The sequence below is a fragment of the Streptomyces sp. NPDC058231 genome (assembly GCF_042882275.1).
In the GTDB taxonomy this organism is placed as follows: domain Bacteria; phylum Actinomycetota; class Actinomycetes; order Streptomycetales; family Streptomycetaceae; genus Streptomyces.
In genome coordinates, this window is record NZ_JBHVWN010000009.1 from 101,930 (window position 1) to 159,187 (window position 57,258).

Annotated in this window: 47 protein-coding genes and 5 pseudogenes (1 of these 52 running past the window's edge); 27 read left to right on the forward strand and 25 right to left on the reverse strand. The window is 70.4% G+C overall.

Translation table 11 applies throughout. From position 1 onward, the window contains the following. Positions 1-804: the 5' portion of an MFS transporter gene (locus ACFVXE_RS09400; RefSeq protein WP_389670426.1), read on the reverse strand. The gene continues 651 nt to the left of window position 1, outside the view; only the first 804 of its 1,455 coding nucleotides appear in the window; it begins with the start codon at positions 802-804; its stop codon lies beyond the left edge, outside the window. Positions 805-939: 135 nt separating this feature from the next. On the opposite strand from ACFVXE_RS09400, the gene ACFVXE_RS09405 reads away from it, so the two are divergent. The 3 genes from ACFVXE_RS09405 (at position 940) to ACFVXE_RS09415 (ending at position 3,995) form a co-directional block, all read left to right on the forward strand. Further along, on the forward strand, positions 940-1,476 hold the full coding sequence (locus ACFVXE_RS09405) for a MarR family winged helix-turn-helix transcriptional regulator (protein ID WP_389670427.1): 537 nt from the start codon (positions 940-942) through the stop codon (positions 1,474-1,476). Positions 1,477-1,604: 128 nt separating this feature from the next. After that, complete coding sequence (locus tag ACFVXE_RS09410) at positions 1,605-2,360, forward strand: response regulator transcription factor (RefSeq protein WP_389670428.1); 756 nt, start codon at positions 1,605-1,607, stop codon at positions 2,358-2,360. 198 nt (positions 2,361-2,558) lie between these two features. After that, entirely contained in the window at positions 2,559-3,995 is a 1,437-nt protein-coding gene (locus ACFVXE_RS09415) for an FAD-dependent oxidoreductase (protein WP_389670429.1), read from the forward strand. Positions 3,996-4,061: 66 nt separating this feature from the next. Here ACFVXE_RS09415 and ACFVXE_RS09420 read toward each other — a convergent pair whose 3' ends face one another. Then, positions 4,062-4,865: an SDR family NAD(P)-dependent oxidoreductase gene (locus tag ACFVXE_RS09420; protein ID WP_389670430.1), complete on the reverse strand. Its 804-nt coding sequence runs from the start codon at positions 4,863-4,865 to the stop codon at positions 4,062-4,064. A 76-nt stretch (positions 4,866-4,941) separates the two neighbouring features. Next, positions 4,942-6,036, reverse strand: coding sequence for an NAD(P)/FAD-dependent oxidoreductase (locus ACFVXE_RS09425; protein ID WP_389670431.1), 1,095 nt, complete (start codon positions 6,034-6,036; stop codon positions 4,942-4,944). Between the two features lie 149 nt (positions 6,037-6,185). Between ACFVXE_RS09425 and ACFVXE_RS09430 the strand changes: the two genes are divergently transcribed. The 5 genes and pseudogenes from ACFVXE_RS09430 to ACFVXE_RS09450 all read left to right on the forward strand — a co-directional run bounded on the left by ACFVXE_RS09430 (position 6,186) and on the right by ACFVXE_RS09450 (position 12,511). Further along, entirely contained in the window at positions 6,186-7,100 is a 915-nt protein-coding gene (locus ACFVXE_RS09430) for an NADP-dependent oxidoreductase (protein ID WP_389670432.1), read from the forward strand. A 116-nt stretch (positions 7,101-7,216) separates the two neighbouring features. Further along, entirely contained in the window at positions 7,217-7,945 is a 729-nt protein-coding gene (locus tag ACFVXE_RS09435) for a TetR/AcrR family transcriptional regulator (protein ID WP_389670433.1), read from the forward strand. 103 nt (positions 7,946-8,048) lie between these two features. Continuing rightward, a pseudogene (locus ACFVXE_RS09440) lies at positions 8,049-8,165 on the forward strand (flavin reductase); the annotation flags it as partial. A gap of 420 nt (positions 8,166-8,585) precedes the next feature. Next, positions 8,586-9,284: a hypothetical protein gene (locus tag ACFVXE_RS09445; RefSeq protein ID WP_389670492.1), complete on the forward strand. Its 699-nt coding sequence runs from the start codon at positions 8,586-8,588 to the stop codon at positions 9,282-9,284. A 248-nt stretch (positions 9,285-9,532) separates the two neighbouring features. Continuing rightward, positions 9,533-12,511 carry a GH59 galactosidase gene (locus ACFVXE_RS09450; protein WP_389670434.1) on the forward strand — a complete coding sequence of 993 codons (2,979 nt, stop codon included), beginning with the start codon at positions 9,533-9,535 and terminating at the stop codon, positions 12,509-12,511. Positions 12,512-12,562: 51 nt separating this feature from the next. Here ACFVXE_RS09450 and ACFVXE_RS09455 read toward each other — a convergent pair whose 3' ends face one another. Beyond that, complete coding sequence (locus ACFVXE_RS09455; RefSeq protein ID WP_389670435.1) at positions 12,563-13,750, reverse strand: substrate-binding domain-containing protein; 1,188 nt, start codon at positions 13,748-13,750, stop codon at positions 12,563-12,565. Positions 13,751-13,949: 199 nt separating this feature from the next. Between ACFVXE_RS09455 and ACFVXE_RS09460 the strand changes: the two genes are divergently transcribed. From ACFVXE_RS09460 to ACFVXE_RS09490, 7 genes are all read left to right on the forward strand, one after another. Further along, positions 13,950-14,969 carry a hydroxyacid dehydrogenase gene (locus tag ACFVXE_RS09460; protein WP_389670436.1) on the forward strand — a complete coding sequence of 340 codons (1,020 nt, stop codon included), beginning with the start codon at positions 13,950-13,952 and terminating at the stop codon, positions 14,967-14,969. A gap of 52 nt (positions 14,970-15,021) precedes the next feature. Next, a complete protein-coding gene (locus ACFVXE_RS09465) occupies positions 15,022-16,290 on the forward strand; it encodes an ABC transporter substrate-binding protein (protein ID WP_389670437.1) in 1,269 nt (422 codons plus the stop codon). Continuing rightward, positions 16,287-17,231, forward strand: a complete 945-nt coding sequence (locus tag ACFVXE_RS09470) for a carbohydrate ABC transporter permease (RefSeq protein ID WP_389670438.1) — start codon at positions 16,287-16,289, stop codon at positions 17,229-17,231. The genes ACFVXE_RS09465 and ACFVXE_RS09470 overlap by 4 nt, the downstream gene beginning before the upstream one ends. Beyond that, positions 17,228-18,139, forward strand: a complete 912-nt coding sequence (locus tag ACFVXE_RS09475) for a carbohydrate ABC transporter permease (RefSeq protein WP_389670439.1) — start codon at positions 17,228-17,230, stop codon at positions 18,137-18,139. The genes ACFVXE_RS09470 and ACFVXE_RS09475 overlap by 4 nt, the downstream gene beginning before the upstream one ends. A gap of 12 nt (positions 18,140-18,151) precedes the next feature. Further along, positions 18,152-18,919, forward strand: a complete 768-nt coding sequence (locus tag ACFVXE_RS09480; protein WP_389670493.1) for a hypothetical protein — start codon at positions 18,152-18,154, stop codon at positions 18,917-18,919. 61 nt (positions 18,920-18,980) lie between these two features. Continuing rightward, on the forward strand, positions 18,981-20,648 hold the full coding sequence (locus ACFVXE_RS09485; protein ID WP_389670440.1) for a heparinase II/III family protein: 1,668 nt from the start codon (positions 18,981-18,983) through the stop codon (positions 20,646-20,648). 96 nt (positions 20,649-20,744) lie between these two features. Next, complete coding sequence (locus ACFVXE_RS09490) at positions 20,745-20,894, forward strand: hypothetical protein (RefSeq protein ID WP_389670441.1); 150 nt, start codon at positions 20,745-20,747, stop codon at positions 20,892-20,894. Between the two features lie 222 nt (positions 20,895-21,116). Here the strand turns inward: ACFVXE_RS09490 and ACFVXE_RS09495 are convergent, their stop codons facing one another. Then, the gene (locus ACFVXE_RS09495; protein WP_389670442.1) at positions 21,117-21,590 is read right to left on the reverse strand and encodes a MerR family transcriptional regulator; all 474 of its coding nucleotides are present in this window, start codon (positions 21,588-21,590) and stop codon (positions 21,117-21,119) included. A gap of 285 nt (positions 21,591-21,875) precedes the next feature. On the opposite strand from ACFVXE_RS09495, the gene ACFVXE_RS09500 reads away from it, so the two are divergent. Next, positions 21,876-23,330 carry an MFS transporter gene (locus ACFVXE_RS09500; protein ID WP_389670443.1) on the forward strand — a complete coding sequence of 485 codons (1,455 nt, stop codon included), beginning with the start codon at positions 21,876-21,878 and terminating at the stop codon, positions 23,328-23,330. Between the two features lie 138 nt (positions 23,331-23,468). On the opposite strand, the pseudogene ACFVXE_RS09505 reads toward ACFVXE_RS09500, so the two are convergent. After that, positions 23,469-23,699: pseudogene (locus ACFVXE_RS09505) on the reverse strand (ISL3 family transposase); the annotation flags it as partial. Between the two features lie 159 nt (positions 23,700-23,858). Then, on the reverse strand, positions 23,859-24,710 hold the full coding sequence (locus tag ACFVXE_RS09510; protein ID WP_389670444.1) for a class I SAM-dependent methyltransferase: 852 nt from the start codon (positions 24,708-24,710) through the stop codon (positions 23,859-23,861). Between the two features lie 975 nt (positions 24,711-25,685). On the opposite strand from ACFVXE_RS09510, the gene ACFVXE_RS09515 reads away from it, so the two are divergent. Next, positions 25,686-26,261: a YdeI family protein gene (locus ACFVXE_RS09515; RefSeq protein ID WP_389670445.1), complete on the forward strand. Its 576-nt coding sequence runs from the start codon at positions 25,686-25,688 to the stop codon at positions 26,259-26,261. A gap of 399 nt (positions 26,262-26,660) precedes the next feature. Here the strand turns inward: ACFVXE_RS09515 and katG are convergent, their stop codons facing one another. Next, entirely contained in the window at positions 26,661-28,907 is a 2,247-nt protein-coding gene (gene katG, locus ACFVXE_RS09520) for a catalase/peroxidase HPI (RefSeq protein WP_389670446.1), read from the reverse strand. A gap of 386 nt (positions 28,908-29,293) precedes the next feature. Between katG and ACFVXE_RS09525 the strand changes: the two genes are divergently transcribed. Further along, entirely contained in the window at positions 29,294-29,704 is a 411-nt protein-coding gene (locus ACFVXE_RS09525) for a Fur family transcriptional regulator (protein ID WP_389670447.1), read from the forward strand. A gap of 51 nt (positions 29,705-29,755) precedes the next feature. Here ACFVXE_RS09525 and ACFVXE_RS09530 read toward each other — a convergent pair. Together ACFVXE_RS09530 and ACFVXE_RS09535 are read right to left on the reverse strand one after the other, a co-directional pair. Further along, positions 29,756-30,135: pseudogene (locus ACFVXE_RS09530) on the reverse strand (metallophosphoesterase); the annotation flags it as partial. 172 nt (positions 30,136-30,307) lie between these two features. Then, positions 30,308-30,784: a MarR family winged helix-turn-helix transcriptional regulator gene (locus ACFVXE_RS09535; RefSeq protein WP_389670448.1), complete on the reverse strand. Its 477-nt coding sequence runs from the start codon at positions 30,782-30,784 to the stop codon at positions 30,308-30,310. Between the two features lie 52 nt (positions 30,785-30,836). Here ACFVXE_RS09535 and ACFVXE_RS09540 point away from each other — a divergent pair, with 52 nt between their 5' ends. Beyond that, positions 30,837-31,781: an alpha/beta fold hydrolase gene (locus ACFVXE_RS09540; protein WP_389670449.1), complete on the forward strand. Its 945-nt coding sequence runs from the start codon at positions 30,837-30,839 to the stop codon at positions 31,779-31,781. Positions 31,782-31,919: 138 nt separating this feature from the next. Further along, positions 31,920-32,036 (forward strand): annotated as a pseudogene (locus ACFVXE_RS09545) (TetR family transcriptional regulator); the annotation flags it as partial. A gap of 9 nt (positions 32,037-32,045) precedes the next feature. On the opposite strand, the pseudogene ACFVXE_RS09550 reads toward ACFVXE_RS09545, so the two are convergent. Beyond that, positions 32,046-32,165, reverse strand: a pseudogene (locus tag ACFVXE_RS09550) (histidine phosphatase family protein); the annotation flags it as partial. 130 nt (positions 32,166-32,295) lie between these two features. Continuing rightward, positions 32,296-32,913, reverse strand: a complete 618-nt coding sequence (locus ACFVXE_RS09555; RefSeq protein ID WP_389670450.1) for a CGNR zinc finger domain-containing protein — start codon at positions 32,911-32,913, stop codon at positions 32,296-32,298. A 173-nt stretch (positions 32,914-33,086) separates the two neighbouring features. Between ACFVXE_RS09555 and ACFVXE_RS09560 the strand changes: the two genes are divergently transcribed. Next, on the forward strand, positions 33,087-33,827 hold the full coding sequence (locus ACFVXE_RS09560) for a metallophosphoesterase (protein WP_389670451.1): 741 nt from the start codon (positions 33,087-33,089) through the stop codon (positions 33,825-33,827). 425 nt (positions 33,828-34,252) lie between these two features. Here ACFVXE_RS09560 and ACFVXE_RS09565 read toward each other — a convergent pair whose 3' ends face one another. Beyond that, a complete protein-coding gene (locus tag ACFVXE_RS09565) occupies positions 34,253-35,293 on the reverse strand; it encodes a hypothetical protein (RefSeq protein WP_389670452.1) in 1,041 nt (346 codons plus the stop codon). Between the two features lie 223 nt (positions 35,294-35,516). Here ACFVXE_RS09565 and ACFVXE_RS09570 point away from each other — a divergent pair, with 223 nt between their 5' ends. Then, entirely contained in the window at positions 35,517-36,308 is a 792-nt protein-coding gene (locus tag ACFVXE_RS09570; protein ID WP_389670453.1) for an enoyl-CoA hydratase/isomerase family protein, read from the forward strand. Between the two features lie 28 nt (positions 36,309-36,336). On the opposite strand, the gene ACFVXE_RS09575 is transcribed toward ACFVXE_RS09570, so the two are convergent. Continuing rightward, a complete protein-coding gene (locus ACFVXE_RS09575; protein WP_389670454.1) occupies positions 36,337-37,353 on the reverse strand; it encodes a GNAT family N-acetyltransferase in 1,017 nt (338 codons plus the stop codon). Next, positions 37,350-38,141: a phytanoyl-CoA dioxygenase family protein gene (locus tag ACFVXE_RS09580; RefSeq protein ID WP_389670455.1), complete on the reverse strand. Its 792-nt coding sequence runs from the start codon at positions 38,139-38,141 to the stop codon at positions 37,350-37,352. Before ACFVXE_RS09580 ends, ACFVXE_RS09575 begins: the two co-directional genes overlap by 4 nt. A gap of 133 nt (positions 38,142-38,274) precedes the next feature. On the opposite strand from ACFVXE_RS09580, the gene ACFVXE_RS09585 reads away from it, so the two are divergent. Next, entirely contained in the window at positions 38,275-39,063 is a 789-nt protein-coding gene (locus ACFVXE_RS09585; protein WP_389670456.1) for an HAD family hydrolase, read from the forward strand. On the opposite strand, the gene ACFVXE_RS09590 is transcribed toward ACFVXE_RS09585, so the two are convergent. The 8 genes from ACFVXE_RS09590 to ACFVXE_RS09625 all read right to left on the reverse strand — a co-directional run bounded on the left by ACFVXE_RS09590 (position 39,038) and on the right by ACFVXE_RS09625 (position 50,937). Continuing rightward, a complete protein-coding gene (locus tag ACFVXE_RS09590) occupies positions 39,038-40,438 on the reverse strand; it encodes a LysR family transcriptional regulator (protein WP_389670457.1) in 1,401 nt (466 codons plus the stop codon). The genes ACFVXE_RS09585 and ACFVXE_RS09590 overlap by 26 nt on opposite strands. 134 nt (positions 40,439-40,572) lie before the next feature. Next, positions 40,573-42,036: an MFS transporter gene (locus tag ACFVXE_RS09595; protein WP_389670458.1), complete on the reverse strand. Its 1,464-nt coding sequence runs from the start codon at positions 42,034-42,036 to the stop codon at positions 40,573-40,575. Further along, positions 42,033-44,075: a B12-binding domain-containing radical SAM protein gene (locus ACFVXE_RS09600; protein ID WP_389670459.1), complete on the reverse strand. Its 2,043-nt coding sequence runs from the start codon at positions 44,073-44,075 to the stop codon at positions 42,033-42,035. The genes ACFVXE_RS09595 and ACFVXE_RS09600 overlap by 4 nt, the downstream gene beginning before the upstream one ends. 87 nt (positions 44,076-44,162) lie before the next feature. Next, a complete protein-coding gene (locus ACFVXE_RS09605) occupies positions 44,163-45,566 on the reverse strand; it encodes a B12-binding domain-containing radical SAM protein (protein ID WP_389670460.1) in 1,404 nt (467 codons plus the stop codon). Further along, positions 45,563-46,942: an asparagine synthase-related protein gene (locus tag ACFVXE_RS09610; protein ID WP_389670461.1), complete on the reverse strand. Its 1,380-nt coding sequence runs from the start codon at positions 46,940-46,942 to the stop codon at positions 45,563-45,565. Before ACFVXE_RS09610 ends, ACFVXE_RS09605 begins: the two co-directional genes overlap by 4 nt. A 1-nt stretch (position 46,943) precedes the next feature. Then, positions 46,944-48,053, reverse strand: a complete 1,110-nt coding sequence (locus tag ACFVXE_RS09615; protein ID WP_389670462.1) for an AMP-binding protein — start codon at positions 48,051-48,053, stop codon at positions 46,944-46,946. A gap of 35 nt (positions 48,054-48,088) precedes the next feature. After that, positions 48,089-49,492: an oxidoreductase gene (locus ACFVXE_RS09620; RefSeq protein ID WP_389670463.1), complete on the reverse strand. Its 1,404-nt coding sequence runs from the start codon at positions 49,490-49,492 to the stop codon at positions 48,089-48,091. Further along, the gene (locus ACFVXE_RS09625; RefSeq protein ID WP_389670464.1) at positions 49,489-50,937 is read right to left on the reverse strand and encodes a B12-binding domain-containing radical SAM protein; all 1,449 of its coding nucleotides are present in this window, start codon (positions 50,935-50,937) and stop codon (positions 49,489-49,491) included. Before ACFVXE_RS09625 ends, ACFVXE_RS09620 begins: the two co-directional genes overlap by 4 nt. Before the next feature lie 427 nt (positions 50,938-51,364). Here ACFVXE_RS09625 and ACFVXE_RS09630 point away from each other — a divergent pair, with 427 nt between their 5' ends. Then, the gene (locus tag ACFVXE_RS09630; RefSeq protein WP_389670465.1) at positions 51,365-52,144 is read left to right on the forward strand and encodes a phytanoyl-CoA dioxygenase family protein; all 780 of its coding nucleotides are present in this window, start codon (positions 51,365-51,367) and stop codon (positions 52,142-52,144) included. Positions 52,145-52,167: 23 nt separating this feature from the next. After that, positions 52,168-53,025 (forward strand): enoyl-CoA hydratase/isomerase family protein, encoded by an 858-nt coding sequence (locus tag ACFVXE_RS09635; RefSeq protein ID WP_389670466.1) that lies wholly within the window; start codon positions 52,168-52,170, stop codon positions 53,023-53,025. On the opposite strand, the gene ACFVXE_RS09640 is transcribed toward ACFVXE_RS09635, so the two are convergent. Then, positions 53,001-53,687, reverse strand: coding sequence for an NUDIX hydrolase (locus tag ACFVXE_RS09640; protein ID WP_389670467.1), 687 nt, complete (start codon positions 53,685-53,687; stop codon positions 53,001-53,003). The two genes, ACFVXE_RS09635 and ACFVXE_RS09640, sit on opposite strands and share 25 nt — an antisense overlap. A gap of 155 nt (positions 53,688-53,842) precedes the next feature. Here ACFVXE_RS09640 and ACFVXE_RS09645 point away from each other — a divergent pair, with 155 nt between their 5' ends. After that, the gene (locus ACFVXE_RS09645; RefSeq protein ID WP_389670468.1) at positions 53,843-55,021 is read left to right on the forward strand and encodes a P1 family peptidase; all 1,179 of its coding nucleotides are present in this window, start codon (positions 53,843-53,845) and stop codon (positions 55,019-55,021) included. On the opposite strand, the gene ACFVXE_RS09650 is transcribed toward ACFVXE_RS09645, so the two are convergent. Next, entirely contained in the window at positions 55,014-55,859 is an 846-nt protein-coding gene (locus ACFVXE_RS09650) for an MBL fold metallo-hydrolase (RefSeq protein WP_389670469.1), read from the reverse strand. The genes ACFVXE_RS09645 and ACFVXE_RS09650 overlap by 8 nt on opposite strands. Positions 55,860-56,324: 465 nt before the next feature. On the opposite strand from ACFVXE_RS09650, the gene ACFVXE_RS09655 reads away from it, so the two are divergent. Next, positions 56,325-57,221, forward strand: a complete 897-nt coding sequence (locus tag ACFVXE_RS09655; protein ID WP_389670470.1) for an arginase family protein — start codon at positions 56,325-56,327, stop codon at positions 57,219-57,221. Positions 57,222-57,258: the final 37 nt, after the last annotated feature.

The window sequence follows — 57,258 nt, forward strand, 5'->3', positions numbered from 1 at the left end:
CACGGCGGGTCGGCGCAGCAGTTCGAGGTCGATGAGGGGCTCGCGGACCTTGCTCTCGGCGTATACGAACACCGCGAGCAGCACGAGGGCGGCGAGGAACAGGCCGACGACCCCGCCGGACGTCCAGCCCCACGACTTGCCCTCGCTGATGGCGAGCAGTAGTGCCACGACACCCGCGCTCAGCAGCACCACACCGGCCCAGTCGATGCGCCCGGGGTTGGTGACCGAGGACTCCTGGACGAACGCGGTGACGGCGGCGATGCCGAGCAGGATGACGACCAGTCCGAGCCAGAAGATCCAGTGCCAGTCGAAGGCGTCGACGATCGGGCCGGGGAGGACGAGCCCGACGCCGAATCCGATGCCGAACGTGGACGAGATCAGGCCGATCGCCACCGGCACCCGCTCGCGCGGGAACTGGTCGCGCACGATCCCGAACGCCAGCGGGAAGGCGGCCGACCCGACACCCTGCACCGCGCGCGCCGTGATCAGCAGGGCGAGCGAGTCGGACAGGGCGGCGAGCAGGGTGCCCGCGGCGAAGACGGTGAGGCTGGCGATCAGCACCCGGCGCTTGCCGAACATGTCGCCGACCCGCCCCAGCAGGGCCGTCGCAACCGACGCGGTGAGCAGGAAGGAGCTGAGCACCCAGGAGACGGCCGTCGTCGAGGCGCCGAACTCACGCTGGAGGTCGGGCAGCGCGGGCACGACCATCGTCTGCATCAGGGAGAAGGACAGGACGGCCAGGAGCAGGGCGGCGAACGGGGCGGCGGTGCCGCGCTGTGCGCCGGGGGCTGGTGTGTCGGTCATGGAGCGGTCCTCCGGGGACGGGCGCCTCGGTCCGCGGTTTCGGAGCACGGAATGAGCGCCGAACTAGTATCACCCTGGAATGATTACATGATGTCATCATCACGTCCAGTCACTGTATTCCCGTATCGTGAACGCATGAGCGAAACCCCTGAATCTGCTTCGGGCGCCACAACTCAAGACGGCGCGCCCCGCCCGCCGAGCCTGCTGGCGCTGCCGTCGTACCTCGCCGGGCACGTGGCGCGAATCGGCCACGACGCGCTCGTCGAGGCGGTGGGCCGGCACGGGCTGAGGCTGCCGCACTTCGCGACCCTGACCGCGCTCTCGGACTTCGGTCCGCTGCCCCAGCACGTGCTGGCCGACCGGCTCGACTTCCAGCGCAGCCACCTGGGCGGCTACCTGGACGCGATCGAGGAGCGCGGGCTGGTGCGCCGCACCCGCGACCGGTCCGACCGGCGCCGGCAACTGGTCGAACTGACCGGCGAGGGGGCCCAGTTGCAGCGCCGGCTGTGGCAGGTGGCCCAGGAGTCCCAGGACTCCTTCCTCGGCTGCTTCACCCCCGAGGAGCGGGACACGCTGACGACGCTGCTGCGCAGACTGCTGGACGCCGACGACCGGGCGCGCCTGAGAAATGCGCAACCGAACTTTGTAAAGACGATTCCGGGCGCCAAGTGACCGAAAACCGTTTCATACTGCTGCAACAGAAAATTCACTGGGACGGGATGGAACGTGCGGCCCGGGTTTCATAGAATCGTGCGTGAGTTTTGCTTCGTGCGACGAACATGACTTACGGGGGAGAGAGTATGACGCAAACGTCAGAGTTCTTGCGAGGGCCTCTTATACCCAACCAGCGCACCGAACTCCTGCCGGGCCCGGCGCCCGTCGCGGTACCCGGCACCGCAGGCTGGCGCATCCTGCTCGTCGAGGGTGACGCCTCCGCGGCCTGCGCCCTGGCGGAGGGGCTGCGCCGGCACGGCCACGAGGTGGCCGCCGTGGACCGGGGCAGCGTCGCCCTGGCCGCCCACGAGTGCGTGGACCTCGTCCTGATGGAACTCGAACTGCCGGACCTGGACGGCCTGGAGGTGTGCAAGGCCATCCGCGCCGTCAGCTGTGTCCCGCTGATCGTCGTCACCGAGCGCGGCTCGGAGCTGGACAGAGTCCTCGGACTCCAGGCCGGCGCGGACGATTACCTGGTCAAGCCTTACGGCTTCCGTGAGTTGATGGCCCGCATCGACGCGGTCATGAGGCGTGTGCGCGTCCAGAGCGGGCAGGGCCGGGCGATCGACCACGGTCCGCTGCACATCGACGTGAACTCCCGCGAGGTCTGCGTGGATGGCCACGGCGTGGAGCTGACCCGCAAGGAGTTCGACCTCCTCTGCCTGCTCGCCTCCCACCCCGACACGGTCATCTCGCGCAAGCGCCTGCTCCAGCAAGTGTGGGGCGATTCCTGGTCCCGGCGGACCGTCGACACCCACGTCAGCAGCCTCCGCAGAAAGCTCGGCGGCAGCGACTGGGTCGTCACCGTACGCGGCGTCGGATTCCGGCTCGGGCACGCCTGAATTTCTTCACGGCAATACGAAGAGCTACCTGCGGTCTTCTTCTGCCGTAATTTTTGTCGCCGCAGCGAATAGATCGAGGCGACCACCCGAAAATCACTCGCGTGGTGCCGGACCGGAAAACGGATTCCGATACCACCGCGTTTTCCGACCCCCTCTCGGGGGCGGACTCCGATTCCCACCGATGGAAGCGAGTCGCGGATGTCTCACACGCATGAGCCCCCCGTCGTCGTCGCCGGCGCAGGCCCCACCGGGCTGCTGCTCGCCGGTGACCTCGCGGCGGCCGGCGTCGACGTCGTCGTACTGGAGAAGCGCCCGAAGGGCATCAGTAACCTGACCCGCGCCTTCGGTGTGCACGCCCGGACCCTCGAACTCCTCGACGCCCGGGGGCTCGCCGACGAACTCGTCCTCACCGGCCAGACCATCCGCGAGCTGCGGCTGTTCGGGGCGGTGCCGTTCGACATCGGCGCGCTGCCGTCCCGGTTCCCCTTCCTGCTGGTCACCCCGCAGTACGAGGTGGAGAAGCTGCTGCTGCGCCGGGCCCTGAAGAACGGCGCGGTCATCCGGTACGGCACAGAGGTCGCCGGTCTGGAGCAGGACGGCGACGGCGTCACTGTGTCGGTGCGGACGGAGGCGGGCGGCGCGACCGTACGGACCGGGTATCTCGTCGGCGCCGATGGGGCGCGCAGTGCGGTGCGGGAAGCGCTCGGGCTGCCCTTCCCCGGCAAGGTGGTGATCCGGTCGGTCGCGCTCGCCGACGTGAAGTTCACCGAGGAGCCGCCCCTCGTGGTGCGGGTGCATGGCACCGGTGGCGCGTTCGGTTTCATCGCTCCCTTCGGTGACGGCTACTGGCGGGTCGGTGGCTGGGACCGCGCGCACCGGGGCGAACCCGACGACTCCCCGGTCGAGTTCGAGGAGCTGCGCGAACTCATCGAGCGGGCCTTCGGCTCCGACTTCGGGATGCACGACCCGCGCTGGCTGTCCCGCTTCCACAGCGACGAACGCCAGGTCCCGGACTACCGCGTCGGCCGCGTCCTGGTGGCCGGCGACGCCGCCCACCAGCACTCCCCGGCCGGCGGCCAGGGTATGAACACCGGCCTCCAGGACGCCGCCAACCTCGGCTGGAAGCTGGCGGCGGTACAGAACGGCCGGTCCGCCGACGCCCTGCTGGACAGCTACCACGCCGAACGCCATCCCATCGGCAAGGCGGTCCTGCGCAGCAGCGGCCTCAACCTGCGCCTCGCCATGGCCCACAACCCGCTGGAGATCGCCCTGCGCACCGTACGCAAGCTGGTGGTCACCCATGTACGCCCGGTGACCCGGCAGGCCGTCGGCGAGATCACCGGCATCGGCTTCTCCTACCCCGCCCCGAGAGGCGCGCACCCCCTGACCGGCAAGCGCGCCCCCGACCTGGAGCTGGACCGAGGGCGCCTGTACGAGGTGCTGCGCGAGGGGCGTTTCGTGCTGGCCCTGCCGCCGGGTACGGAGGCCGGCGGGCTTGCCCGGGACGGGCTGGTCGTCGCCCACCGCACCGGCGGCGACGAGGCGCTCCTGGTCCGCCCCGACGGCTACTACGCCTGGGCGGGAGCGCCGCAGGTCCCCGTCATCGAGGCGGGCATCGCCCCCTGGACGGGCTGACCGGACCTGGCGGACCGCGTCAGAACGGTCCGCCGGGTCCGGCCGTACGCAGACCATCCCGGGCCCTCAGCGCGGCGGCAGCGGCGAGAGCGTCGGCAGGTGGGCGAGGAAGCCGCCGTCCACGGAGAGCACCTGCCCGGTGATGAACGAGGCGGCCGGGGAGGCGAGGAACGCCACCAACTGGCTCACGTCCTCCGGAGTGCCGAGGCGCGGGATCAGGTTCGCGCTCTGGAACATCTGCTGCACCGGCACCGGCATGTCCGCGTCCAGCGCCGGCGTGCGGACCAGCCCCGGCGCGACCGCGTTGCAGCGGATGCCGTCCGCGCCGTACGCGGCGGCCACGAACCGGGTCAGCGCGATCAGCCCGCCCTTGGAGCTGCCGTAGGCGACCATCACCCGGTCACCGGACAGGCCCTGGCCGCTGGTGATGTTGATGATCGATCCGCCGCCGCGCTCGATCATCACCGGAACCGTGTGCTTGCACAGCAGCATCGGCCCCCGCAGATTGACCGCGAGGACCTGGTCCCACAGCTCCACCGACATGGACACGACGTCCCGGTCATGCCGGATCGCGGCCGTCAGCGCCGCGTTGTTGTCCAGGACGTCGATGCCGCCGAAGGTGTCGACGGTGAAGTCCACCAGCCGCTCGACGCTCGCCTCGGAGGATATGTCGACGCCGTGCCCGACCACCGAGAGCCCCTGCGCGGCCAGCTTCTCGGCGGCCGCCTTCGCCGTGTCGTCCGCGACGTCCGCGAGGACGACATGCGCCCCCGCGACCGCCAGCGCCTCCACCGTCGCGACGCCGATCCCTCCCGCGCCGCCGGTGACCACGGCCACCTTGCCGACCAGGGACTGCGTTCCGTTCGTCATCGGTCAACGACCTCTCGTAGCCAGGCGGACGTGCGGGGAAGCGGCGCTGTACGGTCGTTTCGGGTGGCCGGAAAGGTCAGGCGGAGGCGCCGAACAGCTCGCCGAACCGCCCGAGCAGCAGGTCGGCACCCTTGTAGGCGGAGGTCTCCGCCGCGCCCAGCACGACCGGACCGTCGGGGCCCGGCACCTGCGAGGCGCCGCCGGTCGAACCCAGCGGCACGAGCACCGCGTCCGGCCCCGGCCGGTAGGTCTGCTCGACCGGGCGCCCGGCGGCCAGCGCCCTGATGTTGGCCGCGACCGTGACGGCGTGTTCGGTGGCCGCCTTGGACCGCTTCGGCTCGGGCACGGCCGTGACGTCACCGACGGCGAACACGTTCGGCGTGCCCGCCACCCGCAGGTGCTCGTCGACCTCGACATGCCCGTCCGGGCGCCGGGCGGCGGCGAGTTCACCGGCCAGCATGTCGCTGAGCGGCTTCATGCCGTAGCAGCGGAACCACAGGTCCGCGTCGATCCGTATGCCCGCCTCGGTGGTGACCGAGAACAGCTCGCGCACCCCCGCAGGCGCCGACGGCGGGGCGCTCAGCGCGCTGCCCAGCTCCAGCCGCACGCCCCGCTCGGCCAGTTGCTCGCGCAACGCGCCGCGCAGCTCGGGCAGATAACGCCCGCCCAGCACGTCCTCGGCGGGGTCGACCACGATCACCTGCGTCTGCGGCCACCGCTCAGTGATCTCCCCGGCCAGCTCAAGCCCGACGGGACCGGCCCCGAGCAGCAACACCCGTGAGGAGGCGGCGAGTTCGGCCCGCGTGTTCGCGTGCCGCAGCACGGAGTCGGCGCTGTCCTCGGTGTCCGGCTTTGCCGGGTAGGGGTACGACGAACCGGTGGCGAGGGCGACGTAGTCCGCGTCGATGCGCGTGCCGTCGGCCGTGGTGACACCTCCCGCGTCCACCGCCACGGCGCGGTCGCGCACATGCCGGCCCCGGGTGAACAGCCCGTCGTACCCGAAATAGATCCGCTGGGCCCACTCCTCGTCGACCAGCCCGCGCAGGGCCGCCACCGCGTGGACGAAGGCGTCCTTGGGGTCGATCAGAACGACATCGAAGTCCGGGTCCAGCTCACGGGCCAGCGCAGCCCCTCCGTATCCGCCGCCGACGATCGCGACCGTGCTGCCCATACGTTGCGCTCCTTCTGCTCGCCGCGTCGGTACCAGCGGCGGAAGACAGGGCTCCGCCGACGCCCGGGAAGCCTAACCGGCGGCTTAGGTAAAATGCAATGTGCATGGCATTTAATGCCTGAAGCCAGACAGAGACGTCGAGGTGTCGCATGCCCCTGGCCTATGTGTACGACCGTTTCGGTGGACCGGAGGTCGAGCACTTCGCCGACCTCCCGCGACCGGTTCCGGGCCCCGGTGACCTGCTGGTCGCCGTACGCGCGGCCGGCGTCAACCCCGTTGACTGGAAACGCCGTTCGGGCCGCCGCCCGGCCGGGGCGCCCGCCGTCGTGCTGCCTGCCGTGATGGGCGGCGAGGCGGCAGGCAAAGTCGTCGCGCTTGGCCCCGGCACCACCGGCTTCGCCGTGGGCGACGCGGTCCTCGGCGGCCCGACGACAGGCGGGTACGCGCGGTACACCCTGCTGCCCGCGCGAGCGGCGGTCCGCAAACCGCCGGAGGTCTCCTGGACCGACGCCGCCGCCCTGCCCATCGCCGCCGCCACCGGCTACGGCGCGGTACGCCAACTTGCCCTGCCGCCAGGCGCGACGCTGCTGGTCACCGGAGTCGGGGGAGGTGTCGGCGTGGCCGCCGCGCAGGTGGCGGCGGGCCTGGGGCTGACCGTGGTGGGCTCGGCGGCCGAGGACAAGCGGGCGTTCGTCGAGGAACTCGGTGTACGGTTCGTCGCCTCCGGGCCCGGCCTCGCCGCGCGGATACCGGGCCGCGTGGACGGAGTACTCGACCTGGTCGGCGGAGAGGTCCTGCGCGAGAGCGCCGCGCTCCTGGCGGACCGTACGAAACTGGTGAGCGGCGCCGACCGGGACGCCGTCGCCGCACTCGGCGGCGCACCGGTGGGGCCGGTGCGCGACCCAGCGATCCTGGGCGCGGTCGTGGAACTGGTCCGCACCGGCGCCCTGGACCCGAAGGTGACGCACGTGATCCCGTTCGAGCGGGCCGCGCAGGCGGTCCGGGCCGTGGAGGGCGGACACGGCCGGGGCAAGACCGTCCTGGAGATGCCACCCTTGGCTTGAGAGCCCGAGCGGCGGACCGCCCCAGGAGCGAACGGCGGACGGCTCTTGAACCGAGTGGCGGACCGTTCTTGAACCGAGTGGCGGACCGTTCGACCCCCGAGTAAGTAAAATGCAACGTGCATAGCAATTTGGCCGACGGGCCACCCGATACACCGGAGGCTCCCCTGAACACCACACCCGCGGCCCCCGCCGACCCGGACGCGCTGCCACGCCCCGGCCGACCCGGCGGCAGAGCCGCGAAACGCCGGGCCATCACCCAAGGCGCGCGTACCGTCTTCGGCCGCGAGGGATACAGCCGCACCAGCATCGAGGCCATCGCCGCCGAAGCCGGGGTGTCCACCCGCACGATCTACAACCACTTCCAGGGCAAGGATCACCTCTTCTCGGACGTCGTCCACGACAGCGCCAGCCAGGTGGCGGACGCCTTCATCGCGACGGTGGCCGAACAACTCGCCGGCACCGACGCCCGCGCCGACCTGATCGCCCTGGGCCGCGCCCTCGTCGGCCAGCGCACCCAGTTCCCCGACCACTTCGCGATGATCCGGCAGATCAAGGCCGAGGTGCAGCACTTCTCGCCCGCCCTGATCGACACCTGGCAGCAGGCAGGCCCCCTCCGTGTCCAGCACGAGGTTTCCCGGCGCCTGTCCCAGCTCACCGACGCCGGCCTCCTGCACATCTCCAGCCCCGCCCGCGCCACCCTCCACTTCGTCGCCCTGGTCAACTCCGAGATCACCATCAGCCCCTACGCCAGCCGCGCCCCGAGCCCGGCACAGGTCCGTGCTTGCGTCACACGCGCGGTCGACGCGTTCCTGCACGGCTACGGGGGCGCCGCCGGCACGGACTGAGCGCATCTCCACCACGTCTCCAACGGCGGGCACCAGCCTCCGGGGTGCGGCCGGGAACGGCCGGGCCGCACAACCAGTCGACGCGGAGGCGGGTACGGCACACATGGACCCCGAGGAGTTCCGCGGATTCTTCGGAGCGATCCCCGCAGCGGTCGCGGTGGTGACCACCGTCGAGGCCGGCGACACGCCCAGAGGGCTCACCTGTAGCGCCTCCTCCGCGGTCTCCGCCGAGCCGCCCCTGCTGCTGGTGTGCCTGGACCGGCACTGCCGCACCTGTCGGCCCTGCTGTCCCGACGGGCGTTCGTCCTGCACCTGCTCGCGGAGGACGGCGCTGACACCGCCCGCGTCTTCGCGGGCCGCTCCCCGGACAAGTTCGCGCAACTGCCGTACCCGCCCGGCCGGCCGCCGGGCTGCCCGTCCTGGAGCGCGGCATTTTCGCGCACACCGAGTGCATGCCGGCGCACAGCACGGAAGCGGGCGACCACCGCCTCCTCATCGGACGGATGGACGCGGTACGGGTGCGCCTCCCCGCTGGCCGGTGCTGCACCAGCGGGGGGTCTTCCATGCCTCGCGGAGGCGGTTCGGGCATGACAGGCGGGGAGCCTGCCTCGCCGCCCGGTTTCCAGGAAGCCGCCGCGAGGTGGCCCTCGCCTGGGGAGCCGCCTGCGACCAGGCCGAGAAGGGTCGCACGGCCGTGCGGCTGAGCCTCGCGGACGACCAGGTGCGACGTGACCGGGAAGCCGCCGAGGCCGAACGCGACCGACGGCTCAGGGAACTGGGACACGAGGCGGATCAACGCCGTACCGAGGTCGGAGCTCGGGCCGATGCAGCGTCCGAAACTCCACGCACGCCGGTGGTCCACTCCCACCAGGCGGCTTCCCTGGCCCGGGCCCGGGCCTCCGGGAACGGCCTCGGCATACGGGTCGTCATACCAGGGGAGTGGGATGGCGCCACCGCTCTCGGCGTAGGCGATCTTCTCGCGCGGGCGGATCGGGCGGTTGAGACGGACCTCCTGCCCGACCCGGGCTCCGTGCCGGCCGACCGGGACGAGGCCGCGAAAGAGGCGCTGCGTGCCCTTGACGCCCTGATGCCCCTGACCCCGTGGCGCACCGCCACCGTGCTCAGCCGTGTGTTCCCGGCGGTGACCGCCGGCATGCTGGAGCACGGCCTTCGCGCGGAACCCCGGATGGATCGGCGCACGTGGTGTGAACTATCGGACAGCGGCCGTAGCTACGTACGGCGACTCAGCCATGGCGACTACGGGATCCAGTTCGTCCGGGCCCTCGCCCGCGAGGCGTCCGGCGGTCGCGGCGGCCCGCCGTGGGGAACGCTCCGCTGAACCACCGAGGAGTCGTTCGTCCTTGCCGTCTCGGTCCGCCGGAGAGTTTCGCGCTGCCTTCAACCAGCAGGCGGTGAAGGTGAATCGGCCGCCCGGAGGCGAGTAGAGCGGGGCCCGACCCCGATGTTCGAGTGCGAATGAGTCTGGTCGTGTGCGGATGATCCGTAGAGGGCTTGAACGGCGTCGTTGTGTCATGTTCCCGCGCCCGAGTCAGGACGAGGCCGACGAGGCAAAGGAAGCGAAGCTGGATGCGTACACAGAAGACGCGCACGCAGATGAAGACGCGTGCGCAGAGAAGGTTGAGATGGGCCTCGCTCGCCGCTGCCGCTGCCGTGACGCTGGGGACGGGACTGGTCGCCGCGCCTCCCACGCACGCGGCGGGCGACCCGGTCGAGGTCGTGGTCGACGGTGACGACGTGCGTGCCGACAACGTGAACGGCCTGACGTACAAGGGCCTCGGCGTGCTCAGCTGCAACAGCACGAGCAATTTGCTGATGGACTACAAGGCCGAGCACCCCGAGCGGTACTGGCAGCTCATCCGCGTGCTGTTCGGCGGTGAGAATCCCCTCGTCAATCACGTCAAGGTCGAGATGGGGTCGGACACGAACACCTCGACCGGCGCCGACCCGGCGACCATGCGCACACGGGACGAGCTTGCCGACGCCTCCCGTTCCCCGGGCTTCCAGTTGGCCGCCGACGCCAAGACGGTCAACCCGAGGCTCAAGGTCTCGATTCTGCGCTGGGAAATGCCCCAATGGGTCCAGCTGGAATGGAACAAGGGCACCGGCACCGACGAGATGTACCGCTGGTACAAGGAGACCATCCTCGACGTCCACGAGAAGTACGGGTACATGATCGACTATGTCAACCCGGACAAGAACGAGACCAGCTCGCCGGACATCCCGTTCATCAAGTGGTACAAGAACGCAGTCGTGAATGACACGGACTTCGCAAACGAGCGCTACGGAATTCCGGCCGGTGAGCGGGAAGCGGTCGCCAAGGCCTACCACCGCATCAAAATCGTCGCCTCCGACGAGAACAACAGCCTCAACATGGGCCCGGCGATGCTCAGCGACGCCGATCTCTTCGGAATCGTCGACGCGACGGGCTACCACTACACCACGGAGGACCGGCGCGAGGGCGCCGCAGACAGCTCCACCTATCTGCCGTACACGAAGCTGGCGACCGGCGGCAACACGTACGGCCAGGACAAGGAGGTCTGGTACAGCGAGGGCACCGCCTCGTTCGGCTACACCGACTACCGTGTCAACAACAACGAAGGCCCGAACGGTGCCAGCACCGGGATCGGCGGCGTACAGAGTGCTCTCGACGTCGCCAACCGCCTCGTCAAGAGTTACGCGAATTCCAAGCGCACCCACTACATCTTCCAGCCGGCGATCGGTTCCTTCTACGAGGGCGCCCAGTACAGCCACAAGGAACTGGTCAGCGCACGCGACCCGTGGTCGGGATATCTCCATTACGACGCGGCGCTTTACGTGATGCAACAGTTCACCGAGTTTGCGAAGACGGGCTGGGAGAACGACACGAACACGGCGGGCATCTGGCGCACGGTTCCCGAAGCCAGTTACAGCGGAGTGATCGGCACCGAGAATCTCGACGGCTCCAACGGCGCCCCCAGCTACATGACGCTCGCCGATCCTGAGAAGAAGAACTTCTCGACCGTCGTCGTCAACGACAGTGACCAGCCGAAGACGTACCGGATCAAGGCTGAGAATCTGCGGCTCGGCAGCGACCCCACGATGGAGGTGTGGGAGACCCGAGCGGCCGACGCCGGGCAGCGCTACGACGCCAACTTCAAGCACCTGGTCGACGAGATCCGGCCGGATGCCGATGGCGCGTACACGTACACCGTGAAGCCGCGGTCCATCACCACCCTGACCACGCTCGACAAGAGCGCCGACGCGTCCACGAAGCAGCGCCTGCCCAAGTCCGGGGAGCGCGCCGTCCTCGACAGCGACGGGAGCGGCAAGCGCGGCGACACCCACGACACGTACCTGTACGCGGACGACTTCGCGTACGACGAAGAGGGAAAGGTCAAGGTCGGCACGACGTTCCAGCCGTACCTCGCCTCGCGCGGGAACCAGCCCCGCTACATGGTCGACCAGACCGGCGCATGGGAGGTGGGCGGCGACGGAGTGCTGTACCAGTACATGGACCAGTCCATGAAGGACACCGCCGCCTGGAACAAGAACACCCCCAACACCACGGTCGGCGACTTCCGTTGGGAGAACTACAAGGCGTCCGTCGACGTCTCCTTCCCCGACCCGGACGGCGGTCTCGCGGCCCTGGGCGTGCGCCAGCAGAAGGGCATGGCGATCAGCGACGCCGCCTACAACCTGCGCATCGGTCCCGACGGTGCCTGGACGTTCTACGAGTACGGCACGGCCCGCGCGCAGGGCAAGGTCGCGGCGGCCGACGGTTACCGCCTCGCTGTCGAGGCGAAGGGGGCGAAGGTCACCGCCTTCGTCGACGGTACGGCGGTCGCGACCTACGACGACCCGACCCCGCAGACCGAGGGCCGCGTCAAGCTCGGGAGCGGCTTCCAGAGGACGGGCTTCGACAACCTGAAGGTCGAGAGGGTCGACGGCTACACGCCGTACGCCAACGCACAGTTGGACAACATGGACAGTGCGGTCACGTACGAGGGCGTGTGGAGCCGGAAGGCCTCGCTCGGCGACGCGATGGACTGGTACCGCTCGACGTCGACGAGCACGACAGCCGGCGCGTCCTTCACCGTCCCGTTCCGCGGTACTGGGGTCGACGTCATCGGCGGCAACGACGGCAGCGCCGTCCTCGACGTCTATGTCGACGGCGTACTCGTCGCCAGGAACGCGAAGACCGCCGCCACCGACAAGCGCCTGGCGGCGTACGCGCTGCGCGGCCTGCCGGACGGCAAGCACCGGGTGAGGTTCGTCCTGAAGTCGGGGACGCTCGTCCTCGACGCCCTCAACACCTTCTCCGCCTCTCACGAGGAGGGCGGCGGGGTCGACACGGCGCCGATCCGCCGTGCCCTCGAGGAGGTCGCGGCGCTGGATCAGGGGGCGTACACGGCTGCTTCGTGGGACGTGTTCGCGCATGCCGTCGCCGCTGCGAAGTCCGCCGTGGCCGGGCAGGACGGCCTCGACACCGTCGGCGTCGAGCAGCTCGCGAGCAGGCTGCGAACGGCGTACGACCAGTTGGTGCGCGAGGAGGACGCCGCGCAGTAGACAGCTCCCGTACAGGGCGAGCGGTCCCGGCGGAGGACTCACCGGGGCCGCTCAGGCCGGTTCGCGACGCCGCGTCGTGGGCGCGGGCGTGGAGTGCGGTGCGGCCGGTAGCGACGAGGCGCGGATCATCAACTCCGGAAGAATGAGCGCCCGTTGGGCCGGGCGGCGACTGCCTTCGAGCAGGCGTGCCAGCATCATCTCGACGGCTGTGCGGCCCACGAGTGCCTTGGGCGGCCGTACTGCTGTGATGGCCGGGTCGGCGAGATGGGCGACCTCGTCGTCGTAGCTGACGATTGCCAGGTCGTCGGGGACGCGGATGCCCTGCTCGGTCAGGTACTGGACCACCGAGAGTGCGTCGGGGTCGCTGTGCACGATGAGCGCGGTGATGCGGGAGCGGCGGCAGCCTTCCAGGATCTCACCGATGATCCGGCGGTGTCCCGGGACATCGAGGGCAACGCTCTCGCGTATCAGGAAGTCAGCGCAGAGACCGAGTGCGGCGCAGGCGCGGTGCCATCCCACGGCGAGGTGCGCCGAGGTGGGGCTGCCCTTGGACAGCACGAGCCCGATATTGCGGTGGCCGAGCGTGTGCAGATGCCGGACCGCCATCTCCAGCCCGGTCGCGTGATCGCTGCGCACCCATTCGAGCTGGTGCGGCGTCGGGGTCCAGTCGGGCGTGTTGCGCTCCACAAAGACCACGGGGACCGGCAGCTTGCCGATCCAGTCGATCATCTCGTACATGCCGGGGCCCTCCAGGTTCGGCGCGAGGAGCAACCCCTGCACCTGTCCGGATTCGGTCAGCCGGACGATCTGTCGGCGGTCCTCCGCCTGGTCGTAACTGGAACCCCGCAGCTGGACATTGACGCCGTGCGCCGCCGCGGCGTTGCGGACGCCACTGACGATGTGCGGCCAGTAGAAGTCCAGCGAGGGGACCACCATCCCGATCGTGAACGCGGGCATCGCGAGCCGCCTCCGGCGCACCGGCTCCTGCTCCAGGGCAGAGGGCAGCGTGGCCCCGCCGTGCACCCGGGTCAGCAGGCCGCGCTCGGCCAGCGCCGCGATGTCGCGCCGGATCGTCAGCTCGCTGACCGAGAGGTCCTGCGCGAGATCGCGTACGCGAACAGCGCCGTGCAGCCGCAGCTGGTCCATCAGCCGTTCGCGGCGTTGCAGCGCGAACAACTGGTCGGCCCTCGCGGAAGATCCCGCGGGTCCCTCGGGCCTGGTGAGCCGTGTCGACGTCATGGCGCTTCCCCTCCTGTCCGGTGCTGAGCCCGGGCGATGTTCGAGTTTGTTCGGCTCGTTTCGTCTGTGGTCGAGCTCTGGTGGGTCTGTGTGGGTGACCACTATCTCTGACTCAGCGTCTTCTGGCTGGAACTCGCCGGAAACACGGATGGCACCTGCTGTTTGAGCGGGCGCCCAAAGGCAGAGGAGCCCGCACCGCATGCAGACCAAGGCCCGCGCTCTGGTCGTGATGAGCAGATCCAGCTTCGAGGCACACTTCGACCAGGACCGGCTGCGCCGCCTCGCCGACCTCGTGACCCTGGACGAGCCCTGCTGGACGGACGACCTCGACAGCGCACGGTCGCGCGAACGCCTGGCCCGCGCCGAAGTGCTGCTCACGTCGTGGGGAGCGCCCGCTCTCACACCGCAGCGGCTCGCCGCGGCACCCCGCCTGCGGGCCGTGCTGCACGGGGCGGGCAGCGTGCGCGACCTGGTCGGGCAGGAGGTGTGGCGGCGCGGGATCCGGGTGACCAGCGCCGCCGACGCCAACGCCGTACCGGTGGCGGAATACACCCTCGCCGCGATCATCTTCGCCGGGAAGAAGGTCCCGTTCCTCGCCGCCGACGAGCAGCGCGCGTACGAGGGGTGGGGCTCGGTCACCGGCTACGGCGACCTGTCCAACTTCCGGCGGACCGTCGGCATCGTCGGCTTCTCACGGATCGGCCGTCAGGTGGTCGAGCTGCTGCAGGTGCTGCGCGGCACCACCTGTTTGGTGGCCGACCCGTACGCCGACCCGGAGGAGGTGGCGCGGTCCGGTGCGAGGCTCGTACCGCTGGAGGAGATGCTGCCGCGGGTCCACGTGCTGTCCGTGCACGCCCCCGAGCTGCCCGAGACCCACCATCTCATCGGCGCCGAACAGCTGGGCATGCTCCCCGACTTCGCGACGGTCATCAACACCGCGCGCGGCTCGCTCGTCGACCCCGACGCGCTGGCCGCCGAGTGCGCTGCCCGCCGGCTCTTCGCGATCCTCGACGTCACCGATCCCGAACCGCTGCCCGCCGACTCGCCGTTGCGCCGCCTCGCCCGCGTGATGATCACGCCGCACATCGCCGGGTCCCTGGGCACCGAGATCGGTCGGCTGACCGACCACCTCCTCGACGAACTCGCCCGCTGGGTCGCCGGCAAGCCGCTGCGGGCCGAGATCACCGCGGAGAGCTGGGCCCTGGGCCTGAGCGCCTGACCCCGACCCGCTTGCTCCACCGTCCCCAACCGCTCAAAGGAGAGCCGCCGCAATGAAGTTGACGAAGAACCTCGCCCGTATCGCGCCGTTGGTCGTCGCCGTGACCCTCACTGCCACCGCCTGCGACGCCAGCGGCACGGACAGCACCTCGTCGTCCAAGGGCAAGACCGTCGTGAAGATCGCGTTGTGGAACTACAAGACCACGCCCGAGTTCAAGGCGCTGATCGACGGCTTCGAGGCCAAGAACCCCGACATCGACGTCCAGCCGGTCGACATCCTCGCCGACAACTACCCGGACAAGGTCACCACAATGCTTGCGGGCGGTGACACCACCGACGTCCTGACCATGAAGAACGTCACCGACTACGCCCGCTACGCCACCCGCAACCAGCTCCTGCCGCTGACCGACGAGGCGGCCAAGCTGGACAAGGCGTCGTACTCCGGTCTCGACGACTACAACCTCAAGGGCAAGTACTACGCGCTGCCCTACCGCTCGGACTTCTGGGTCCTCTTCTACAACAAGGACATGGCCGGCAAGGAAGACCTGTCAAAGCTGACCTGGGACGACTACGCGGAGCTGGCGAAGAAGTTCACCAAGGGCTCCGGCTCCGACAAGGTCTACGGCACCTACCTGCACACCTGGCGCTCCGTCGTCCAGGCGATCTCCTCCGCGCAGACCGGCGGCGACCAGCTCGGCGGCGACTACGCGTTCTTCAAGGACCAGTACGAGATGGCCCTCGGCCTGCAGAAGGCGAAGGCGACCCTGCCGTTCTCCACAGCCTCCAGCAACCAGATCACCTACGACTCGCAGCTGACCACCGGCAAGGCCGCCATGGTCCCGATGGGCTCGTGGTGGGCGGCCGCGCTGCTCGCCGAGAAGGCGCAGGGCAAGAACGACATCAACTGGGGCATGGCGCCGATGCCGCAGGCCAAGAACGACGGCAAGACCGTCACCTTCGGTTCGCCGACCGCGTTCGCCGTCAACAAGAGGGCCCGCAACGCGGACGCCGCCAAGAAGTTCGTCACCTGGGCCTCAGGTCCTGAGGGCGCCGCCGCCGTCGCGAAGATCGGCGTCACGCCCGCGTACACCAGCGACAAGATCCTCGACACCTTCTTCTCCGTCGACGGCATGCCGACCGACGCACTGTCCCGCAAGGCGATGCAGCCGACCACGGTGCAGCTGGAGATGCCGGTCAGCGACAAGACCTCAGACATCGACCAGATCCTCAAGGAGGAGCACGAGATGATCATGAGTGGCGAGAAGTCCGTCGACGAGGGCATCAAGGAGATGGACCAGCGTGTGAAGGACGAAGTCCAGTGAGTGTCGTCGCACCCACCGTCACCCAACACGCATCCGACGGCGCTTCCGCGGCCCACCGGGCCGCCGCGAAGCGCCGGCGGCGCCGCAACCTCCTGGTCGGCTGGTCGTTCATCCTGCCGAACTTCCTCGGGTTCGCCGCCCTCACCCTCGTCCCGGTGATCGGTGCGCTCGCGATCTCCTTCACCGACTGGGACTCCTACTCCACCCCGAAGTGGGCGGGCCTGGACAACTTCCAGCGGCTGTGGACCGACTCCAACTTCTGGGCCGCGCTGCAGAACACCCTGTACTACGCGGCAGGACACATCCCGCTCACCCTCGTGGTCTCGCTCGGCCTCGCCGTGCTGCTCAACCAGAAGCTGCGCGGCGTGCACGTCCTGCGGACCGCCTTCTTCTTCCCGTACATCACCTCGCTCGTCGCCGTCGCCGTGGTGTGGAACATGCTGCTGAGCCCCGAGTCGGGGCCGGTCAACCAGTTCCTGACGTTCCTCGGCATCGACCACCCGCCGGGCTGGACGAGCTCCCAGGACTGGGCGATGCCTGCGCTGATCATCACGAGCGTGTGGCGGGACATGGGCTACTACATGGTGCTGTTCCTGGCCGGACTGCAGACCGTCCCGGCCGAGCTGTACGAGGCGGCCCGCATGGACGGCGCGGGCCCCTGGCAGCGGTTCTGGCACGTCACCCTTCCGGGGCTTCGGCCCACGACCTTTTTCGTCACCGTCATGATCACGGTCTCCAGCTTCAAGGTCTTCGACCTGGTGCAGGTCATGACCGAGGGCGGGCCGGGCCGCTCCACCCTCGTCCTGTCCCAGCTGATCTTCCGTGAGGGCATCACGCAGGGTCGCTTCGGTTACGCCTCGGCGGTCTCCCTCGCGCTCTTCCTGATCTGCCTGGTGATCACGGTGATCCAGTTCCGGATGCAGCGAAGGAGCGAGCGATGAGCACCACCGTGCTGCGCAAGGACAGCAGTGCGCCCATGGACCCGGCTCCCGCAGGCTCTGCGGCGGCGCCCCGCGCCCGCAGCGGCGCGGTGGTGGTCACCGGGCAGATCGCCCTGTACGTGCTTCTCGCCGTGGTGGCCCTTGCGGTTCTCCTGCCGTTCATCTGGATGCTGATCTCGTCGGTCAAGGATGACCGCGATGTCTTCACGGTGCCGATCCAGTGGATCCCCGAAGAGTTCAAATGGGATAATTTCACCACCATCTGGACGCGGGTGCCGTTCGCCGCCTACCTCGGCAACTCGTTCTTCCTGAGTGTCGTGATCACGTTTCTGCAGGTGCTCACCGGCAGCTTCGCGGCGTACGGTTTCGCCAAGATGCGCTTCCCGGGCCGGGATTTGCTGTTCACCGGCTACATCGCGACGATCGCAGTGCCGTGGCAGGCATACATGGTGCCGCAGTACGTGATCATGCAGAAGCTCGGCCTGGTGAACTCGTACACGTCACTCATCCTGCTGCAGGCGTTCGGTGCGTTCGGAGTCTTCCTGATGCGGCAGTTCTATCTGACGATCCCGGACGAGATCAGCGAGGCGGCCCGCCTCGACGGCCTGACCGAGTACGGCATCTGGGCGCGGATCGTGCTTCCGCTGTCCAAGCCGGCCCTCGCGAGCCTCGCGCTGCTGACGTTCGTGAACACCTGGAACGACTACATGGGCCCGTTCATCTACCTCACCGACAACCGCCTGTGGACGGTGCAGTTGGGGCTGCGCGCCTTCATCGGACAGTACGACGCGGAGTCGGCGATGATCATGACGGGTTCGGTGCTCTCCGTGGTGCCGGTCCTGGCGGTGTTCCTGCTTGGCCAGCGCTACTTCGTGCGGGGCATCGCGACGACCGGTGTGAAGGGCTGAGGGGTGGAGAAGATGGAGGCGAGCCGGCGTCCGCGGCTCAATGTCGCTTACGGTTCATGGGAGTTGATCTGGGCGCACGTCCACCGTGTCCTGGTCGTCAACCTCGGGATCGCCGTGACGAATCTGCCCCTGCTGGCCGCGCTGCAAGTGACCCATCAGCCGTGGCGGCACCCGGTGTTCTTCGAGCTGTTGCTGCTGACGCTGCCGGGGCCGTCCCTCGCCGCCGCGTTCGCGTATCTCGGCGCGACAACCGGGGACGAGCAGGCGCCGGTACGGCTGTTCGCCCGGGCATACCGACAGCTGTTCCGGCGAGCGGCGCTGGTCTCGGCACCCTTCGTGCTGCTCGTGACCGCGGCCGCCGCGGATGTCGTGACACTGCGAAGATTCGTGCTGGGTACGGCAGTCGTGCCGATGGCGGTGGTGGTCGCGCTGGTGGCTGTCGCGGCGTGGCCGGTCGCGCTCGCGCATGTGGCCGGGGGCGGGGGCATCGGGCGGCGGCTCTTCCTGCTGGCGCCGTATGCAGTGGTCCGGCACGGACTGCTGGCGCTGATGAACCTCGTGCTGGGGATCGTGGTCCTGTTGCTCGTCAACCAGGCGCCGCTGTTGGGACTCGCGGTGTTGCCTGGGTGCGTGCTGTTCGTGTTGTGGCGCAACTGCCGGGTCATGGCGGTCTTCAGCGATCCGGGCGCGGCGAGCGATCCTGTCGTACGAGAGGGGAGGCGCGATGTCACCGACAGCTTCCGGTCGGGCGCAGGACCGGCAACATCCGCTGGACGCTGACGGGTTGGGTGGGCTGCATGACCGTATCCGGTTGGCGGCGGACTCCGCGCGGAGCACGCACATGCCGGACCTTCCGTTCTCCGTGTACCGCCGCTTCGACGACGACGGCGACCGTCTGGCGTACGAGGAGCTGTACTTCCGGCGCCGAGCGCTGGTGACGGCCCTCGCCGCCGAGGCCCTGATTGACCCGGCGGTCCAACTCGGCGCTCTGGCCGATGCGTTGTGGTCCGTCTGCGACGAGTACACCTGGGCGCTGCCCGCCCACGAGATGCATGCGACCCGTCTGGGCCGGGGCATGGACCAGTGCCTCGACCTGTTTGCCGCGCTCACCGCGCAGCTGCTCGCCGAGACGGTCCAGGTCTGCGGCGACCGGCTCGATCCCCGGGTCGCCGCCCGCGTGCGCGACCAGGTGGACCACCGGGTGCTGTCCCTCCTCGCCGACGACGAACGCCCGCTTCTGTGGGAGGGCTGGGCGCACAACTGGGCAGCAGTGTGTGGCGGTTGCGTGGGGCTCGCGGCACTGGCCCTGTGGGATCCAGGACCGCGCCTGAGCCGAGTCCTCGACCGGTGCCGACACGCTCAACTCACGTACCTCAGTGGCTTCGGAGACGACGGGGGCTGTGCCGAAGGGGTGGGCTACTGGGTGTTCGGGTTCGCGCACTTCGTCTACTTCGCCGAGGGGCTGCGGGAGTTCACCGGGGAGGATCTGCTCACACACCCCAAGGTGGCGGCCATCGCCCGCTTTCCGGGCGCGGTGCATCTGGGCGGCGGGCTGTTCCCCGCCTTCTCGGACGGGGAGGAACGGCCTCGCGTGCCCGCCGGTCTCGCCCGAGAGCTCGCGCGGAGGCTCGGGGTCCGGGTCCCCGCCGAGGCCGTGGAGGCCACGGACAGCGGGGCGGACCTCTCACGGGACTGGGCCGACCTCTCCCGAACTTTGCGCTGGGCTGCCCCGGGCCCCGCCCCCGCGCCGGAACCCGAGCCGCCCACGGCGTACCTCCCCGACCTCGCCTGGCTGGTCGACCGGGGACAGGGCGTGGCCTTCGCGGCCAAGGGCGGCCACAACGCCGAGCCGCACAACCACAACGACCTCGGCCAGTTCGTACTGGCGGCCCGGGGTGAGGTGCTGCTCGCCGACCTGGGCGCCGGCGAGTACCGCAAGGGGTACTTCGACGAGGCCACCCGCTACGCATTCCTGCACGCCTCCTCGCGCGCACACTCCGTTCCCCGCGTCGACACGCGCGAGCAGTCCGCGGGCGGCGCCCGCGCGGCCCAGGTACAGAAGCTCCACCTCCACGCGCACGGCGCGGACCTGACCCTCGACCTCGCCGGCGCTTACGAGGTGAACGGCTTGACGGCGCTGCGCCGCGCCTTCTCCTGGCACCGCGACACCGGGGAACTGCTGCTCGTCGACGAGGTGGAGGCAGAACGCCCGGTACCGCTGGAGGAGGTGTTCGTCAGCCGGCTGCGCCCCGAACTCCGCGCGGACGGGGCGGTATGGACCGGAAACGCGGCACGGGCCCACCTCAGCCTGCCGGAAGGCTGTGTCCCGCACGTCGAAACGGTGCACACCACCGACCATGAGGGTGCCCCCGACACGGTCCACCTCCTGCGGCTCGGCTTCGACCTCGTTGAGCGGCGGGCCCGCTTGCCGTTCCTATTCACCGTCGGCTCTGCTGTCGGCGGGGACGGCACCCCGGGAAGCACCAGCGGAGGGCCCTTGCTGGCGTGAAGGTGTGCGGGCGCCATCGACCCCGTAAGTCGTCCGAAGCCGGGTCCCTGGCTCCGCGACGAGAGGCGTCCTCACGACGGTCTTGTCACTGCCGCCGTGCACCGACTGGGCCGCAATGTCGTCGACTGCTCGAACACCGGCTACAAGATGCGGGACGAGAAGAAGATGCTCGTCACGTACGGACACGACGGACCTTGGGAACTGGACGACCCGGCCGACGAGTACCGGTTCACGATGGAAGCCTGAGGCGTGCAGATGGAACTCCGTGCGATCCAACGCCGGAATCGCGACGGGGTCTGTTTCCCTATCGGCCCCACCGGGCTCGGCGCCGACTGGACACGGACGGTCGCCATCATCGAGGACTGAGCGGCAGCGAACAGGGCGGTGACGGGACAAGGTCGAGGCCGTGCGCGACCACTGCGTTGTGTGCGGCCGCCACCGTTCGCGCGAAGCGGCAGGGGGAGCCCGTCAGTCTGTCTCGGGCTCCGGCAGGGGCACCCAGAGCTGGTCGGCGTCACCGGCCGCGAGCCGACCGCGGTAGACATCGATCTTGTGGTCGATGAGCGTCAGATTCTCCTGCAACTCGGCGATTCTGGCTGTCACTTCGGAACGGCGCGTCTCCATGAGTGCCAGCCGTTCCCCCTCGTTGCCGTAGCCGGCGGCGACGAGTTCGGCGTACTGCCGGATCGTCCTGATGGGCATGGCAGTCGCCCGGAGCTTGGTGCACAGCGTGATCCAGCTCAGATCGCGCCGGTGGTAGCGGCGCCGGCCGCCTGGGGTGCGTTCGATGTCGGTGATGACCAGGCCCGCGCGCTCGTAGTAGCGCAGGGTGTGCACGCTGACGCCTGTTCTGCGGGCGGCCTCGGCGATGGTCAGACCTGGGTCGGGCTCGGCCTGGGAGCGAACGGACTGAGATCGCGGTTGCGGCTTGATTTCGAGCACGCTCTAAATCGTAGCGTCGAGGACATGGGCGTTCAACGCGAACGGATGCCGTCCCGGGCAGGTTCTGAGCCGGGTCGCGGGTGGCAGCCGTGCCTTGACGCGGCCGCCCCCGAGAGGCGCCCGAGAGGGTTCGGCGGTGCAGCGGTTTCCGTCGTCCTGACCGGCCGTGCCGGTGTCACCGGGCCGGGTTGCTCCCCCGCGCCCGACCCGCGCCCACCGGCACGGCCCCTGAGACAGAGTCACCTGCGATGGCCGCCCAGCGGCCTCTGATTGGATTGAACCCGGATGACCGAACTCGGCCCCCATCGACGGTCGTTGGTGCTGGCGATCTGCTGCGCCAGCATGATCGTCGTTGTCATGGATATCTCGATCGTCAACGTTGCGCTGCCGAACATCCATGACGATCTGGACGCCTCGGTGTCCAGTCTTCAGTGGACGGTCGACGCGTACACACTGGTGCTCGCCAGCTTCCTGCTCCTGGCCGGATCGACCGCCGACCGGGTGGGGCGCAGACGCATCTTCCTGATCGGTCTCGCCGTCTTCGGGATCGGCTCCCTCCTGTGCGGTCTGGCGCCCAGTATCGGCTGGCTCATCGGAGCCCGTGCAGTGCAGGCCGTCGGCGGCACCATGCTCAACCCGGTGGCGATGGCGATCATCGCCACCACATTCCCCGACCCGAAGGAGCGTGCCAAGGCCATCGGCGTGTTCGGCTCGATGTCCGGCCTGTCGCTGGCGCTCGGTCCGATCCTCGGCGGTGGGCTGGTCGACGCGTTCGGCTGGCGTTCCGTCTTCTGGATCAACGCGCCGATCGTGGCGGTCGCGATCGCGATGGCCGCTCGGTACGTTCCGGAGTCCCGCGCACCGCGGGCCCGTCGTCCCGACCCCGTGGGCCAGCTGCTGGTGATCGTCGTGCTCGGCAGCCTGGTCCACGCGATCATCGAGTCGCACACGCTGGGCTGGGGCTCGGGGACCATCGTCGCCCTGCTCGCCGTTGCCGTGCTCGCCGCCGTGACCACCATCGCCTACGAACTACGCCGCTCCGACCCCCTGTTGGAGCTGCGTCTCTTCCGCAGTGTGCCGTTCAGCTCGGCGATCCTGATGGCATTCGCGGCCCTGTGCGCCTTCGGCGCCTTCCTCTTCGTGACCACCTTGTACCTGCAGGAGGTCCGCGGCATGCCGGCACTCAAGGCTGGCCTGTGCCTGCTGCCGGTGGGACTGCTCATCGTGGTCCTCTCCCCGCGCACCGGTAAGTATGTCGGCGCGCACGGGCCCCGGTTGCCCCTGGTGGTCTCCGGGGTCGCGCTCGCGACGGGCGGCGCCGTGTCGCTCGTCGTCCGCCCGGCCACCCCCTTGGCGGGCGTGCTCGCGATCTACCTCTTGATCGGGATATTCCAGGGAACGGCCAACCCGCCGATCACGAACACCGCGGTCTCGGGGATGCCCCGCTCCATGGCGGGTGTGGCCACATCCCTCGCGTCCGCCGGCCGCCAGACCGGCACCACTCTCGGCGTCGCCATCGCGGGCACGATCGTGGGTACCTCAGTGGCGCACAGCGGGTCCGCGTACACCGATGCCGAGCACGGCGTCTGGTGGTTGCTGGTCGGCCTCGGTCTCGCCATCCTGGCTCTGGCGCTGATCAGTACCGGGAACTGGGCGAAGGCGACCGCCGTGCGTGCTGCGTCCCTCTTCGAAGAAGTGGACAAGGGCGCGAAGGCTCCGCAGCCGGTGGGACGCCCGTGACCACGTCATCTCCGCTTCCAGGGCCGCCTGCATCAGGTGCTGGGCCGGCTCGGGCAGCACCCCGCCCTCACCCAGCAGCCGCAGCCCCTCCCCGCGGACCTTCTCCGCCGCCGGCACAGCCAGATCGAACTTCCGCACCCGCAACGACGCCACGACGAACTTGCCCGCCGTCGGCAGATCACGAGGAAATCGCAGGTAGGAGCCGTGTATTCGCCCCGACCAGCACCCGCACCCCGGACAGGCCGCCCACCCTGCGGGCGTACGGGCCTCGACCCGGACGACCGTGTCGATCACCTCGACCGATTCCACCAACACGCCCTCGACCGAGGAGAACAGCAGCTCGTGCAACTGTGGCAGCACTTCGTTCACGGAGAAGGACTGTCGACCACACCACCGTTCAGCCAGGCGATTTTCGGGCGAACTTTAGTGGTCGTAGGCGGTCAGTGCATGACTGGCTGGCCGCGCATGAACCCGGCTCCACTCATCAGGCCCCCTTGGAATCGATCATCCAGGGGACCGGGAGGCGCTCTACCGGCGGACCGCCGAGACCAGCCCGCCGGGCCGCTCCTCCCGCTGCGGCGGGGTGCTGATCGGGCGGCCGTAGGCGGCAGCGCGCTCGCGCAGGGTGTGGCTGTCGGCCTCCCAGCCGTGCCCGGCCAGCCAGCGCACCGGGTCGTCGGGCATCTCCGAGACCCACATGGACGCCGCCGATGCCGGCGCGGCGTCCGCGCCGAAGCGCTCGATCACGCCGCGCGAGCCCAATGTCAGCCCCATCCGACTGCCTGCCGCCGACTGCGTGCTGATCCGGGCCAGCAGTAGCTCCACCGCGTCCTCGGGCAGATAGATCAGTAGCCCTTCGGCGATCCACGCGGTCGGCACGGTCGGGTCGTGCCCTGCGGCGGCCAGCGCGCCCGGCCAGTCCTCACGCAGATCCACCGCGACGGTGATCCGCTCGCAGCGTGCGACGGCCCGCTCCTGGCGCAGCACCGAAGCCTTGAAGTCCAATGGCGCGGCGGTGTCGACCTCGAACAGCCGGGTGCCCTCGGGCCAGTCCATCCGGAAGGCCCGGCTGTCCATGCCGGCGCCGAGCAGCACGACCTGCCGGACCCCGGACGCGGAGGCTTGCTGCAACAGGTCGTCGAGGAACTTCGTCCTGATCACGATGGAGAACGACACGGCCAGCCGGCGGCGTCGCGCGGCCTCGTCATCGGGCAGCGGCGGCGAGGAGGGCCACAGGCCGCCGGCGGTGGCGAAGGCCTGTGCCAGTGAGTCACGGAACAGCGCGTTCTCCCGCTCGGTCTCCAGCGCCCGCACCCTGGCCACCCCCAACGCCGTGGCCCACACTCCCGACGGCTGCACCCGCTCCTGTTCATCAGTCACCGCGCCAGCCTAGGTGATCGATTCCAAGGGGCCTGAGGAGGGGCACCAGCTTCATACGCGGCCAGCCAGTCATGCGCGCACTGACCGCCTACGACCACTGAAACCACCACTAGTCGAAGATCAGCAGTCACCCTGTGTACGCGACCACACGAAGTGGACCAGAGCCGGTTCTCGTGAACAGCGCCACTCGTATTCGGGGCGACCCGGCTGATCTGTTTTCAGGTGTGCACGACGTGGACTGTGGCGAGTTGCCGGAAGATGCTGCTGACCTGTGGCTCAGCGGGCTCGCGTGGGGGATCACCGATGCGTAGTCCTGACCCCGCACAGGTGGGAGCGGAATTGGCGCGACGCTCATTTGACGCTCGACCTGAAGGGCCGTCAGGTGTGCAAACCGGTTGGGGTGGGAGTCACATACTTCGGCGGCTCGTACCCGGCACGGTCCCTTCCGAGGCCGCCGACGTCCGATCTGGAGCACCCGGATCACCGCTCGTGGCACGAGACGAACCGGTCTGGCTCTCCGTAGCTCAACGCGATCTCGGTCCGGGCGTGTTGAGCAATTGGCGGCACATTATCGAAGTCCGGGCGCAGGGCGCGCCTGGCTCGGTCGAGAAGTTGCTCTGGTTCCTGACGCTCAATCGACGCTCCGGGCCTCCGAGGCATTGCTCGGCGGAGCGCAAATGGCTCCCGATGCGGCGTTATGTCGGTTCCTCCGTGTCGCTGTGCCTGGGCGGTGATGTGAGGTAGGCGCAGATCATGTCTGCGAGCATGTTCCGGTAGTGGTCCCGACTGTCAGGGGCGACCAGGTCGCGGGCGAGGAGCGCGCACACGCACCTGTGCACTTTTTTGTGTACCGGGCTGTGCACGTTGACCCGTACGCCGACAATGATCACGCAGGCCCACGGGCATCCCGCATCCCGCATCCGGGGCCGTGCCGAATGCCTCATGACAATCGGCCGAGTGTGATTCGCTGCTGGGGTGACTCAGGACTTGGAGATCGTCGCATTCGAATCCGCCGAGGCATTCCAGGCATGGCTCGGCGAGAACCACGCCGTCTCGCCCGGCATCTGGCTCAAGCTCCGCAAGAAGGGCCCCGGAATCGCCGCGCTGGACTACACCCAGGCGCTCGACGTGGCACTCTGCTACGGCTGGATCGACGGCCAGAAGGCAAAGTTCGACGACCAGTGGTGGCTCCAGCGATTCACCCCGCGCAAGCCGCGCAGCAAGTGGTCCAAGGCCAACCGGGACAAGGTGGCCGCCCTGATCGAGCAGGGCCGGATGCATCCGCCGGGACAGGCCGAGGTCGACCGCGCCAAGGCAGACGGCCGCTGGGAAGCGGCGTACGACGGCGCGAAGACCGCCACGGTGCCGGACGACCTCACGGCGGCCCTGATCGCCGACCCGGCCGCGGCGGAGTTCTTCGAGACACTGGACCGGCAGAACCGCTACGCGATCCTGTACCGGATCCAAGATGCCAAGAAGGCCGAGACCCGGGCGCGCCGGATCGAAAAGTACGTAGCGATGCTGGCGAAGGGCGAGAAGCTGCACCCGTAGTCACGGGGAGGGACCGTGGCCGTGTGCTGCCCTGGACTCCCGGCGCGCCTGCGGCCCCGGCAGCAGCCACCAACCGCCGGCGCTGAGCGTAACGAAACATCAGACGCCCTGAGCAGGCGCACCCCTCAAGATCGAAGACCCCGAGTTCAACTTTGTCGTTGAGGTGGGCGAATTCAACGTGGACCAGTGCGTCTTCTTCCTCGGCCCGGTCTCGACGGAAGTCCGGTAGCCAAGACGAGCAGGGTGGACGTGCTCGGGCAGGCGGGGCGCGATGGCGGCCCACCTGCCCGCGAGCTGTCCGCTGTTCTGCTGTGATGTGCTGTGGGGTCGGTGCGTGTGCGCACCGACCCCACAGCCGGAGTGCCCGGTTACCGGTGGAACGGATCTGGTTGGGGAGGGTCAGCTCAGGTCGAAGCGGTCGAGGTTCATGACTTTGGTCCAGGCGGCGACGAAGTCCGTCACGAACTTTTGCTGCGCGTCGTCGCTGGCGTAGACCTCGGCGAGGGCGCGGAGTTCGGAGTTGGAGCCGAAGACCAGGTCCGCGCGGGTGCCGGTCCACTTGACCTGGCCGGTTGCGTCGCGGGCCTCGAACTCGTCCTGCGCCGACGACGTCGATTTCCAGGTGATGCCCAGGTCGAGCAGGTTCACGAAGAAGTCGTTGGTCAGCGTGCCCGGGCGGTCGGTGAGGACGCCGTGCTGCGAGCCGCCGGTATTGGCGCCCAGCACGCGCAGACCGCCGACCAGGACGGTGGTCTCCGGGGCGCTCAGTGTCAGCAGGTTGGCCCGGTCGAGAAGCAGGTACTCGGCGGGCAGGCGGCTGCCCTTGCCGACGTAGTTGCGAAAGCCGTCGTACGCGGGTTCCAGGGCGGCGAAGGACTCGACGTCCGTCTGGTCCTGCGTGGCGTCGACACGGCCCGCGGTGAACGGCACCTGTACCTCGACGCCGGCGTCCTTGGCCGCCTGCTCGACGGCCGCGTTGCCCGCGAGGACGATCAGGTCGGCCAGCGAGACCTGCTTGCCGCCCTTGGCGTTGAAGGACTCCTGGACACCTTCCAGAGCGCGCAGGACCTGGGCAAGCTCGTCCGGGTTGCTCGCCTCCCAGCCGCGCTGCGGTTCCAGACGGACCCGGGCGCCGTTGGCGCCGCCGCGCTTGTCGCTGCCGCGGAAGGACGCGGCCGAGGCCCAGGCGGCCGAAACCAGCTGAGCCACCGTCAGGTCCGTGGCGAGTACCTGCTCCTTGAGCGTGGTGATCTCCGCGGCGTCCAGCAGCTCACCGGTGCGTGCGGGCAGCGGGTCCTGCCACAGCAGCACCTCGGAGGGAACCTCGGCGCCCAGGTAGCGCTGGATCGGGCCCATGTCGCGGTGCGTCAGCTTGTACCAGGCGCGCGCGAAGGCGTCCGCGAACTCGTCCGGGTTCTCGTAGAAGCGGCGCGAGATCTGCTCGTAGGCCGGGTCGAAGCGCAGCGACAGATCGGTGGTGAGCATCTGCGGCTTGTGCTTCTTCGACGCGTCGTGCGCGTCCGGGATGGTCGCCTCCGCGTCCTTGGCGACCCACTGGTGCGCACCGGCCGGGGATTTGGTCAGCTCGTACTCGTAGGCGAAGAGGTTGTGGAAGAACTCGTTGCCCCACTTGGTCGGAGTGCTGGTCCAGGTCACCTCCAGACCGCTGGTGATGGCGTCCCCGCCCTTGCCCGTCCCGTAAGAGCTGCGCCAGCCCAGGCCCTGCTCCTCCAACGGGGCGCCCTCGGGGTCCGCGCCGACGCTCTCGGCCGGGCCCGCGCCGTGCGTCTTGCCGAAGGTGTGGCCACCGGCGATGAGGGCGACGGTCTCCTCGTCGTTCATCGCCATCCGGCGGAAGGTCTCGCGGATGTCGCGGGCGGCCGCGATCGGGTCCGGATTGCCGTTGGGGCCCTCGGGATTGACGTAGATCAGGCCCATCTGGACCGCGCCGAGCGGGTTCTCCAGCTCACGGTCGCCGGTGTAGCGCTCGTCGTCGAGCCAGGTGGTCTCCGGGCCCCAGTAGACGTCCTCCTCCGACTCCCAGACGTCCTCGCGGCCACCGGCGAAGCCGAAGGTCTTCAGGCCCATGGTCTCCAGGGCGACGTTGCCGGTGAGGATCAGCAGGTCGGCCCAGGACAGCGCCTGGCCGTACTTCTTCTTCACCGGCCACAGGAGACGGCGGGCCTTGTCCAGGTTGCCGTTGTCCGGCCAGCTGTTCAGCGGGGCGAAGCGCTGCTGACCGGCGCCCGCGCCACCGCGGCCGTCGCTGATGCGATATGTGCCGGCGCTGTGCCAGGCCATCCGGATCATCAGCGGTCCGTAGTTGCCGAAGTCGGCCGGCCACCAGTCCTGCGACGTGGTGAGCACCGCGGCGATGTCCCGCTTCACCGCGGGCAGGTCGACCGCTTGGAACGCGGCCGCGTAGTCGAAGTCCGCACCGAGCGGGTTCGCCACGGTGGGGTTCTTGGCAAGGATCTTCAGGTTGAGGCGGTCCGGCCACCACTGGCGGTTCCCGCCGCCCTGTGTGGGGTGCGCCGCGCGGCCGTGGGCCACGGGGCAGCCGCTCGTCTGCGCCTCGGGGACGGCCGTCTCGGGCGAATCCGGGGTGACGGGATCGAAGACATGCGACTCGTGGTTCTCGGTCATGGGCAATCCTTCCGGACCCGGCGGGTCGTGGGAGCGCTGAACGGGGGAGGAGGATTCCGGCCGTGCAGAAGGGGCACGCCGTGCCGGGGTCTCGCCGCGGGCCGCCCGAACGCCTCACGGACCAACGGACCGGACGGTCCCGGGCGGTGCGACGCGGACGGCGCTCGGCCGGCGGGCGGCCGCGCGCGCTCGAACGGCGGTGTCCAGTCACATGTCTCTGCTGCCGTACCGGAGTCTTCCTGTCTCTTGGATGTCGCCGGGATCGATCCTACGATGGACTTCGTCCAAGTCAAGAAGTGCGCTAAAACCATAACGACCGGGGCGTGGCGTCGTCGGATCCTTCCGGGGGCCGCGCGTCCCTCGCGAAGCGGAGCAGGTGAAACGAGATGAGCGACCTCCTTCAACGGCTGCGGGGCCGTGGCTGGCGGTTGACCTCACAGCGGCGTGTCGTCGCGGAGGTCCTCGACGGCGACCACGTGCACCTGACGGCGGACGAGGTGCATCTGCGGGCCGCCGCGCGACTGCCCGAGATCTCTCGCGCGACCGTCTACAACGCGCTGAGGGAACTCGTCGCGCTCGGCGAGGTGTTGGAGGTCTCCACCGTGGGCCGGGCCAAGCGCTACGACCCGAACGCGCGCCGCCCCCATCAGCACCTGGTGTGCACCGGCTGCGGCACGGTCCGCGATGTCCACCCGGCCGGCAACGCCCTAGAGGACCTGCCCGAGGCCGAGCGGTTCGGGTTCGCCGTCGGCTCGGTGGAGATCACCTACCGCGGCTTGTGCCCGGCCTGCGCCTGACCGCGGCGGTATCCACGCCCCTGACAGAACCCGGTTACGTACCAGCACCTACAGCACCGGCGCGGGGAGGTCGGAGTCGGCGCCCGTGGAGGGCTCCGGCGAGGTGGGCGCGCGGTGGCCGGCCAGGCCGGAGGACTCGGCGGTGACGTCATCCACGCCGGCGACCACAAGGGTGTCGCCCCCGCGTTCGAGCAGCAGATGGCGGTTGCGCAGCGGCTCCCAGCCCAGCTCGTCCACCAGGTCGACCCAGCCTGGGCCTCGCCGTAGTACTCGTGGTTGCCGGTGACGTATCCACGGGCCGGAGTCGCCTGCACGGTGCCCAGTGGGGCGGCTTGGGCGCGACGGCGTTCGGCCGTGCCTTCCGCGATGTCCCCGGTGCGGCAGACCAGGTCGGCTTCCAGGGTGTTCACCGTCTCGCACACCTGTGCCGAATTCGTCGGACCGGGATGAAAGAGCGGGCCGAAGTGCCTTCTGAGCGCCTTCTGTTCCTGAAATATCAGCCGCCGATCTTGCGCTGGAGTGAACGGGTGCTCCTTGCGGACTCTTCGTCCGCCCGTTCACTTCGAGCAGTGGAGCGCCGTGATGCGAGAGGTGCAGGAGTGGCTACTGCACGTCCGGGTCGTGCGCGATCCAGCCCGGTGAATCGAGCCGGATCGTACCGTCTCCGACCAGCGATCGGAGTGCCTTCTCGAGTGCCGAGATTGACTCCGCGCCCACCTGTTTCTCCCACTGCTCACGCATCTCGTCGAAGATCGCTTCGCCCTGTTGCAACATTGCGAGTCCGTGCTCGGTGACGCGAAGTCGCGTCCGTCGACGGTCGGTCGAGTCAGGTTGGCGCGCTACGAAATTGCGTTCCTCCAGTGCGGCGATCGTCTTCGCGGCCGCCTGTCTCGTCACCGACATTCTGCGGGCGAGTTCGGAAGCACTGTCGGCGCCGGACAGGATCGAGTGGAGGGCAAAGTCGTGCACCGACCGTACGTCCTCGTACCCGCGCTCGGCGAGCTCGGCGGTGGCTCGATCCGCCAGAGTGCGGAAGCCGGCGAGCAGGAGCAGGGCGAGATCGGCGCCTGATCTGGACATGCAGCCAGCATACGGCCACCTTTGACAAGGGCAACCTGGTTGCCTATGTTGTTTGACAACCAGGTTGCCTATTTGGGAGCTTCTCGTGACCACGACCATGCCCTTCGGCGCAACCCTTCCCGGCGTCATGCATCACCTCGTCGACATCAACGGAACGCAACTGCACTACGTCTCCGCCGGCACCAACGGCTCACCGATCCTGCTGGTGCACGGCTGGCCGGAGACTTGGTGGGCGTTCCGCAAGCTGATTCCGCTGCTTGCGCAGACTCACCGGGTCTTCGCCCTCGACCTCCGCGGGTTCGGTGACTCCAGCAACGCCGACACCGAGTACGGCGAGGCGGTCGCTGCCGAGGACCTGCACCATCTCGTCGAGCACATCGGCGCGGGTCCCGTTCACATCGTTTGCCAGGACATCAGCGGCGGTACCGGCTTCCGCTTCGCAGCAACGCGTCCCGAGGACGTCATCAGCTTCACCGCAATCGAGACGGCCCTGGCCGGTTTCGGATTCGAGGCTCTTGCCGACGTGAACAACCACGGCTCTTGGCACGTCGGATTCCTCGGTACTCCCGGCATACCCGGAATGCTCCTTCCCGGCCATGAGCGCGAGCTCCTGGCGGACTGGGCCTTCCCGCTGATGAACGGGACGGATGGTTCCATCGGTGAAAGCGACGTCGACGAGTTCGTTCGAACCTATGCGCGCCCGAACGCCTGGCGAGGAACGGAGGGCCTGTACCGAGGCCTCTTCTCCGACGAAGGCGCGACCAAGGCTCTCGCCGAGTCACGCCCGATCGCAGTCCCGGTTCTCACCGTCGAGGGTGCCGGCCATCGAAGGATCACCGAGACGACCTTCCGCCAGGTGGCCGCCGGTGAGGTCACCGCAGTGCACCTGGAGGGGGTCGGCCACCTCATCGCGCAGGAGGCTCCTGAAGCACTCGCGACCACAATCCTGGAATTCACTCGAGGAATCGACAGTAAGACCGTGTGTCCTGTGTGGTGAGGCGGACGAGTCGTCTGAAGCAGCATGACGGAGCGTTACTCAGCGCGGAAGCTGTGCCAGGACCCGTTCTCGCCGACAGGGCCATGCCGGCGAAGGGGTGACATCAGGAGCGGCGGCGAGCTGCGAGTGCAAGTGGTCCAGTACCAACTCATGCGCGGCATCGGGAACCTCTGCATCGGCGCCGACAGCGATCCCCGCTACGACGCGCGCCGACTGGTCGCGCTCCTCGTCGCAGGAGTACGCCAACCGTGCTGACCGTGGTGCCGAGGCCGCCCGACTCGGCACGTATCGGATGACCGTGAGTGCGGCGTTGCGGTGATTGAGGTCGAGCCAACGCCACTTCGGTGCCTTCATGGCGTCCCGGGCGAGCCGGGCGACCAGGAAGGGCGTCCCGGTTGGTCGGCGAACTCGGCGCGGACACGCTCGACGGCCGTGGGGAACGCCTTGTACTCCACGGCGGGAGGATCCGAGGCCGGCGGCCGCGCCGACATGGTCCTGGAGGATGCCCCTGGGGTCAGGACGGCGCAGAACCGTCATCGGCGACCGTGCGCTGACGCCTGTAGTGGCGAGCTGCTCGGGCACGGTTTCCGCATGACGGCTTGCACCACTCCTGCCGCCCGTGACTCTTGACGAAGTAGCGCACGCAGCGGGGCGCGGTGCAGGATCGCAACTGCGTGCGCTGCGGGCCGCTGAGGAAGTCGATGGCGGCTCGGGCCAGGGCCGCGACAAGCCGTACGTACGGATCGTTCTCCGCCGACAGCAGGCGGGCGGTGGGGACTCCCTCGACGGGCCAGTCCATCTGAGGGGCGACCGGTTCCCGCGCGGCAGCCGTATTGAGGTGGGCGATCGCCTGGTCGGCAGTCATCAGGCGATGGGCGTCCGCCGGGCTGGGGGGAGCGGGACTGACCACCCGGGCGAACAGGGCCCGGACCGCCTGCCGAAGCTCGATGATCCCGAGCCTGAGGTTTTCGTCCGCCGCGAGTTCTCCGGCCGGAACGTGGCCGGCCAGCAGATCCCCCTGCTCCTGGATCCAGTGCGTCGTTCCCTGGACCGTGGCGAGGTCATCGGCGACGCCGCCGTCTCCGTCGTGGCGAATCGTGCTCGCCAGTTCCAATGCCAGCCAGCGCTCCACGAGGCATCCCCTTCCCTCTACGTGCCCGGTCGTCAACCACTTGAACACAGCCCTGCGCACACCCTAAGGTCTCTAACGGAAAATAAAAAACTTCCGTTAGAGACTGGGGTGGGTGGAGACACCTGCCCTGGCACAGGACGGCGGCTGAGCCCGTCATCGGAGGCGACTGCGGAATGACACTGCTTGCGCAAATCAGCGACCTGCACCTGGACGGCAGCGAGAGGGCGACCCGACGCGCCACCCGCGTCATGGACTACTTGCGAGCCCTGCCCCACCCGGTTGACGCGCTCCTGGTCACCGGGGACATCGCCGACCACGGAGAGGAGGCCGAGTACGAGGAAGCAGCTCAGATCCTGACCGCCCCCTTCCCGGTGCTCACCTGCCCCGGAAACCACGACGCGCGACCGGCCTACCGCAAGGTCCTGCTCGGAGAGGCGCCCGACCACGGCCCCGTCAACCAGGCCCACCACATCGCCGGCACCACCATCCTGATGTGCGACTCCACCATCCCGGGCCGCGACGAGGGACGCCTCGACACCCAAACGCTCGACTGGATCGACACCACCCTCACCGCACTGCCGCAGGACACCGCGGCACTGATCGCCTTCCACCAGCCGCCGATCGAACTCCACCACCCCCTGCCCGACTCGGGCATGCTCGAAGAGCCCGGACGACTCGCCGACTTGCTCGACGCGCACCCTCAGGTCGCCGCCGTCATCACGGGGCACGCCCACACCGCGGCCGCCTCGACCTTCGCCGCGCGTCCGCTGATCGTCGGACCGGCCATCACCTGGACCCTGCGCATGCCCTGGGAGGGTGATCGCGCCGCAGACCGCGACCAGCCGCCCGGCCTTGCGTTCCACGTCCTGTCCGACGACCGGCGCCTGACCACCCACTACCGCGTCGTGCTCTGATCCCCCGCTCGCACGATCCGGAGGCATCGTGGTCCATCCTTACGCCGTCGCCGGGTTCCTGGTGGCTGTCCTTCCCGTGATCGCCACGCCAGGAGCCGGCCTGGCCCTGCCGGTCCAGCGCGTCACCGACAGCGGTCGCCGTCAGGCCCGCATCGGCCACCGCCCACGCGCTGCTGAGCGCACTCCGGCTCGCCGCCCGGACCTTCCTCATCCTGCGTGCCTCGCATGCCCTGCGCAGACCCCGCTTCGAGCGAACGGCCGCCAAAGCCCACATCAGCGGTCCTCATCACTCTCGGCATTCGGAGCGCCGATGACGTAGGCCGAGAGCCACCTCCTGAGTGTCGGCGCGGCGGGGTCGAGTGGAGACGCAGCGGGTGCTCGGGGCGCCGAAGTACCCCCGTACCGCGGGTGGGCCCGGAGTGCCGTCAGGGAGCGGCACCCGCCGTCCCGCCGACGAGTTCGGTGAGACGGCGGGTGCCGGGGACGCAGGCCAGGCGGAGTTCCTCCGCCTGGCCTGCGGAGAGCCGGGCCGAGGCGCCGGCCCGCTTCCCGTCGACCTGACCCGCCACCTGCGCGGCCCACTTCTCCGGCTCGGCGAGGCCCACGAAGCTGCCGAACGTGGTCAGTTGAGGCACCGGCTCGGCCACCACGGCGTCGTAGGAGATGTGCAGCAGTCGCTCCGGCGGCAGCCCGGTGAGGTGCCGGAGCGCCCCCGTGGCCCGCGACCACATGTCACCGAACCGGACCAGGGGGATGTCGGTGCCTGCGAGTGCCGCTGCGTCCAGGCTGTCGGGGGCGAACGGGCGCAGCCGCTCGGGAAGCAGCTCCGTGTGCCGGGGGTCCGGGCTCCGGTAGGGGTCCACGCCCAGTTCCGCGCGCATGTCCCCGATCAGCACCCCCAGCCGGAACAACGGGTGGCGGCTCATCGACACCGCGGCGTCCGGGCCGTCCCTGTACATGTGGACGAACCGCGCCGCGGGAAAATGGGTGAGCAGCTCCGGAAGAAACCGCAGTGACGCTCCGGAACGCTCGACGACGACATCCCGGCCGCACGAGGATGCCCACCAGGAGAAAAGTCGCAGGTACTGGCGGGAGACCGACGCAGGGGGCCAGCCGGTCACTTCGGACCGTATTCGGTCGTACAGCCCGTCCGGGTCCTCGGTGAGCGGTGGCAGGGTCATCAGACTGATGGCGGGTACTTCACCAGCCGCATAACGGCCCGAGCCGATCGGATACCGGTATTCCGGCACCGCGACCCCATGGCTCATGAGTACGTTCGGCTTCAGGCGCGGGGTGCCGAGGAGTTTCCAGAAGGCCGGCCCGTCCAGTGCGCCGTCAGGGAAGACGCCCGGGTCGAGGCAGGCGAAGAACTCACTCAGGCTGAGAGTTCCGGGGTGCTGGTTCACCAGGTCGGACAGCATCGTCGACCCACAGCGTCCCGTACCCAGAACTATGGTCAGCGGCACCTGTAGATCATTTTCTCGCATTCTGTGGAATCCTCTTCCGTGGCTCTTGTTCGGCTCTCGCGATTCACCGGAAAGGGGTGCCGCAAGGCCATTCCGTCAGGAATGTCCGAATGGCGCGACCGCTGGCTGGTACAGCTATTGACCCGGCCTGTGGGACGCACCTAGTGTGCATCGGCAATCGGGTTCTGAAGGTAATCCGAAAGAGCGAGAAAAGAGGTCGCCGATGTCGGTCCCGATCCAGTCTTTTCAAAACATTCGCAAATCCATCGGATGCTCGTACATCGGCGACGGAATCATTCTCGTGGAGTTTTCCGGGGCGCACGAGCAGAATCCGTTCAGCCGCGCCCGCATGCAGGAACTGACCGCGCTGATGCACGACATCGACCAGGACGTCTCCGTCCGTTGCGTCGTGCTCCACGGCGGGTCCGGCCGTTCCTTCGGCGTGGGCGGCGACTTCAACGAGGTCTCCGCGTTCACCGGCGGGGACGAGGTGAACGACTGGGTCGACGACATCACCGATCTCTACACGGCGATCGCGGGCATCTCCAAGCCGGTGGTGGCCGCCATCGACGGCTACGCCATCGGCATCGGTCTGCAGATCGCCCTCTGCTGCGACTACCGCGTGGCCGCGGACACCGCCCGACTGGTGATGCCGGAACTGCGGGTCGGCATCGCCTGCAACTTCGGCGGGTTCATGCTGCGGTACACCGTCGGCACCTCTGTCATGCAGCGGATGCTCTACACCTGCGAGGAATGGCCGGCCGACCGGGCGCTCGAGGACGGTCTGTTCCATGAGGTACGCCCCTCCGCGGAGGTGCTGGACCGCGCCGTGGAGCTGGCCCGTACCATCGCCGGTTACACCCCGGCCGCGGTGCAGGGGACCCGGCCACGGGTGAACGCGCCGTTCGTGGAAGGACTGGAGCGCGTACGGACCGAGGCCAAGGACTCGCACCGCAGGGCGTTCAGGGCGGGCGAGGCCCAGGACCGGATGCGGCGCATCATCGGGAAGGACTGAACGGTGCGGGACCGGCCCGGCGGCCTCCTCAACCATGGCCGCCACGCGGCAGGGTGACGGTGCGCCGGACGTCGTCCCAGCGGGACTCCACCCGCCAGCCGAGCCTCCGGTACAGAGCACGTGCCCGGACGTTCTCCTGGTCCACGGTGAGGACCATCCCGGTCCGGCGCCGGCGCCGCGCCTCGCCCAGCGCCCACCTCAGCAGCACGGCTCCCAGCCCTCTGCCGCGCACCGACGGGTCGATGCCGAGCTGCCGCACGTAGGCCACGCCACGGCTGTCCAGCATCCGGTCGGTGATGTTCACGAACCCCACGACACGGCCGTCGAGTTCGAGCAGCGCGCACTGCTCCGGGTCGACTCCCGGGTCGGACCGGTACCACCGTGCCCAGGCGTCGAAGGAGTCCTCCTCCTTGCCGGCCTCCTCGGCGGCGTACGCCTGGTTCTTCGCGCGGTGGAAGGCACGCAGGTCCGCCTCCTCGCGCAGCGGGCGTACCACCGCGCCCGGAACGGCGGGAACGGGCGGGAGCGGACCGTCCGGTGCGACCGACATGCGGTGGTAGGCCCGGGGCGAGCCGAAGCCGTGGTCCCGCAGTGCCGCACGGGTGGTGTGCTCGCCCTCCGAGACGAAACAGGACAGCGTCGCCTGCTCCACGCCGTCCGGACCGCCGAGCGTCTCGCGGCAGCGGGTGACGGCGAAGTCGAGCAGCCCGGTCCCGTCGGCCCGGGTGGCCTCCGGTCCCAGGACCAGCTCGACGACCCGGCCGGCCACACCCGAGGTGCGGCCGACCCACGCGGCGCCGACCATGTCGCCGCCGGGCCCCAGGCACAGTCGGGCGTCACGCGCGGGATCCGCGCCGGGGGCCGTGAGCCTTCCCGCGATCCACCCCCGTGTCGTCTCCACCCGGCCCAGGGCCGCCAGGTCCCGGGCGCGGGCGAGCCTCCAGACGGTGTCGGTGTGGACCGCGGGATCGAGCGGGTGCAGGTACGGCGTCCGACGTACCCGCGAGGCCGCACCGAGGGACTCGCCCGGGACCGCAGCCGTCACCGCCCGCCTCCCGCGGTGCCGGGGCGACGCGGCAGCGAGTAGACGTAACTGACGGCACGCCGCTGGTCCTCGGTGTCGTTGGCGGAGGAGGTGTGCGCGGTGAAGGCCCCGAAGAGGACGGCCGAACCGGCGCGCCGGGGCAGGGTGACCGGCGTCAGGTCGGGCCACAGCCGGTCGATGTCCAGTGAGGGTTCGCGCGGGGAGGAGAACAGGTCCGCACGGTCGATGCCGTGCGGATCCTGAAGGACGCGGCCGCGGTGGGAGCCGGGCAGGAAGCGGAGGCAGCCGTTGGCCTCGCGGGCGTCGTCCACGGCGATCCAGATGGTGAAGACGTCCTCGTAGGTCTCGTAGAACTCGTCCTTGAGGAAGAGCGCGTCCTGGTGCCAGGGCTTCTCCGAGCCGACCTCCGACGGCTTGGCCCACAGATAGCTGTTGTAGAAGTCGCCGCGCAGACCGTGCAGCGGCTCCACCACGTTCTCGTTGAGACCGAGCAGTCCGGGGACCTTGGCGAGTTCCGGGGAGTGTTCGTGGGCGCGGCCCACCACCCGCACCTTGCCGGGAATGCCTTCCCTCCCCGCGGCACGGGCCGCCCAGCCGCCGCCCTCTCCCTCGGCCTCCAGCTGCCAGCCCTGGGTGCTGTGGCGCATGCTCCGGGTCCGCTCGATCAGGTCGTCGCAGCCGCGGCGCATGATCTCCAGGACCGGTTCGGGGACAAGACCGTCGAGCGTGACGAACCCACGCTCGTCCAGTTCGCGGACGAGTTCTTCCACCGGCCGACCGAGCTGCATCCGTGTCACCCTCCGGTACGCGTGAGCCTGCTGTCGCACGATGCCGTACCGCTCGACTATGTGCCGCTCCTCCGGACGGCGGCAACGCATCCGCGGAGACGGATCGACGCACGCCTCAAAAGGCATAGGGCGGATGGGGAAGGGCGGGCTGCGGTCGTCCGGCGAGGCGGGCACCCTGGAACAGGACCAGCAGCGGCCCGCCGGCCCGTTGCCCGAAGGCGAGGGGGAAACCGTGGCAGAGGTGTCGGGGATCGTTGTCGACTGGGGCGGGGTCCTCACCCGGTCCTTCGCCGAAGGCATCGCCGTGTGGGCGGCCGCCGAGGGAGTCGATGCCGCGGAGTTCCACGCCGCTCTGGGGCGGCTTCTGGGGCCGCGGGCGGTGCCCGGGCCGGCGGCGCGGCAGTTCCACCTGGTGGAGCGGGGCGAGCTGCCGGTGGCCGAATTCGAGGCGACGCTGGCCGCTCTGGTCCGCCGGTCCGACGGCTCGCACCCCGTCGCGGAGGGCCTGGTGGAAAGGATGTTCGCGCCGTTCACAGACGAGCCGGCCATGGTGGACCTGCTGCGGGTACTGCGCGACGCGGGCCTGAAGGTCGCCCTGCTGTCCAACTCCTGGGGACACACGTACGACCGGCGAGGCTGGGACGGGTTGTTCGACGCCGTCGTGATCTCCTGCGAGGTGGGCCTGCGCAAGCCGGAGCCGGAGGTCTTCCGGCACACCGCCCGGCTGCTGGACCGTCGGCTCGAGGAGTGCCTCCTGGTGGACGACCTCGGACGCAACGTCCGGGCCGCCCGGGCACTCGGGATGGCCGGTGTCCACCACCGGACACCGCGGGAGACGGCCCTCGCCCTGGCGCCCCTGCTGGCCCCCGCCGGACGCCAGGCCGTCCTGGAGCATCTCAGCGGGGTGCCGTCCGGACACTGACCGGGGAACGGGACGGTCCCGCGCCGGCCTCGGCAGGCGGCCGGTCGGCCGCGGGGACGGGAGCGGAATCGCCCTCGCGCAGGTGGTTCACCAGGGTGTCGAGCCGGTGCTCGGCCGGGCCCGTGCAGGCCAGCAGCCGACGCGCGGTGGCCGACAGCGAGGTGCCGCGGGCCGTGCTGTGCACCAGCGGCAGGCCGCAGCTCGTTTCGAGCCGGTGGATACGGCGGGTCAGCGCGGGCTGGGTGACCAGCAGGGCCGAAGCCGCCTGGTTCAGACTGCCGGTCCGGCCGATCACCCGGAGCAGGTGCAGGTGCTCGGGTTCGAAGCCGCCGCAGCGGTCCGACGCGGACCAGCGCAACTCGGTCAGCAGGACCGGCGGGGGCACCACGCACCCGCCGGTGGCCGGGGCGGAGCGGTCCCCGCTGTCCGGAGCCCGGTCCCGGCGGGTGCCCGGCGGGGTGGTGCCGTGTGCCGTCGTCCGCAGCGCGTACCGCCGGCGCAGCCAGGCGCACAGGTCCTCGGCGAGCGGCTCCGGGATCGCCAGCGGGTCGACGGCCAGCCGCAGCCTGCGGACGAACTTCTGCCGCAGCGGGCGCAGCACCACTCCCGGTCCGGCGTTCCCGCCGAGGGTCGAGGGAGAGACCAGCGCGATGCCGTACCCACGGCGCACCAGGTCGAGGGCGGCCCCCTGGGAGCGCACCGTGAAGCTGACGGGCGGAACCGGCGTGAGCCGGGAGAGTGCCCAGCCCTGGTCGTCACCGGAATCGCCGCCGACCACGGCCACCCATTCCGTGCGGGCGAGGTCGCGCAGGTCCAGGATCTCCTGTGCGGCGAGAGGATGACCAAGAGGCAGGGCGATCTGCTGAGGCTCCTCGGCGACGGTCCGGATCAGGACACCGCCGCGCCGCGCCACCGGCCGCCGCGCCGTCTCCCAGCCGAGAGCCGCGTCGGCGGCGTACCGTTCGAATCGCTGCCAGACCCGGTGGCAGTCGTCCGGCACTATGTCGAACACCACGTCCGGGAATCGTCCGGCCAGGTGCTGGTCGAGGCCGTACGCCCACTCCGTCCCCACCGCGAACTCCACCACGGGCAGCCGGCTCGCCGCGTCGGCCCCGTGGTGGGTGGTGGCGATCGCGAAGTCGATCGCGGCCAGCAGCCGCCGCCCGACGTGCAGGAGGGCGTGCCCGGCTTCGGTGGGCTCGGTACCGGTGGCACTGCGGGTCACCAGCAGGGTGCGCAGCCGGCGTTCGAGTTTGACGAGCCGACGGCTGGCGGACGACTGCGTCATACGGCCGTCCCGCTCGACCGCGTGCAGACTGCCGTGGTCGGCCACCGCCTGCAGCAGTACCACGTCCGAACGGCGCAGGTCGAACATCCGGCTCTCCTCACTCCCACGGCCGGCCCAGGTCCGGCTCGGCCCGGGGCCGGCGCCGTGGCTGGGCGTGCCTACCGATTCCACGTGTAACCCGGTCCACGGTAGGTCGGCGGCGGCCCAGCGGAACCCGGCCCTCAGGTGGTTGGCCGAATCGGACGGGAGGTGTGGCCGGGCGGCACCGGAACCTCCTGCCTGGGCACGGGTGAACGGGGGAAGAGGAACGCCGCACCCACCGCGACGACGGCCAGGACGGCCGAGCCGGCGAACACGGTGCGGTACGCGGCGGCCGAGGGGTGGGCGTCCGCGCCGCCCGCGACCGCCAGCACCATGGAACTGACCTGCACACCGAAGGCTCCGCCGAGGCTGCGCAGCACGCCGTTCAGGCCGACCGTCACCGCGGTCGACCCGCTCGGCGAGGCCTGCACCAGCAGTTCCACCATGGCCCCGCCCAGCAGGCCGGTGGCCAGGCCGTTCAGGGCCGTGCCCAGGGCCAGGCCACCGGCGCCGGAGGGCAGAAGGGCGAACACGACGGGACCGGACGCGAACAGGACCGTGCTCGTTCCCATCACCGTGCGGGTGGTCAGCCTCCCCGACTCCCGTAGCCAGCCGGACAGCAGTCCACCGGACAGCGCGCCGAGCTGCATGGGCAGCATGACCAGGGTCAGGACGGCACCGCCCGCGCCGAGGCCGTACCCCGTGTCGCGGGGGGCGGCCACCAGGGCGGGCGCGAGCACGCCGATCTGGAACATCACCAGCCCGGTCAGCAGGCTGACCAGGTTCAGGCAGAGGAGCGGCCGGCGGGACATCAGCCGCATGTCCAGCACCGGTTCCGGTGACCGGCGCTCCACCCGGAGCAGGAGGACGCAGCCCGCGGCCGCGACCGCCAGCAGCACCGTGCCGGTGACCGAGCCGAGGCCTTCCTGCCCGTACCGGGTCAGTGCCAGCAGCAGGCAGGTGCTGACGGTGCCTAGGAGCAGCAGCCCGGGTACGTCGATGCGGGTGGCGGGTCGGCGCGGCGTCTCGGGCAGCACCAGGGCGCCCGCCGCCAGCAGCACCGTGGCGAGGAGCGCGGCTGTCGCGAACAGCCAGCGCACGGCCGGGAGGCCACCGCCGAACAGGCCCGCCAGCACGATGCCGGCACCGCCACCGGTGCCGAAGGAGGCGGACAGCAGGCCCGACGGGCCGGACAGCGACCGTTGGGGGAAGCCCTCCCGCAGCAGGCCGACGCACAGCGGGAAGAGACCGGCGGCCACACCCTGCACCAGGCGCGCGACGAGCAGCACGGTGAACGACCCGGTGAGCGCCGACGCCACGGACGCCACCGCCACCACGGCCAGGACGGCGAGCAGTACCGCGCGCCGGCCGTACAGGTCGCCCAGCCGACTCACGACGGGCGTGGCGACACAGCCGACGAGCAGGTGTCCGGAGACCACCCACGCGGCGTCCGAGCCGGACACACCGAACGCGCCCTGGATCTGTGGCAGCACTGTCGCCACGCCGAGCTGGAGCAGCGCGAACAGGCCGCAGGCCCCGGCGAGCACGGCCAGTGCCGCACGGTGCGGCAGGGCGGGGGCCGGAGCGTCGGGGCCCGCGGTCACCGCTGCTCGCTGAGTGCGTGCTCCGCCAGGGGCGTCACCTCGGCGGACTCCAAGCGGTGCCGGTAGTGGCCGATCCGAGAGACCGGATAGCTCGGGCCGATCGCCGCCAGTGCGAACGCCTTGAGGTCACCCGGCGCCGGGCGGAAGCGGCCGTTCGCCCCGAACCGCTGGTCGGTGTAGTCCACCCGGAGACGGCGCCGGCGCAGCGGGCCGCCGCCGAAGTAGTGCGGCCAGTCGTGGTCGTACTCGGCGGTCTTGCCGTGCTGCGGGTCGTAGTCCGGGCGCAGCATGACGTCACGCTGGAAGCGCAGCACGTCGCGCAGCCGCGCGTCCTGGTCGGGGTCGAGTCCCAGGGTGCGGAGGTAGTCGCCCACTTCGGCGTGGAACCGGTCGAACTCGGTGGCCACCCGTAGCCAGCCCCAGTTGTCGATCGTCCAGCCCCGTCGTCTGCCGTACGGGGCGAGGTGGGTCGCCAGGTCGGGCTGGCTGGCGACCAGGTTGGCCAGCGGCAGCGTCGGGATGTCGATGTAGTCCTGGTACAGGCTGCGCATGCGCAGGTAGAGGGAGCCGATGAAGCTGGTGGGGCGGGCGGTGAAGTAGTTCTGCAGCCCCTCGTAGAAGGCGGTGTAGCCGATCCCGTGCTCCTGCCGCAGGTAGATCGACAGGTAGCGGGTGTAGCAGCCGTTGTGCAGGAACTGCACCGCCTGCACGAAGGCGAAGGACTCGACCCATTCGTCACGGGACATGGCGCTGGTCTCCATGACCATGTCCATGGTCTCCGCCTCGTCGTCGGGGGTGCCGGGCCGCTCGACGTAGAGGCGCTTGGGTACGGTGCGCAGGCCGTAACCGGCGATCTTCTCCGGGGTGTTGATCGGAGCGTTGGGCAGGATGCCGAATTCGTAGACGCGGATGTCCTCGTGGTTGCCGGCCTCCAGCAGCGAGCCGATGCCGTCGCGGAAGGTGCGCGCGGTCTCCAGCGGCAGTCCCAGGATCAGCTCGGTGTAGGTGTGGATGTTCTCGACGGCGTACCGCTGCTGCAGTTTGCGGTAGTTGTCGAGGCCGATGTTCTTGCGGTCGATGGCCTCCAGGACGTCCATGTCGGTGCTCTGCATGGACAGCGTGGTGCCCATCAGCAGGTCCACGTCGTGCCAGGCCTTGCTGATCTCGAAGACCCGGTCGTTGGAGTTCTTGGCGAAGTTGACCCGGATCTGCTTCGGCGAGCCGGCCTCCGTGCGGGCCTCCGCCAGCGCGTGCGCGATCTCCAGGTCGCGGGGCACGATGCCGAAGTTGGCGTCGCAGATGAACAGGTCCTCCACGTCGTTGCGGGCGAACCACTCGATCTCGTGCTGGAGGCGGTCCTCGTCGAACAGCCGCAGGGCGCTCATCGTCGCTGAGCCCCAGTCGCAGAAGGCGCAGGAGTACGGGCAGCCACGGTTGGTCTCCCACAACGCGTAGAAGCGCAGGTCGCGCTCCCGGCAGGTTTCCACGGCCCCGTCCATCACCCCGTTCAGATAAGGGCTCGGGGTCTCGATCCGCCGCGGCAGCCGCTTGGCCGGCGGTCCGGCGACCGGGGTGTTTCCCTTCTGCACCGTCACGCCGGGCACACCGGTGTAGTCGGGGCGGTCCGAGAGCCGCGCGGACAGCAGTTCCCGGAAGGCCACCTCGCCCTCACCGTGCGCCAGGACGTCGACGTAGGGGTGGCGGGTGAAGAAGTCGCCCACCCGGTCAGGCACGTGCGGCCCTCCGGCCACCACGAGCATGTCCGGATAGCGCTCCTTGAGGATCTTCGCCACCTTCATCTGCCGGCGGAAGTTCCACACGTAGCAGGACAGGGCGAGGACGTCCGGCTCGGTGATGCCGTCCGCCATCTCCTGCACGGGGGCGACGAGGAACAGCGGCTCCTGGAAGTCGTAGGAGGCCGCGATGTGTTCGTCCTGTTCCGCGTACGTGCGCAGCAGGCCGGCGACGAGGGGGAGGAAGGGCACCGCGTTGAGGCCGATGAAGTACACCTTGCGGCGGGGGGAGGATTCGGCGGACATGCTCGGGTCACGGCTCCTCGTGGTCGGGGCTGCGCAGCGGCGGGACGGCACCGGCGTGCCGGGGTCGGGCGGGGGCGGAGGGCGGGGTCATCCGGTGCTGGGGACACGCTCCGGCTTCCGGTCCCGGCCCGGCCCGGCGGCGAGGCGGATGCCGCTGAGCATCTCGTCGAAGGCGCTGTTGTCGGAGTAGTAGAAGACGGACGGGTCCTGGCTGGAGGCGACGCCAGGGGAGGGGCGGGCACTCGCTCCAGCCAGCAGGTCGGCGAGCCGGTGGTAGAAGTCCTCCAGCGGCAGCCTCGTCGGGAAGAGCGAGTGGTAGCAGTCGAAGAGTTCGGGGTCGTCGCTGATGTGCTGGTCCCGGCTCTCGTCGTACAGGTCCGTGCCGGGCAGCGGGGTCAGCACGGAGAAGCTCGGCATGTCCACCTGCAGCTCCTCGACGGTCCGGCCGAGCCGTGCGAAGTCCTCGGCGACCCAGTTGGGCTGGACGATGAAATTGGCCCGCACCTTCACCTGGTTGGTGTGGAAGAGCTCCAGGGCCCGCCGGGTCTGGTCGGCGTCGGTGCCCTTGCGGTAGCCGGACAGTTCGTCGTCGGTCATCGACTCGGCCCCGACCAGTACCGAGTCCAGGCCGATCTCCGCCCAGCGGGCGATGACGTCGGGCCGGCGCAGCGCGGTGTCGGTGCGTATGTACATGTGGAACCGCTTGCGGAAACCGGCCTTGTCGATGGCGTCGGCGAGCTCGAGCATGCGCGCGGGCTGGATGAACGCCTCGTCGTCCACGACGTAGAGGTTGTCGCCGTCGATGTCGGCGATCTCGGCGAGGACCCGGTCGATGTCCTTGACCAGGTAGCGCCGGTCCGTCATCCGCCACAGCGAACAGAACTTGCAGGTGTACGGACAGCCCGCGGTGAACCGGATCAGTGACACCGGCCGGTAGATCGAGTGGAAGTAGTCCTGCCTGTGGTGGGAGAGCAGTGAGCGGTCGGGCATCGGCAGGTCGTTGAGCGCCGCGGGGCGGGGCCGCCGGTTGCGTTCCAGGCCGGTGCGGGCGTCGTACGGCGCGAGCCCCTGCCCCGCCTGCGGAGTGCGGCCCGCCTCCAGGTCGGCGGCCAGCCGGTTCAGTGAGGCGCCGCCTTCGCCCGCCACCACCCAGTCGGCGGCGAAGCCGTCGAGCCACTCGGCCGAGACCGTCGGGTGGTGGCCGCCGAGCACGATCGGTACGTCCGGCCACAGGCGGCGGGCCTCACGGCTCACCTCGCGGGACACCCGGACGCTGGTGGTGTAGGGGATGGCCACGCCCACCAGGTCCGGCGGTTCGTGCGTCGCCGCGTACCGGGCCAGCGGCGGATCCAGGCGCAGGTCGTGGATCGTCACGTCGTGATGACCGCGCAGCGCGCCCCCGAGGTATTCGAGCGGCAGCGGTTCGCAGCAGCTCAGCCGGTCGCTCAGGAGTGCCCGCTCGTTGCGAGGCCACACCAGCAGAACCCTCATCCCATGCCTCCCAGACGTCGGTTCCGGTCCGCGTCGCCATGTCCGGTCTCCGGCCCGCCGTTCCGGAAGACCTCGGTGGCGATCCCGTACAGCCGCCCGGCCTGGACGGCGGGGTCGTCGCTGCCCAGCGCGGCGGCGAACATCCGGCTCATCGCGGTGCCCTCGTGGATGCCGCGCTTGGGCCGCCAGGCCACCTCCGCCGGCAGGATGTCGGCGGCGGCGCTGCGCAGCACCCACTTCGCCTCTCCCTCCCGGATCTTGAGCCGTCCGCGGATGTCCAGGGCCGCGGACATCACCTCCCGTGACCAGTACGGGTTGCGTACGGCGGTGTGGCGGGCGTCGGCGAAGGCGGGGTGGAACTCGTTGCTCCGCGCGGTCGCGGAGGTCTGTGCGACGACGGCACGCTCGACGGCCTCCTCGTCGCCGGTGCCGCCGAGCCCCGCGAACAGCAGGTCCGCCCCGTACCCGGACAGCAGCACCTGGCGGCTGTCGGTGGCGATGTGGTCCTGCAGGAAGCAGGCGGGTGCGGCGATCTGCAGGGTGAGCGCGTCCCAGGTCTCCAGCGCGCGGATCATGCCGGGCAGCATCTCGGCGAGCTGGTCCGGGCCGAAGAGCACCTCCTCGTGCTTGGTGCCCAGCCGGTCCGCCAGCCACGCCGCCTGCGCGAACTCGTCGCCGAACGGCGTGCCCACCGTGTACGTGCGCACCGCCGACGCCCCCGCCTCCCGCACCGCGAGCGCCGCGACCGTGGAGGAGTCCACGCCGCCGCTGAGCGAGACGCCGATCTCGTCCGCACCCGCGGCCAGTCGTGCGACGGACGCGCCCAGCACCGTCCGGACGGTCCGCACCGCCTGGTCCGGGTCCGTCACCGAGGGCCGCTCCGGCAGCCGTGCGAGCCGGTGTACCGACACCGGGTCGTCGTCGTAGGCGTCCACCACCAGGGTCACCGCGCTGTTCGCGGGAACCGCCCTCACCCCGGCGAACCGGCCGCCGGGCAACAGCGACCGTTCGGCGTCGCCCAGCACCACGGGGCGGCCCAGACGCGGAAGCAGGGCACCGGCCGACGTACCGACCAGGAGTGCCCCGGCGGTACGCGCCCAGTGCAGCGGGCAGGTCGCGCCGATGTCGCTCCACAGGGTGGCCCGGCCCTCGCGGACCAGGACGGCGCAGTAGCGGCTGTGACTTCGCTCGGCCCAGGCCGCCAGGTCGGCGAGCGGCGCGTGCTCCGGCGGTTCCTCCTCGGCGAGCCGGTCGCCCTGGACCACGAGGACGTCCGTGCCGTCGCGCCGCACCATGACCTCCATGCCTCGGCCCTCGCCGAGGAGGTCGACCTCGGTGCCGCCGTCCGGCCGGCTGTACAACAGGAATCCGGCCATGTCAGTAGACCCCCTCGACGCGGTGTCCTTCGGTGAACTCGGGGCTGTACGGATCTCCCACCCACGGCCATGGATAGCGTTCGGCCGCGACCCCGTAGGGGCGGACCCGCCGGGCCCGGTCCCGCTCCCAGAAGCCGGGCAGCAGGGCGTCGTCCGTCAGCCGCCAGACCCGTACCCGGCCTTCCTCGCCGTAGGGGACTTCGTCCCCCTGGTCGTCGACGACGTCGAGGGCGATGTGCGGCTGGCACGGCACGTACACCACCCGGTGCTCGTCCTCCGCCTCGAAGGGCTTCTGCCAGCTGATGCCGGTGGTCGACGTGCCGTACATGCCGACCACCGGTACGCCGGGGAAGAAGTCCTCGCGCAGTTGCCGGTGCGCTTCGGGCTCCATGGTGGTGCCGGCGTGCACGACGGCCCGTACCCCGGCCAGCGCCTCGGTGCCGAGCCGTTCGGGCAGCATCTCCAGCAGCCGGGAGGTGCAGAACAGGACACCGATGTCCTGGGACCGGGCCACTTCCGCGATCTGCGCCCAGAGGTGGTCCACATAGCGGTCGTAGGCGGCGGTCATGCCTTCCTCGCCGAAGATCTTCACGATCCTCGGGTCGAGGTCGATGGAGAAGCACATCCCGCCGCGGCGCTCCGCGAAGGCGACCACCAGTCGGCCCGTCGTGTGCGGGCCCATCGGCCCGACGAACAGCCAGTTCTTCCCGCGTGGGACGCCGTGCAGATCCAGGAACTCGTCGGAGAAGGAGAGGACGTCCTCCCAGTAGCGGCTGCCCCAGGTGCCGTGCTTGGCCGGTCCCGTGGTGCCGCCGGTCTGCGCCGCCCACAGCGGGCCGCCCTCGGCGAGCACCGAGCGCGGCACGAAGTTCTCCAGCGGGGTCCGGCGGGCGGCCTCCTCGAAGTGCATCTGGTCGGGTCCGTCACGCAGCCCGATCAGGGCGGCGGCGTCCGCGAGACCGTGCACCTTCTCCAGGGCGGCGGTGCCCTGCCGCCGGTCACGCTCCAGCCAGTACGGCGTGCCGTGCCGCGGATCGAAGTGGAGGCGGACGAGGCGGCGCACGTCCTCGTCGGTGATCGGACGGAGCCTCGACTCGCTCGGACTGCGCATGACGGGTCCCTCTCCTTGGTTGCCGTCCGGGCCGGTCACGCGGAGGTGTCCGGGAGTACGGCCTTCTTCTTGAACAGGAAGTCGGCGAGATGGCCCTCGTGCGGGTCGCACGGGTGGTAGCCGCGGTCGAACTGGTCGCCGGCGAAGACCTTGTCGACGCCCGGTTCCTCGGCGAGCGCCCGCACCAGCCCGTCGGTCTCGCCGACGACGGACACGATCAGGGACCCGGCGCACGCGGCGACCGCCTTCGACCGGGGCACGTGCGCCACCGCCGTGAAGGGGAACGGGAGTTCCGTGCCGAACAACGGCGATCCTGGGTCCACCAGCAGCACCGTGGGCCGCAGGAAGGCGAGGCCGTCGAGGTCCACCCGCAGCGGCACACCGGTCGTGGCCGCGGTGACGTCCACCGCGCCGGCGGCGACCTCCCTCTCGATCCGCAGTGCGAGCGCGTCGCGCACCGCCCGGTCCGGGAACGCGGGCACCGCCGCCCGGGGATCGTCCAGCGGCAGCACCGGACGGACCGCGAACTCGTGGGCCAGGGCCTCGGCCGCTTCCTTGGGATCGCCCGGCACGACGAGGGAGCTGATGTTGGTGCAGAGCCTGCCGCAGCCCGCGAACGCCTCCCGGGCCAGCCGCTGCCAGGCGTCCCCCGGCAACCGGTCACCGATCACCGCCCGGCTCCGGCCGAAGTGGTACGTCTTCACCCTTCCGGCCGGCAGGTCGGCAGGCACGTCCTCGCCCGGCCACAGCACCTGGTCGGCCAGCCGGCGCAGCGCGGGTGCGTCGCCGTGCACCACGGACACACCGTGCTCGGGCAGCCCGGCCGCGTACAGCTCCTCGGTGAGCAGGACCGGTGTGAAGGGGTCGGCGGCCCCGGTGCTCAGCAGCACCGGACGACGCGCGGCCAGGGCCTGCAGCCACTCGATGTTGATGGTGGGGAAGTTGCCCGGCTGACGCACCAGCACCGACCGGCCCGCCGGGCGCCAGCTCCACCTCGGGCCACGGCCGCCGGTCCGGTAGGCCGCCACCGTGCCGTCGGGGGACTGCGCGGCCAGGATCTCCTCCATGCGGGCGAGGTCCTGGGCGGCCGTGCGCAGCCCACGGGCGGCCCGCCGGCTCGGCAGGCCGCTCACCGCGGACAGTGCCCGCAGCCACGGATCGAGGTCACCGGTGTCCAGCCGGGCGGTGATACGGTCCGCGGCGCTGCGCAGCAGCCCGAACCAGGCCGTGTCGTCCATGCCGCGCAGGCGGCGGGCCGCCCGGCCGGCCTCCTCGGCCATCCGGAACTGCGCGAGACGGCCGGCGGAACCCAGACGGGCCAGCGGCCTGCCACCACCGTCGTGGAGAACGTCCGGGCGGAGTGACATGACCGGCCGCGAACCGTCGTAGGCCGGGACGTCCAGGACTCCCGCGTCCAGGGCGGCCGTCGGCGCACTCACTGGACCTCCGGAACCAGCGCGGCCGGCTCCTTCGTCTGCGGGGCGCCGCCGTCGAGCAGACCGAGCCGGGTCTGGACGGTGCTCAGGTCGGCCAGGTACGCGATGCGCTTGTACTTGCCGTCGCGACGCGTGGGGGTCATGTCGTCGTACAGCTTCCACAGTTCGTCGATGGACGCGGCCTTGCTGGAGGTCACCGGGATGTGGCCGGTGAAGCAGTCGCTGTCGTCGGTCTCCAGGGTGAAGTCGACCCGCTTCGCCATGTCCTTCTCCACCTCGTGGTGGAAGGGCACGAAGAAGCAAGGCGAGACGATGTCGTGCCGGTTGTCGCCGAGCCGCGCCTGCAGCCAGGTGATGGTCGTGCGCATCGCCTCGTCGGTCTCGCCCGGGATGCCGAGGATCAGAGTGGCCTGTACACCGATCCCGGCCTTGCTCAGCGAGCTCAGCGCGCGCTCGGTGACGTCGACCTTGACCGGACGGCCGAGCCGCTTGAGCAGCGACCAGTCGAGGGTCTCGACACCGACCAGGAGCCGGAAGCACCCGGAGTCGCGCAGCATGCGTGCCATGTCGTCGTCGATGAGGTCCGGACGGGCCTTGGCCTCCCACTCGAACTTGCCCTGCAGACCGGACTTCTCGATGCCCCGGCACAGCTCCTGCATGCGTGGGACGTCCTCGACGAAGTCGTCGTCCTCGATGCGGATCCGGTCGAATCCATGGACCTCGACCAGCTCGCGGATCTCCTCGACGACCCGCTCCGCGCTGTGCCGGCGCTGGCCGACTCCCCACTGGTGCTTGGAGTAGCAGTAGGCGCAGGCGTACGAGCAGCCGCGGCTGGTGACGAGGTTGCCTGACCGGCCGCGGGAGATCTGGTTGTACAGCTGCATGTCCGCCAGGTCCCGGGCGGGCCTGGGCAGTTTGTCGAGACGCATCACCTGCGGCGCGGCCGGCGTCTCGACCACGGTGCCGTCCTCGTCCCGGAAGACGATGCCGCGGATCTTGCGCAGGTTCCTGCGGCCGTTGGTGCCGTACTCATGGACCAGGTGGGAGAAGGTGACCTCTCCCTCGCCCTTGACCACCACGTCCGCGTCGCCGTCCTCGACGAGCTGCCGTGCCAGCGGGGTGGCGCCGACGCCGCCGAACACGACCAGTGCGCCCGGGTGGTGCCGGTGGCTCTCGGCAGCGAGTTTGATGCCGTTCTTCAGGCTGGAGGTGAGCACCTGGATACCCACGATGTCCGGGTGATGGCCGCGCAGGAATTCGTTGGGTGTGGCCAGCGGCCTCTGCAGGACGAAGAGTTGGTCGTCGATGAAACGGACGTCGGTGCCCTTGGTGTCGTGGAAGGTGCCCTCCCGGAGGGTCGCGGCCAGGGAGAGCAGCCCCAGTTGCGGTGCGGAGATGGACTCCCCGGAGTACGACGACCGGCGAGCGTTCACGAGTAGAACCTGCATGCGTGTCTGGCCTCCTGCGCGTGGACAGTCCCGGGGCACCCACCGACTGCCCGCACAGCCTGTGCACCCGGCTCCGTGGCGTGGCGAACGTGGCGATGCCGTGCCTGCCCGCCTGTGAGGAGGCGGGAGCGGTTCCGGAACGGCTCGCGTCGACGGGGGGTCACATAGGGCTTGCAAGCCGCAGTACAGGGGACACCGCACGTCGGAGCGGCGTCCAATGCCATTCGCGGGTCACCGCCACCCGCCGACGGCATGAGTGGGCCCGGCCCGCGGGAGCCATGCCGTGGGCGCATCACGACGATGCGGTCTCGGCCTATGGGCCGGGGGCCGGCCCTGTGGCAGCATCGCTGCGGAGTCCGGCGGAACGTCCCCTCCGGTTCTCCTGCCGCGCCACGACTGCCCGGCCCCTCCCGTCCCGAGGAGTGTCATGACTGCTTCCCACTTGCCCGCCGGTGCGGTGGAGCCGACGACCACGACGGATCCGGCAGCCGGTGAACGTGAGGTGTTCCGACGCGACGGAGTGGTCCGCTGGGACCACGTGCTGACACCCGAGCAGGTGGCGGATCTCCGGGGAAGCGTGGAGCGGGCCTTCTTCGACGACGGCCGGCCGGCCGAGGGGGTCCGTGACCTGTCGGAGCGGAGGGGCAGACCGCTGGACCTGGCCCTGCTGCAGAAGGTGAACCTGTGGCAGTCCGACCCGGCCTGCGAGGCCCAGGTCCGCCGCGCCGATCTCTACCGGCGGGTGGAGCGCCTTCTCGGCGGACCGGTGCGCCTGTTCCGCGACCACTCCTTCTACAAGCCGGCCGGCAAGGGCGACCGCAGCCGTCTCGCCCTGCACCAGGACAACCGTTACTGGCATCTCACACCGCCCGAGGCGGTCACCGTGTGGATGGCCCTGGACGACGCCACGCCGGAGAACGGCTGCGTCCACTACGTCCTCGGCAGCCACCGCTGGGGCCGGGTGGAACACAACCGGCCGGAGGAGGGCGCCGTTCTGGTCGAGGCGCGCAGCGAGCAGGAACCCGTGGCGTACCCGGTGCCCGCGGGCAGCGCTCTGGTCCACCACGCCAACGCCCTGCACGGTTCCGGGCCGAACCTCACCGACCGCCCCCGCCGCGCCTACGCCCTGGTCTTCGTCCGGGCGGACGCGTCCGTGCGGGGCGAGGCGATGACCGGGTTCCCGCTCGCGGCGGATCTCGCCCGGTGACCCCGGCGGAGGGGAGGGACCCGGTGTACGAGACGATTCTGCTGGACCGGGCCGACGGGATCGCCTGGGTCACGCTCAACCGGCCCGAGCGGCTCAACGCCACCACCGAGCGGATGCACCACGAACTGCTGGACGCCTTCGCCCGGGTCGCCGAGGACGGCTCCAGCCGGGTGCTCGTCCTCACCGGTGCCGGTGACCGGGCCTTCTGCATCGGCAGCGACCTCGGTTTCCTCACCGAGGTCCTGGACGGCGAGGAGACCGACTCCGACCTGTTCGCCGCCTACCTGGAACGCCTGAACCGGGTCGTCTTCGCCCTGGAGCGCATGCCGGTGCCGACGATCGCCATGGTGCAGGCCAAGGCTCGGGCCAGCGGCTTCGAGATGGTGGTGGCCTGCGACTTCGTGCTGATCGCCGAGGAGGCCCGGATCGGCGACGTGCACACACCGTACGGTCACATGCCGGGTGCCGGCGCCACCCACCGCACCGTCCGGAAGATCGGCCTGCAGCCCGCGATGGAGCTGCTGATGACCGGCCGGTGGCTGTCGGCGACCGAGGCCGTCGACAAGGGGCTGGCGCTGCGCGCGGTGCCGCGGGACCGGCTCCGCGAGGAGACCACGCTGTTCGCCCGCACCCTGGCCGATGTCCCGGGCGACTGCCTGCGGCACCTGAAAGCGGCGGTGATGGGCGGCCTCGGCCGGACCGTCGAGGAGGCCGTCGCGGTGGAGACGTCCGAGTACCTGGCGCTGCTGCGCTCGTCCTCGGGGCCCGTCGACGGCTTCCGCGCGGGGCAGCGGGAACGAGCACTGCGACGGACCGGCCCCGCCTCCGGCGCGAGGACCGCCGCCGTGCGTCCGGCTCAGGGGGGCGGGCCGCCCCCGTAGCGGCGCCGGGCATCGGACAGGTCCTCGATCCGGTCGGCGTCCCAGGGCCGTTCCCAGCCGCCGAGCCGCAGCAGCCAGGAGGCGAGGGCGGCGGTGAACCCCCACACGAACAGGTTCCGGGCCAGGAACCCGGGGCTCAGATGGCCGTCGGGGAACCGGACGAGCAGCCGCGCCCCGGGGTCGGCGAGGTCCGCCAGGGGCACCCGGTGGACGGACACGATTTCCTCGCCGTCCCCGGCGATCCGGCCGCCGGCCCCCCACCAGCCGAGCACCGGAACGACCGAGAAGCCACTGTGGGCGAGGTTCAGCGGGGTCAGCGCCCCGGCGATCCGGACCCGCGCCGGCTCCAGCCCGGTCTCCTCACACGTCTCGCGCAGCGCGGTACGCACAGGGCCGCCGTCACCGGGGGCGGCGGAGCCACCGGGGAAACACACCTGGCCGGGGTGGTCCCGCAGGGCTCCGGAACGCCGCAGGAAGAGCAGGTCCGGGCCCTGGTCGCCGGTGCCGAAGAGCACCAGGACGGCGGAGCCCCGTGCGTGGGCGGGCACCGGGCCCGCGTACCGCGTGAGCTCCGGCGGGAGGTCCCCGGACGCCTTCCGGCCCAGGTCGGTCAGCCAGGGCGGCACGGCGGCGCAGGGTCGGTCCGTCAGGTCGTCAGCCACGGGCGACAAGCGTAGGGAACGACGGCCCCGGCCGGGAGGGGACGGCGGGAAGCAGCGTCCACGTCCCTGTACGGCGGGCCGGGAGGATCATACGGGCGGGACGGCGGTGCGGACCGCCGCCGTCGAGGCAGGCAAGAGAGAGCTGAGGGCAGTGGATGAGTGGGATGCGGACACCCGGGCCGGCACCGCGCACCGGACCGCGGAACGCGTTGACGGACGTGGCCGGGATCCGGGTCGGGCACGCAGCGCGCACCGGTGACGGCTGGCTGACCGGTGTCACCGCGGTCCTCGCCCCGGAGGACGGGGTGGTCGCGGCGGTCGACGTACGCGGCGGCGGGCCGGGAACCCGGGAGACCGATGCCTTGGATCCGCGCAACCTGGTGGCGCGTATCGACGCGGTGGTGCTGACCGGTGGCAGCGCCTTCGGACTGGAGGCGGCGGCCGGTGCGGCGGCCTGGCTGGAGGAGCAGGGCCGCGGTTTCCGGGTGGGCGCCGGCCCGGCCCAGGTGGTGCCGGTCGTGCCCGCCGCCGCCCTGTTCGATCTGGGGCGCGGCGGTCTCTGGACGGCCCGGCCGGGGGCGGCGCTGGGGCGGGAGGCCGTCGTGGAGGCGGCCCGCGGTGGTGAGGGCGAGTCCGTCCTCCAGGGCTGTGCGGGGGCCGGCACGGGCGCGGTGGCCGGCGGCATGAAGGGCGGCGTCGGCACGGCGAGCGTCGTCCTGCCGTCCGGGGCGACCGTCGCGGCCCTGGCCGCGGTCAACGCTTCCGGCTCGCTCCTGGACCCGGCCACCGGTGCGTTGTACGGGGCCTGGACAGCGGTGGGCGACGAGTTCCGAGCCCACGGGCTGCGCGCCCCGCTCCCGGACGCCGCGGTGCACTCCCGGGCACGGGAACGTCTGGCCGCCGCGCGCGAGGAGAGCCGGCGGCGGCAGGTCGACGAGGTACGGCAGCTGAACACGACCTTGGCCGTCGTGGCCACCGACGTCGCCCTCACCCGCGCACAGGCGCAGAAGTTGGCGGGCACCGCTCACGACGGCCTGGCCCGCGCGATCCGGCCGGTCCACCTGCTGACCGACGGCGACACCGTGTTCGCGCTGTCGACCGGCCGGCTGCCTCTGGCCGGCGGCGACGAGGACGGCACCGCGGACCGTACCGGCTGGCGGGCCCACACCGATGTGGCGGCGGTCAACGAGATCCTCGCGGCGGGTGCCGACGTGGTCTCCCGGGCCGTGGTGCACGCGGCGCTGGCCGCCCGGACCACCGACACTCCCGGCGGTCTCTTCCCTTCCTACCTGGACCTGTACGACACGCCGGCGGGCGGCACCTCCGTCAGGTGAGTACGGCGGCCAGGTCCATGGCCTCCAGGTGGCGTGGGGCCACGACGCGTGAGCCGGGACCTGCCGCCGCCAGTTCACGTACCGACGACTCGGCGGTGGAGGCCGCCAGGAGGCCCGGCGGGCCCGTCAGCGGCGTGACCATGTCGTCGTGGTGACAGGGAATCAGCACCGGCGGGTTTCCGGCGGTTTCGAGGAGCCGCTCGGGGTAGCGGTGGACCGCTCTGGTCGTGGTCATCGGCACCGCCGCCACGTCCGGGCGGATCCCGGTGATCTCCCGCTCGGCGAAGTTGCTCGCCCCCATGAGCAGGATCGACGGCCCGCCCTCGACGGACACCTGGTAGGAGAGCGTGTCCCCCTCGACGAAATCACCCAGGACCGAGGGCCGGGGCGGCGGGACCAGCCGATGGCCGGGGGCGAAGTAGCCGTAGTCGGGGCGCCGGCTGTGCAGGCTGCGGAAGATTTCCACCGTGTACCCGTCGAACTGGAGGTGTTCCCCGCCCTTGACCAGGACGGCGTCCGCGAGCCGCCGCCGCGGGGTGCCCATGGCCGCGAGCAGGTTGGACACCGTCGCGTCGCACAGCACCCGGATGCGCGACTGCCGCCAGTCCGGCCGGGCGAGGAGCTGCGGGACGTCTGCCATGTGGTCGAAGTGCCCGTGGCTCACCAGGATCAGCTCGGGGGCGCCGGTGAGATGCCGTGACGCGACCGCCTCGACCGCCTCGTGGTCGAGGCGCAGCGGGATGCCGTGCTCCGCGACGCCCTGGGCATCGGTGAAGGGCATTCGGCTCAGATAGGGGTCGAACAGGATGCTCCGCCTGCGGTGCCCTCGGCCGATCACGATTTCCCACCCGCTGACGCCGAGCCAGCGCAGCTGGACACGGACGGGAAAGGGGCTGCGCCGACGGCCCGCGGGTGGGTGTGCGACCGGGCCGGCTCCGGTGACCGCGGTACTCGGCGCCGCCCGCGGGACCCTGAGGGCCCTACGCCTTTCCGCCATCGTCTCCCCACCTGTGTCGGACACCAGGAGTCGCGAGAACATTACCGTCCGCGACGGGTCGGGTCGGTCCCCGGTCCGGTCGGCGGTGTGTCGCGGGTCGGAAGGACGCGGACGGGGCGAGGCCGCGGAAGGGGTGAGGCCTTCTCGCCCGCACGACCTGCGGTTGTCCGGGCCTTTGCCGATACGCGGGGGAGAGAGCGGGGAGAGCGGCCCCGGGCACAGTGGCCGGAGGCCGTCCGTCCGCCCCGGACGGTCCGCCCGCCCGCTGCCGACAACTCGCCGAACCCTGGAGGGAAACTGCCGACCGTGGAGCGCATCGCCCCGCCCGCGTGCTCCCGCGCGCGGCCTCTCACGTTCATGCGGCTGCCGCTCGAGCGCGACCCGACAGCCCGTGACCTCGTGGTTCTCGGCGTGCCGTACGACGAGTCGGGCCGGTGCCCCGGCCTCCGCCTGGGGCCCGGTGCCGTTCGGGACGTGTCCGCCCTCGCGCACGTCCCCGGCGCGGACCGCGGCCCGGGCACCTTCGACCTTGTCGACTGCGTGGACGGCGGGGACGTCGACCTGACGCCCTGGGCCTCCGGCTCCGTGCCCGAGGTTCTGTACAGGCGTCTGTCCCGCCTGCTCGCCGGCAACGCCGCCGTGCTGCTGCTCGGCGGTGGCCGGTCGTTGACCGTGGCGGCGCTGCGCGCGGTGGCCGAGCGGCACGGTCCTGTCGCCTTTCTCCACCTGGCCGCGGACCCCGTGGGTTCGCACCCTCAGGGTGATGTCCTGTACCAGGCGGTCGAGGAGCAACTGGTCGACCCGTCCGCGGTGGTCCGGATCGGCCTGCGCGACGCCGATGCCTCCGGCCGTGCCCAGGGAGGGGCGATGCTGGACGTCGGCCGCTTCGGCCGACTGGGCGTCCGGGGTGCCGCCGGAGTCGTCCGGCACCGGATCGGCAGCCGGCCCGTCTACGTCTCGGTGGCCGTCGACGTCGCCGACCCGGCCTTCGCTCCCGGTACCGGTACCCGGGTTCCGGGCGGGCTCACCTCACGGGAGGTCCTCGGGCTGTTGCGTTGCGTCGGGGACCTGTGCCCGGTCGGGTTCGAGGTGATGGGGGTGTCTCCGCCTGAGGACCGGTCCGGGATCACCGCCGCGCTGGCCGCGGAGATCGGCGGCGAACTGATCCACCAGTACGCCCGGGCACAGAGCATCCCGATGTGAGCGAGAAGTGCGCGATCCTCCCCCGGAGGCGGGAGTT

Excerpts from the sequence above, each read along its gene's own strand:
- ACFVXE_RS09610 (WP_389670461.1), bottom strand. The coding sequence starts at position 46,942 with ATGGCCGGATTCCTGTTGTACAGCCGGCCGGACGGCGGCACCGAGGTC.
- ACFVXE_RS09425 (WP_389670431.1), bottom strand. The coding sequence starts at position 6,036 with ATGGGCAGCACGGTCGCGATCGTCGGCGGCGGATACGGAGGGGCTGCG.
- ACFVXE_RS09485 (WP_389670440.1), top strand. The coding sequence starts at position 18,981 with ATGCCGGACCTTCCGTTCTCCGTGTACCGCCGCTTCGACGACGACGGC.
- ACFVXE_RS09525 (WP_389670447.1), top strand. The coding sequence starts at position 29,294 with ATGAGCGACCTCCTTCAACGGCTGCGGGGCCGTGGCTGGCGGTTGACC.
- ACFVXE_RS09630 (WP_389670465.1), top strand. The coding sequence starts at position 51,365 with ATGACTGCTTCCCACTTGCCCGCCGGTGCGGTGGAGCCGACGACCACG.
- ACFVXE_RS09455 (WP_389670435.1), bottom strand. The coding sequence starts at position 13,750 with ATGACGTCGACACGGCTCACCAGGCCCGAGGGACCCGCGGGATCTTCC.
- ACFVXE_RS09645 (WP_389670468.1), top strand. The coding sequence starts at position 53,843 with ATGAGTGGGATGCGGACACCCGGGCCGGCACCGCGCACCGGACCGCGG.
- ACFVXE_RS09420 (WP_389670430.1), bottom strand. The coding sequence starts at position 4,865 with ATGACGAACGGAACGCAGTCCCTGGTCGGCAAGGTGGCCGTGGTCACC.
- ACFVXE_RS09410 (WP_389670428.1), top strand. The coding sequence starts at position 1,605 with ATGACGCAAACGTCAGAGTTCTTGCGAGGGCCTCTTATACCCAACCAG.
- ACFVXE_RS09580 (WP_389670455.1), bottom strand. The coding sequence starts at position 38,141 with ATGCAGCTCGGTCGGCCGGTGGAAGAACTCGTCCGCGAACTGGACGAG.
- ACFVXE_RS09500 (WP_389670443.1), top strand. The coding sequence starts at position 21,876 with ATGACCGAACTCGGCCCCCATCGACGGTCGTTGGTGCTGGCGATCTGC.
- ACFVXE_RS09615 (WP_389670462.1), bottom strand. The coding sequence starts at position 48,053 with ATGCGCAGTCCGAGCGAGTCGAGGCTCCGTCCGATCACCGACGAGGAC.
- ACFVXE_RS09585 (WP_389670456.1), top strand. The coding sequence starts at position 38,275 with ATGGGGAAGGGCGGGCTGCGGTCGTCCGGCGAGGCGGGCACCCTGGAA.
- ACFVXE_RS09625 (WP_389670464.1), bottom strand. The coding sequence starts at position 50,937 with ATGCAGGTTCTACTCGTGAACGCTCGCCGGTCGTCGTACTCCGGGGAG.
- ACFVXE_RS09560 (WP_389670451.1), top strand. The coding sequence starts at position 33,087 with ATGACACTGCTTGCGCAAATCAGCGACCTGCACCTGGACGGCAGCGAG.
- ACFVXE_RS09570 (WP_389670453.1), top strand. The coding sequence starts at position 35,517 with ATGTCGGTCCCGATCCAGTCTTTTCAAAACATTCGCAAATCCATCGGA.
- ACFVXE_RS09405 (WP_389670427.1), top strand. The coding sequence starts at position 940 with ATGAGCGAAACCCCTGAATCTGCTTCGGGCGCCACAACTCAAGACGGC.
- ACFVXE_RS09475 (WP_389670439.1), top strand. The coding sequence starts at position 17,228 with ATGAGCACCACCGTGCTGCGCAAGGACAGCAGTGCGCCCATGGACCCG.
- ACFVXE_RS09600 (WP_389670459.1), bottom strand. The coding sequence starts at position 44,075 with ATGTCCGCCGAATCCTCCCCCCGCCGCAAGGTGTACTTCATCGGCCTC.
- ACFVXE_RS09480 (WP_389670493.1), top strand. The coding sequence starts at position 18,152 with ATGGAGGCGAGCCGGCGTCCGCGGCTCAATGTCGCTTACGGTTCATGG.
- ACFVXE_RS09465 (WP_389670437.1), top strand. The coding sequence starts at position 15,022 with ATGAAGTTGACGAAGAACCTCGCCCGTATCGCGCCGTTGGTCGTCGCC.
- ACFVXE_RS09430 (WP_389670432.1), top strand. The coding sequence starts at position 6,186 with ATGCCCCTGGCCTATGTGTACGACCGTTTCGGTGGACCGGAGGTCGAG.
- ACFVXE_RS09415 (WP_389670429.1), top strand. The coding sequence starts at position 2,559 with ATGTCTCACACGCATGAGCCCCCCGTCGTCGTCGCCGGCGCAGGCCCC.
- ACFVXE_RS09535 (WP_389670448.1), bottom strand. The coding sequence starts at position 30,784 with ATGTCCAGATCAGGCGCCGATCTCGCCCTGCTCCTGCTCGCCGGCTTC.
- ACFVXE_RS09590 (WP_389670457.1), bottom strand. The coding sequence starts at position 40,438 with ATGTTCGACCTGCGCCGTTCGGACGTGGTACTGCTGCAGGCGGTGGCC.
- katG (WP_389670446.1), bottom strand. The coding sequence starts at position 28,907 with ATGACCGAGAACCACGAGTCGCATGTCTTCGATCCCGTCACCCCGGAT.
- ACFVXE_RS09460 (WP_389670436.1), top strand. The coding sequence starts at position 13,950 with ATGCAGACCAAGGCCCGCGCTCTGGTCGTGATGAGCAGATCCAGCTTC.
- ACFVXE_RS09605 (WP_389670460.1), bottom strand. The coding sequence starts at position 45,566 with ATGAGGGTTCTGCTGGTGTGGCCTCGCAACGAGCGGGCACTCCTGAGC.
- ACFVXE_RS09450 (WP_389670434.1), top strand. The coding sequence starts at position 9,533 with ATGCGTACACAGAAGACGCGCACGCAGATGAAGACGCGTGCGCAGAGA.